Annotated in this window: 53 protein-coding genes and 1 pseudogene (2 of these 54 cut by a window edge); 23 read left to right on the forward strand and 31 right to left on the reverse strand. The window is 57.7% G+C overall.

Annotated features, from left to right (window positions below; genetic code table 11):
* From C4S59_RS09435 to C4S59_RS09450, 4 genes are all read right to left on the reverse strand, one after another.
* On the reverse strand, window positions 1–539 hold the 5' portion of the coding sequence (locus C4S59_RS09435; RefSeq protein ID WP_103910187.1) for a fructose bisphosphate aldolase. It extends 361 nt beyond the left edge of the window; 539 of the gene's 900 nt are visible here — the first part of the coding sequence; the start codon lies at window positions 537–539; the stop codon falls past the left edge of the window.
* 223 nt (window positions 540–762) lie between these two features.
* Complete coding sequence (locus C4S59_RS09440; protein ID WP_103910188.1) at window positions 763–2,124, reverse strand: cytochrome P450; 1,362 nt, start codon at window positions 2,122–2,124, stop codon at window positions 763–765.
* Window positions 2,121–3,350: a hypothetical protein gene (locus C4S59_RS09445; protein ID WP_103910189.1), complete on the reverse strand. Its 1,230-nt coding sequence runs from the start codon at window positions 3,348–3,350 to the stop codon at window positions 2,121–2,123. The genes C4S59_RS09440 and C4S59_RS09445 overlap by 4 nt, the downstream gene beginning before the upstream one ends.
* Window positions 3,351–3,475: 125 nt before the next feature.
* Entirely contained in the window at window positions 3,476–4,219 is a 744-nt protein-coding gene (locus C4S59_RS09450) for a cytochrome c biogenesis CcdA family protein (protein WP_103910190.1), read from the reverse strand.
* Window positions 4,220–4,312: 93 nt separating this feature from the next.
* Here C4S59_RS09450 and C4S59_RS09455 point away from each other — a divergent pair, with 93 nt between their 5' ends.
* The gene (locus C4S59_RS09455; RefSeq protein WP_103910352.1) at window positions 4,313–4,534 is read left to right on the forward strand and encodes a sulfurtransferase TusA family protein; all 222 of its coding nucleotides are present in this window, start codon (window positions 4,313–4,315) and stop codon (window positions 4,532–4,534) included.
* A gap of 14 nt (window positions 4,535–4,548) precedes the next feature.
* On the opposite strand, the gene C4S59_RS09460 is transcribed toward C4S59_RS09455, so the two are convergent.
* A complete protein-coding gene (locus tag C4S59_RS09460; RefSeq protein ID WP_103910191.1) occupies window positions 4,549–5,385 on the reverse strand; it encodes an alpha/beta fold hydrolase in 837 nt (278 codons plus the stop codon).
* Window positions 5,386–5,387: 2 nt separating this feature from the next.
* Window positions 5,388–5,762, reverse strand: a complete 375-nt coding sequence (locus C4S59_RS09465; RefSeq protein WP_103910192.1) for a hypothetical protein — start codon at window positions 5,760–5,762, stop codon at window positions 5,388–5,390.
* Window positions 5,763–6,019: 257 nt separating this feature from the next.
* Here C4S59_RS09465 and C4S59_RS09470 point away from each other — a divergent pair, with 257 nt between their 5' ends.
* Both C4S59_RS09470 and C4S59_RS09475 read left to right on the forward strand, forming a co-directional pair.
* The gene (locus C4S59_RS09470) at window positions 6,020–6,883 is read left to right on the forward strand and encodes a dioxygenase family protein (protein ID WP_103910193.1); all 864 of its coding nucleotides are present in this window, start codon (window positions 6,020–6,022) and stop codon (window positions 6,881–6,883) included.
* Window positions 6,884–6,979: 96 nt separating this feature from the next.
* The gene (locus C4S59_RS09475) at window positions 6,980–7,870 is read left to right on the forward strand and encodes a LysR family transcriptional regulator (protein WP_103910194.1); all 891 of its coding nucleotides are present in this window, start codon (window positions 6,980–6,982) and stop codon (window positions 7,868–7,870) included.
* Window positions 7,871–7,877: 7 nt separating this feature from the next.
* Here C4S59_RS09475 and C4S59_RS09480 read toward each other — a convergent pair whose 3' ends face one another.
* On the reverse strand, window positions 7,878–9,026 hold the full coding sequence (locus C4S59_RS09480) for a muconate/chloromuconate family cycloisomerase (RefSeq protein WP_268810624.1): 1,149 nt from the start codon (window positions 9,024–9,026) through the stop codon (window positions 7,878–7,880).
* Between the two features lie 273 nt (window positions 9,027–9,299).
* Between C4S59_RS09480 and C4S59_RS09485 the strand changes: the two genes are divergently transcribed.
* The 6 genes from C4S59_RS09485 to C4S59_RS09510 all read left to right on the forward strand — a co-directional run bounded on the left by C4S59_RS09485 (window position 9,300) and on the right by C4S59_RS09510 (window position 14,821).
* The gene (locus tag C4S59_RS09485; RefSeq protein WP_103910195.1) at window positions 9,300–10,568 is read left to right on the forward strand and encodes an ABC transporter substrate-binding protein; all 1,269 of its coding nucleotides are present in this window, start codon (window positions 9,300–9,302) and stop codon (window positions 10,566–10,568) included.
* 33 nt (window positions 10,569–10,601) lie between these two features.
* Complete coding sequence (locus C4S59_RS09490; protein ID WP_234994725.1) at window positions 10,602–11,360, forward strand: ABC transporter ATP-binding protein; 759 nt, start codon at window positions 10,602–10,604, stop codon at window positions 11,358–11,360.
* On the forward strand, window positions 11,357–12,073 hold the full coding sequence (locus C4S59_RS09495) for an ABC transporter ATP-binding protein (protein ID WP_103910197.1): 717 nt from the start codon (window positions 11,357–11,359) through the stop codon (window positions 12,071–12,073). The genes C4S59_RS09490 and C4S59_RS09495 overlap by 4 nt, the downstream gene beginning before the upstream one ends.
* Window positions 12,073–12,939 (forward strand): branched-chain amino acid ABC transporter permease, encoded by an 867-nt coding sequence (locus C4S59_RS09500; RefSeq protein WP_103910198.1) that lies wholly within the window; start codon window positions 12,073–12,075, stop codon window positions 12,937–12,939. The genes C4S59_RS09495 and C4S59_RS09500 overlap by 1 nt, the downstream gene beginning before the upstream one ends.
* A 4-nt stretch (window positions 12,940–12,943) precedes the next feature.
* Window positions 12,944–13,921 carry a branched-chain amino acid ABC transporter permease gene (locus tag C4S59_RS09505; protein ID WP_103910199.1) on the forward strand — a complete coding sequence of 326 codons (978 nt, stop codon included), beginning with the start codon at window positions 12,944–12,946 and terminating at the stop codon, window positions 13,919–13,921.
* A 135-nt stretch (window positions 13,922–14,056) separates the two neighbouring features.
* Window positions 14,057–14,821 carry an HpcH/HpaI aldolase family protein gene (locus C4S59_RS09510; protein WP_103910200.1) on the forward strand — a complete coding sequence of 255 codons (765 nt, stop codon included), beginning with the start codon at window positions 14,057–14,059 and terminating at the stop codon, window positions 14,819–14,821.
* On the opposite strand, the gene C4S59_RS09515 is transcribed toward C4S59_RS09510, so the two are convergent.
* From C4S59_RS09515 to C4S59_RS09535, 5 genes are all read right to left on the reverse strand, one after another.
* Window positions 14,822–15,661, reverse strand: coding sequence for a shikimate dehydrogenase (locus tag C4S59_RS09515; protein WP_103910201.1), 840 nt, complete (start codon window positions 15,659–15,661; stop codon window positions 14,822–14,824).
* Window positions 15,658–16,953, reverse strand: a complete 1,296-nt coding sequence (locus tag C4S59_RS09520) for a TRAP transporter large permease (RefSeq protein ID WP_103910202.1) — start codon at window positions 16,951–16,953, stop codon at window positions 15,658–15,660. The genes C4S59_RS09515 and C4S59_RS09520 overlap by 4 nt, the downstream gene beginning before the upstream one ends.
* Window positions 16,950–17,510: a TRAP transporter small permease gene (locus C4S59_RS09525; protein ID WP_103910354.1), complete on the reverse strand. Its 561-nt coding sequence runs from the start codon at window positions 17,508–17,510 to the stop codon at window positions 16,950–16,952. Before C4S59_RS09525 ends, C4S59_RS09520 begins: the two co-directional genes overlap by 4 nt.
* A gap of 59 nt (window positions 17,511–17,569) precedes the next feature.
* Window positions 17,570–18,580 carry a TRAP transporter substrate-binding protein DctP gene (gene dctP, locus C4S59_RS09530; protein WP_103910203.1) on the reverse strand — a complete coding sequence of 337 codons (1,011 nt, stop codon included), beginning with the start codon at window positions 18,578–18,580 and terminating at the stop codon, window positions 17,570–17,572.
* A 114-nt stretch (window positions 18,581–18,694) separates the two neighbouring features.
* Window positions 18,695–19,750 carry a Gfo/Idh/MocA family protein gene (locus C4S59_RS09535; protein WP_103910204.1) on the reverse strand — a complete coding sequence of 352 codons (1,056 nt, stop codon included), beginning with the start codon at window positions 19,748–19,750 and terminating at the stop codon, window positions 18,695–18,697.
* A gap of 197 nt (window positions 19,751–19,947) precedes the next feature.
* Here C4S59_RS09535 and C4S59_RS09540 point away from each other — a divergent pair, with 197 nt between their 5' ends.
* A complete protein-coding gene (locus tag C4S59_RS09540) occupies window positions 19,948–20,613 on the forward strand; it encodes a GntR family transcriptional regulator (RefSeq protein WP_103910205.1) in 666 nt (221 codons plus the stop codon).
* Between the two features lie 52 nt (window positions 20,614–20,665).
* Here C4S59_RS09540 and C4S59_RS09545 read toward each other — a convergent pair whose 3' ends face one another.
* Both C4S59_RS09545 and C4S59_RS09550 read right to left on the reverse strand, forming a co-directional pair.
* Complete coding sequence (locus C4S59_RS09545; protein WP_103910206.1) at window positions 20,666–23,548, reverse strand: Rne/Rng family ribonuclease; 2,883 nt, start codon at window positions 23,546–23,548, stop codon at window positions 20,666–20,668.
* Between the two features lie 471 nt (window positions 23,549–24,019).
* Entirely contained in the window at window positions 24,020–24,892 is an 873-nt protein-coding gene (locus tag C4S59_RS09550) for an NAD(P)-dependent oxidoreductase (protein ID WP_103910207.1), read from the reverse strand.
* Window positions 24,893–25,034: 142 nt separating this feature from the next.
* On the opposite strand from C4S59_RS09550, the gene C4S59_RS09555 reads away from it, so the two are divergent.
* Together C4S59_RS09555 and C4S59_RS09560 are read left to right on the forward strand one after the other, a co-directional pair.
* Window positions 25,035–27,497: a penicillin acylase family protein gene (locus tag C4S59_RS09555; RefSeq protein WP_103910208.1), complete on the forward strand. Its 2,463-nt coding sequence runs from the start codon at window positions 25,035–25,037 to the stop codon at window positions 27,495–27,497.
* Between the two features lie 109 nt (window positions 27,498–27,606).
* Window positions 27,607–27,828 (forward strand): hypothetical protein, encoded by a 222-nt coding sequence (locus C4S59_RS09560; RefSeq protein ID WP_103910209.1) that lies wholly within the window; start codon window positions 27,607–27,609, stop codon window positions 27,826–27,828.
* A gap of 9 nt (window positions 27,829–27,837) precedes the next feature.
* On the opposite strand, the gene hflX is transcribed toward C4S59_RS09560, so the two are convergent.
* From hflX to dusB, 9 genes are all read right to left on the reverse strand, one after another.
* On the reverse strand, window positions 27,838–29,118 hold the full coding sequence (gene hflX / locus C4S59_RS09565; protein ID WP_103910210.1) for a GTPase HflX: 1,281 nt from the start codon (window positions 29,116–29,118) through the stop codon (window positions 27,838–27,840).
* Entirely contained in the window at window positions 29,119–29,355 is a 237-nt protein-coding gene (gene hfq, locus C4S59_RS09570; protein WP_103910211.1) for an RNA chaperone Hfq, read from the reverse strand.
* A 122-nt stretch (window positions 29,356–29,477) separates the two neighbouring features.
* Window positions 29,478–30,965 (reverse strand): TrkH family potassium uptake protein, encoded by a 1,488-nt coding sequence (locus C4S59_RS09575; protein WP_327346235.1) that lies wholly within the window; start codon window positions 30,963–30,965, stop codon window positions 29,478–29,480.
* A gap of 29 nt (window positions 30,966–30,994) precedes the next feature.
* The gene (gene trkA / locus C4S59_RS09580; RefSeq protein ID WP_103910213.1) at window positions 30,995–32,371 is read right to left on the reverse strand and encodes a Trk system potassium transporter TrkA; all 1,377 of its coding nucleotides are present in this window, start codon (window positions 32,369–32,371) and stop codon (window positions 30,995–30,997) included.
* 106 nt (window positions 32,372–32,477) lie between these two features.
* Window positions 32,478–33,911: a nitrogen assimilation response regulator NtrX gene (gene ntrX / locus C4S59_RS09585; protein WP_103910214.1), complete on the reverse strand. Its 1,434-nt coding sequence runs from the start codon at window positions 33,909–33,911 to the stop codon at window positions 32,478–32,480.
* 15 nt (window positions 33,912–33,926) lie between these two features.
* Entirely contained in the window at window positions 33,927–36,158 is a 2,232-nt protein-coding gene (locus C4S59_RS09590; RefSeq protein WP_234994726.1) for a sensor histidine kinase NtrY-like, read from the reverse strand.
* Between the two features lie 135 nt (window positions 36,159–36,293).
* Entirely contained in the window at window positions 36,294–37,664 is a 1,371-nt protein-coding gene (locus tag C4S59_RS09595; protein ID WP_103910215.1) for a response regulator, read from the reverse strand.
* Window positions 37,664–38,749, reverse strand: a complete 1,086-nt coding sequence (locus C4S59_RS09600) for a two-component system sensor histidine kinase NtrB (protein WP_103910216.1) — start codon at window positions 38,747–38,749, stop codon at window positions 37,664–37,666. The genes C4S59_RS09595 and C4S59_RS09600 overlap by 1 nt, the downstream gene beginning before the upstream one ends.
* Window positions 38,746–39,732: a tRNA dihydrouridine synthase DusB gene (dusB, locus tag C4S59_RS09605; RefSeq protein ID WP_103910217.1), complete on the reverse strand. Its 987-nt coding sequence runs from the start codon at window positions 39,730–39,732 to the stop codon at window positions 38,746–38,748. Before dusB ends, C4S59_RS09600 begins: the two co-directional genes overlap by 4 nt.
* Window positions 39,733–39,915: 183 nt before the next feature.
* On the opposite strand from dusB, the pseudogene C4S59_RS19795 reads away from it, so the two are divergent.
* The 4 genes and pseudogenes from C4S59_RS19795 to C4S59_RS09625 all read left to right on the forward strand — a co-directional run bounded on the left by C4S59_RS19795 (window position 39,916) and on the right by C4S59_RS09625 (window position 43,354).
* A pseudogene (locus C4S59_RS19795) lies at window positions 39,916–41,047 on the forward strand (bifunctional 2-C-methyl-D-erythritol 4-phosphate cytidylyltransferase/2-C-methyl-D-erythritol 2,4-cyclodiphosphate synthase).
* A complete protein-coding gene (locus C4S59_RS09615) occupies window positions 41,044–41,544 on the forward strand; it encodes a phosphatidylglycerophosphatase A family protein (RefSeq protein ID WP_103910218.1) in 501 nt (166 codons plus the stop codon). The pseudogene C4S59_RS19795 and the gene C4S59_RS09615 overlap by 4 nt, the downstream one beginning before the upstream one ends.
* Entirely contained in the window at window positions 41,541–42,020 is a 480-nt protein-coding gene (locus C4S59_RS09620; protein WP_103910219.1) for a CinA family protein, read from the forward strand. The genes C4S59_RS09615 and C4S59_RS09620 overlap by 4 nt, the downstream gene beginning before the upstream one ends.
* Before the next feature lie 155 nt (window positions 42,021–42,175).
* Window positions 42,176–43,354, forward strand: coding sequence for an ammonium transporter (locus tag C4S59_RS09625; RefSeq protein ID WP_103910220.1), 1,179 nt, complete (start codon window positions 42,176–42,178; stop codon window positions 43,352–43,354).
* A 199-nt stretch (window positions 43,355–43,553) separates the two neighbouring features.
* On the opposite strand, the gene C4S59_RS09630 is transcribed toward C4S59_RS09625, so the two are convergent.
* Window positions 43,554–43,997, reverse strand: coding sequence for a type II toxin-antitoxin system RatA family toxin (locus C4S59_RS09630; RefSeq protein WP_103910221.1), 444 nt, complete (start codon window positions 43,995–43,997; stop codon window positions 43,554–43,556).
* A 69-nt stretch (window positions 43,998–44,066) separates the two neighbouring features.
* Here C4S59_RS09630 and hpt point away from each other — a divergent pair, with 69 nt between their 5' ends.
* The gene (gene hpt, locus C4S59_RS09635; RefSeq protein ID WP_103910356.1) at window positions 44,067–44,612 is read left to right on the forward strand and encodes a hypoxanthine phosphoribosyltransferase; all 546 of its coding nucleotides are present in this window, start codon (window positions 44,067–44,069) and stop codon (window positions 44,610–44,612) included.
* On the opposite strand, the gene C4S59_RS09640 is transcribed toward hpt, so the two are convergent.
* Both C4S59_RS09640 and C4S59_RS09645 read right to left on the reverse strand, forming a co-directional pair.
* Complete coding sequence (locus tag C4S59_RS09640; protein WP_103910222.1) at window positions 44,609–45,715, reverse strand: Hint domain-containing protein; 1,107 nt, start codon at window positions 45,713–45,715, stop codon at window positions 44,609–44,611. The genes hpt and C4S59_RS09640 overlap by 4 nt on opposite strands.
* 158 nt (window positions 45,716–45,873) lie before the next feature.
* Window positions 45,874–46,530 carry a GntR family transcriptional regulator gene (locus C4S59_RS09645; RefSeq protein WP_103910223.1) on the reverse strand — a complete coding sequence of 219 codons (657 nt, stop codon included), beginning with the start codon at window positions 46,528–46,530 and terminating at the stop codon, window positions 45,874–45,876.
* Window positions 46,531–46,666: 136 nt separating this feature from the next.
* On the opposite strand from C4S59_RS09645, the gene dctP (C4S59_RS09650) reads away from it, so the two are divergent.
* From dctP (C4S59_RS09650) to C4S59_RS09670, 5 genes are all read left to right on the forward strand, one after another.
* Entirely contained in the window at window positions 46,667–47,653 is a 987-nt protein-coding gene (dctP, locus tag C4S59_RS09650) for a TRAP transporter substrate-binding protein DctP (RefSeq protein WP_103910224.1), read from the forward strand.
* A gap of 81 nt (window positions 47,654–47,734) precedes the next feature.
* A complete protein-coding gene (locus C4S59_RS09655; RefSeq protein ID WP_103910225.1) occupies window positions 47,735–48,286 on the forward strand; it encodes a TRAP transporter small permease in 552 nt (183 codons plus the stop codon).
* Window positions 48,286–49,602 (forward strand): TRAP transporter large permease, encoded by a 1,317-nt coding sequence (locus tag C4S59_RS09660; protein ID WP_103910226.1) that lies wholly within the window; start codon window positions 48,286–48,288, stop codon window positions 49,600–49,602. Before C4S59_RS09655 ends, C4S59_RS09660 begins: the two co-directional genes overlap by 1 nt.
* The gene (locus C4S59_RS09665) at window positions 49,599–50,846 is read left to right on the forward strand and encodes a malonyl-CoA decarboxylase (RefSeq protein ID WP_103910227.1); all 1,248 of its coding nucleotides are present in this window, start codon (window positions 49,599–49,601) and stop codon (window positions 50,844–50,846) included. The genes C4S59_RS09660 and C4S59_RS09665 overlap by 4 nt, the downstream gene beginning before the upstream one ends.
* Window positions 50,847–50,858: 12 nt before the next feature.
* Window positions 50,859–52,376 (forward strand): malonate--CoA ligase, encoded by a 1,518-nt coding sequence (locus tag C4S59_RS09670; protein ID WP_103910228.1) that lies wholly within the window; start codon window positions 50,859–50,861, stop codon window positions 52,374–52,376.
* Between the two features lie 53 nt (window positions 52,377–52,429).
* Here C4S59_RS09670 and C4S59_RS09675 read toward each other — a convergent pair whose 3' ends face one another.
* The gene (locus C4S59_RS09675; RefSeq protein ID WP_103910229.1) at window positions 52,430–52,924 is read right to left on the reverse strand and encodes an anthrone oxygenase family protein; all 495 of its coding nucleotides are present in this window, start codon (window positions 52,922–52,924) and stop codon (window positions 52,430–52,432) included.
* A 95-nt stretch (window positions 52,925–53,019) separates the two neighbouring features.
* Between C4S59_RS09675 and C4S59_RS09680 the strand changes: the two genes are divergently transcribed.
* Window positions 53,020–53,610, forward strand: coding sequence for a TetR/AcrR family transcriptional regulator (locus C4S59_RS09680; protein WP_103910230.1), 591 nt, complete (start codon window positions 53,020–53,022; stop codon window positions 53,608–53,610).
* On the opposite strand, the gene nadC is transcribed toward C4S59_RS09680, so the two are convergent.
* From nadC to msrB, 4 genes are all read right to left on the reverse strand, one after another.
* Window positions 53,607–54,455, reverse strand: coding sequence for a carboxylating nicotinate-nucleotide diphosphorylase (gene nadC, locus C4S59_RS09685; RefSeq protein ID WP_103910231.1), 849 nt, complete (start codon window positions 54,453–54,455; stop codon window positions 53,607–53,609). The two genes, C4S59_RS09680 and nadC, sit on opposite strands and share 4 nt — an antisense overlap.
* A complete protein-coding gene (locus tag C4S59_RS09690) occupies window positions 54,452–56,020 on the reverse strand; it encodes an L-aspartate oxidase (protein ID WP_103910232.1) in 1,569 nt (522 codons plus the stop codon). Before C4S59_RS09690 ends, nadC begins: the two co-directional genes overlap by 4 nt.
* A gap of 8 nt (window positions 56,021–56,028) precedes the next feature.
* Window positions 56,029–57,078, reverse strand: coding sequence for a quinolinate synthase NadA (gene nadA / locus C4S59_RS09695; RefSeq protein WP_103910233.1), 1,050 nt, complete (start codon window positions 57,076–57,078; stop codon window positions 56,029–56,031).
* Between the two features lie 209 nt (window positions 57,079–57,287).
* A protein-coding gene (gene msrB, locus C4S59_RS09700; protein ID WP_103910234.1) for a peptide-methionine (R)-S-oxide reductase MsrB crosses the window boundary here: on the reverse strand, window positions 57,288–57,671 show its 3' portion. Its footprint extends 87 nt past the window's final position; 384 of the gene's 471 nt are visible here — the last part of the coding sequence; the start codon falls outside the window, past its right edge; its stop codon occupies window positions 57,288–57,290.

Here is a 57,671-nt window from a genome sequence, read left to right on the forward strand (position 1 = left end):
ATCGGAACCAGACCCGCGCCGATCACAGTGCGCGCCACTTCGAACTGCTGGGCAACAACGGCCTCGATCCCTTCGGCATTCGCAGCATGGATGACCGAGCGTTCTTTGGTGCCAAACACACCATGGCCCGCCGCCTCAGCCAGAAGGTCTTCCAGACCGGGCATCGGTTTCATCACCTGAACGTCGTTGGCTTTGTCTTCCAGACCTTTGTCGATCTTCAGGAAGGGAACAATACCACGGTCTTCCCACAGCGCAGCGGCTGTCGGCTTGCCATCCACGTCGCCACGCATGGTGCGTTCAAACAGGATCGCGCCAAGAACCTTTTCCGACGTGAAGTCAGGTGCGGTGATGATACGGGCACGCATCTTGTGGATTTCGCCGAACATCTCTTCGTCGCCGTTGTATTCGGACTCTTCCACGCCATAAAGACGCAGCGCCTTTGGCGTCGATCCACCCGACTGATCCAGAGCTGCGATAAAGCCTTTGCCCGATGTGATACGGGCTGCTTGTGCGTCAAAGCGTTCAGACGTGTGACTCATTGAACCGAAATTCCCTTGGCTGTCCCAATTTCCGGCTTCAATAATCCATCGCGCGAAGCGAAGATAGATAGACAATCATATGTTTAGCGCTAACGCATTGAATTTCTTCACAGCTATGTGGAACGGATCTTTACGCGCGCAAAACATTTTCTACTTTTCTAGAGCGGAGCTGCGCCATTTTACATAGTGAAAAGCGTAGCTATGTTTGGTCGCTTCGAATGGCTTAAAGGCCCTCGCTACCTCTCACCTCTATCCGCAGATGAATACCGTGCTTGGCCCGCACCGTCAGATGCGCGGCGGGTTCGGGGACTTGGCCCTCGATAGCCTCGATACGGAACGCCCCAATGATCGCGGACAGCAACAAAACGCCCTCAGCCATCGCAAACCCCGCACCGGTGCACACGCGCCGACCCGCTGAAAACGGAATATAGGCGTCGCGGGCGCAGGCTTTGCCGTTCTCGGTCGCCCAGCGGCTTGGGTCAAAGCTATCAGGGTTGTCCCAAAGCCGTTCATGGCGATGCAGGTGCCACGGACTTAGAACCACCTGCGCGCCTTTGGGCACCCGCCTATCACGGAAGGTTTCAGCGCGCGCAGCCTCGCGGACCATCATCGGCACCGGGGGGTAGAGCCGCAGGGTTTCGCGGAACACATCCCGCGTCACGCGCAATTTCGACAGATCAGAGAAGTCGCCAGAAAACGCGGCTGCCTCGTCTGCTACTTTCTTCTGCCACTCGGGATAGATCGCCAGCAGGCAAAGCCCCCACGCCAAAGCCGAGGCAGAGGTTTCATGGCCTGCCAGAAAGAAGATCGCGACGTGATCAACCATTTCGTCGATATCAAAGGTTTCGCCCGTGTCCGGATCGACCGAGGTCATGATCTTGGTCGCCAGATCATCCGGTGCAGTTCCCTTCTTGATTTCGTCCAGACGGCGTTCCGTCAGTTGCCGGATGAGCCCCCTGATACGATCCGCCGCCTGCCGTGTATCCTGTCGGAAGAAACGCGGCATCCAGCGGGGCAGAGGGATAAGGGCCGCGATGTTCACGATAGGCTGGCTGCGTTGATAGGCGCGGAATTCGTGGAACACCTGCTGCGCCATTCGGTCTTCGATCGGAATAGAAAACAGCGTGCGGAAGATGACATCGGCCGCGGCGTGACTGGCGTCTTCCTCGATCTCGACAATGCTCCCTGCCCGCGCCTGCAAGCGTTTGACAGCGGCCTCTGCCGCCTCGCGCATCGGGTGCCACGTATCGCGCAACCGCCCGCCTTCGAACGCGGGGTCAATGATACGCCTCTGGCGTTCCCATTGCGCCCCGTTGGTCAGAAACACGCTGTCCCCCAGTAGGGGCCGTAACCCTTCGCTGACACGACCGGATTTCGGGAAATCTTCTGGGCGGTCCTTCAGCACAGTCTTCACCAGATCAGGCTGGTTGATCAGGAAAGATTTGAAGAACGGCGTTTTAAACTCGGCCATCCACGCACGATAGAGCCGCGCTGGCTGCGCCGACAGGATGTCCTGCTTGAACAGCTTGGCGTAGCGCCAGAGCGGCACCTTATTAGGTCGGGATGGGGGTTTGGGCGGGATCATGCGGACATCGACGTGTATTTCGACACCGCATAATCGATCCGGCTGGCCGACGGCGGACGGTCTGCATAACGGGTGCCCAAAGTCACTGGACCTGCGGTGATCTGGAAGTAGTCGTAGTCCAGCGGCTGATCGAAAGCGCATAGATACTGGAAATGCAGGCGGAAGAACCGCCAGCGCAGCGCCTTCCATGTCTCGGGCTTCAGCGACTTGGTGAACTGTGCAGAAAACACCAAAGGCCAGCGTTTGTCAGTTGGCGCGACGCCGGACACCGAAACAGGGTCACACAGTGCAAAGGCACAGCCATCGCCGGGGGCGGTAACGTCGACCCAAGTCAGAACGTCCTGACTGGCCAGGAAATGCAGGTCTGCGCGTAGGCGGTCAGCTTTAGGCAGGAACGACACCATCGGCACCACCTGCCCCAGTGACAGAAACGCCAAGGCTGGCCCGTCATCAGGTACGTCGCCTGCACGGATCAAATCGGCAAGGATGGACACGGACAGATGCGCGCCCGAGGAATGGCCAACCACCAACACTTCATCCACATCGCTTTTCAACGCATCCGCGATCATAGCGCGGAATTCTGTCAAGCGGGCCTCAAGCTCGGGCGGGTTCGCACCCTTCCATTTGGCGGAATAGCTATAGTCATGCATGAGGTAGTAGGCGAAAAGTTTGCCGTCTTTGGCTTTGAACCACCTCAGTACAAAAACCATTAGGGCCAAAGCCGCGATACCGCCGATCAAACGCGCAAGAACCCCGAACTCCGCCGCGAAATAGATCACCAGACTGTACAGCAGCCAACCAATCAGCACGGCGACAACCAACTGCAATAGCAACATCCCGATAGGATAAAGCGCCGCAATCACCGGCCCCTTGCGCAGCCGCATCAGACGCCACAGCGCACCCGAGCCGATATAGGCCCATGCGGTGCGCACCAGTTGACCATAGGTTGCCGGAATACTGTTAGACATGCTGTCGCGGACGATGTCGGACCAGACCAGCACATCGATATCTGCCTGTGTGTCCTGCCCGTCAAAGCGCCCATCCACATGCCAGCCATAGGTGCCCTTGGCTTGTTTGGGGCGCAGTGTCAGATCGTAGCCAGAGATAGCGGCCTGCGAAGCGCCTTCCTTCCGGTAAAGTTCACGGTAGCGGCGGGGATGGATCGGATCATAGCCGGGGATGTAAAACACCCGCCGCGCTTTCACCTGTTGCCCCGTCTCAGCCATCACTCATCCATTTAAACACTGACATTTGCGCATAAGCTAACGCCGGTTTCAGGCAGGTTTAAGGCAAAACGGGACAATCACCGCGCAAGAGCGCGCATTGTTGCGCTTTCCGCATCAAGTCCGGATCAGCCCAGTGTTGCCAAAGCGGGGAAGGTTTCCAACAGCCAGAACGACAGTGCCGAGAAGCCGCCCGTTAGCATCAGCAAGCCAATGGTCCAAAGCAAAAGCCCCATGATGCGTTCGATCTGCTCCATATGGCGTTTCATCCAAGCCATCAGACCCGTCAGCCGCGGCAGGAAGGCCGCGACCAGAAGGAAGGGAATGCCTAAGCCTGCCGCATAAACGCCCAGCAGGATCAACCCCTTACTGATGCTCGCCTCGGACGCTGCCAACGACAGGATCGCGCCCAACTGTGGGCCGATGCAAGGTGTCCAGCCGAATGCAAACGCCAGCCCTAGAAGATACGCACCGAACGCCGTACCGCCCTGATCACCAGCATCAAAACGCGCTTCGCGATTCAAGAAAGGAATGTTGATCGCGCCCACGAAATGCGCGCCGAAGATCATGACAAGGATGCCTGCAAAGGTGTTGAACCATGACTGGTATTGCAAAAACACCGACCCGATGGCCGAAGCCGCAAAGCCAAGGATCAAAAAGACCGTCGACAACCCCATGACAAAAAACAGTGCAGGCAGAAGCGCGCGGTTTTTGCCGCTGTTCAAATCCGACATGGTCGTGCCCGACATATAGGCCAGGTAAGGCGGCACAACAGGCAGGACACAGGGGCTTAGAAAGCTGATAACGCCTGCGACCAGCGCCACCAACAAGGCAGGCAACAGACCTGCGTCTATGATCTCAATTCCGAACATGGCCCAGCGTTAGATCAAATCGCGGACAAGGTCACTGGAAATCCTGTCACATCTCTGTGGACAGGCTGAAATATCAGACCTATGTCACTGATTATGAACAACACACTTGATGCCCGCGGACTGCTCTGTCCCCTGCCCGTTCTGAAAGCGCGCAAGCGTCTGATGGCGCTTGATCATGGCGATGTTCTTCAGGTCACCACGGATGATCCAGCCGCGATCATCGACATCCCGCATTTCTGCGCCGAAGCGGGTCACGAACTGATCGCTCAGGCCGAAGATGGCGACGCGATGGTCTGGGATATCCGCAAAGGATGACCCAGACGGTTTGCTCAGGGCATTTTCGCCAAGGCATCCACAAAAAACGGGCGGAAGCCTTCTGGATGTTCGCTCATCGGGAAGTGGCCCAACTCATCCATCACAGCCAACGTTGCGCCGGGAATTGCGTCTGCTGTTCGCTTCGCGTCTTCGGGCGTGCAGGTCAGATCATAGGCACCCACAATGATGTGCACGGGCGTCTGGCTCGTGTCGATAGTCGGCAAGCGCGGGATCAGGCTGTCATCCTTGGTGTAAAAGCTCAGATCCCCACGGAACACCCCCGGCCCGCTTTGCATGAACATCCAAAGCGTATTCCAGCGTTCCGCATTCGGCGCATAGGGCGAGATATTGGCCGATACCAGCGCCGCCCCCATTTCACCGCCATGCGCATCGGGGCGATGGAACCAATCGATATCGTACCAAGCTGGTTGGAAATCGGACGCCTCGATTGCGATAAATCCGCTGAACTTGTCAGGGTGAAGCGCGGCCAGCTGCAACGCAATGCGCCCGCCCATGGAACAGCCCGCCAGTACGGGTTTGCCCAAATCCAGCCCGTCGATCACGGCCAGAACCGTTTCGATATAGGCTTCGGTCGTCAGCAGGTATTCTTCGGTTTCAAACCCTTCGGGCGGCAGGGATTTGCCGTGCCACGGCATATCAAACGCGATCAGCCGGTTTGACGATGTGATCTCGGCATCATTCATCAGATGCCGCCATTGGCGCGTGTCCGCGCCTGCGGTGTGCAGACAGATCACGGGGCGGCCTTGGCCTGCTTCTTCGAAATAGATCCGGCGCGGTGCACCGGCGATCTGAACGGTTAAATAGCGGCCTGTGATTGCTTCGATTGTCATCCTCAGGCCCCTTTCATTCCGCGCGGCAGCGCCATGACTTCTTTGAAAAACCGCAGGTTCTTAACCAGCTTCAGGATATCGCCATCCACGCGCCCGCGACCGATCTTCACAAAGCCGAAGATGTCGTGAAACCCCGGTTCGGGCAGCGGTTGCCAAAACTTGTCCAAAGCATCGCGATCAACGCGCAAAGCAAAGCTCCACGGTGTTTTCCGGCTCGGGCCTTCAACAACGGCAACAAGGTGGCCCTTTTCGAAGGTCAGATAGAATTCCTCTCCGTCCACTTCGATCAGAACAGTTTCCGAGAACAAACGCCCCAACCGCAACAGGTGCGGTGTTTGATCTAGTGTTTTCTGGATATGCGTGAAGATGTCGATCACCTTGCTGTCTCCCTTAGGTCGGCAGACCCATCGGGTGCCACAGGCGTACGGTGAACTCTATGCCACAGCGGGTATGAGCCCATACCCTTATCAGCCACCTTCTGTAACAGCCTCCACCAGCACACCAGATGCTGGATCGGTATCAACCAATACCAGAAAAGGTATTGGGATGAGGCAGGATTTCTAACAAGTCTGTGGTCAACGGGCCCGAGGAGAGCCCGACAATCTACCCGTGCTGTCAGGAGGAGACCAAACAGATGGGCATCGTTACAGAAGAGAATATCACCGACGTCGTGACCGCAAGCCTTGGGGAACACGGAGAAATTTCGGATCGCCAGCGCCAGATCATGACATCGCTGATCAAACACCTGCACAGCTTTGTCAAAGACGTGAAACTGCAGCACAGCGAATTTCTTGACGCGTGCTTCTACCTCGAGCGCGCAGGCAAGCTGTGTAACGAAAGCCGTCAGGAATTCATCCTGCTCGCCGACATTCTGGGTGTTGAAACGCTGGTCGACATGATGACCAACCCCGTCGAAGGCGACGCGAGCGAGTCCACGGTTCTTGGCCCGTTCTATCGTGAAAACCCGCCGGTCCTGCCCAAGGGCGCCTCCACAATCCTCAAGCACTTCGACAACGAAGAAACCGCCTATTACGAAGGCTACATCCGCGACAAGGATGGCAACGGCATTTCCGGCGTGACACTGGATGTGTGGGAAGACGCGCCGAACGGCATCTACGAAAACCTCGATCCCGATCAGCCGGAATATAACCTGCGCGGTCGTTTCGAAACCGATGAAAACGGCCACTACGCCTTTGTCGCCGTGCGCCCCGTGCCCTACCCGATCCCCGAGGACGAAACAGCGGGCGAACTGCTGCGCTACATGGGTCACCACCCCAACCGTCCGGGCCACATGCACTTTATCATCTCGAAGGATGGCTACCGCCCGCTGATCAGCCAAATCTACGATGCGGACAGCGAATGGCTGGAAGATGACAGCGTGTTTGCGGTGAAGGACAGCCTGATCGGCAAATTCAAACCGGCGAAAGAAGAACACGGCACGGATGTGCATCTCGAGTTCGACTTCGTTTTGACACCGCAGGCCATGGCCGCCGAATAAGGCCCATGTCCGGTTATGCCGCAGGCCCCCAATCCTTTGGGGGTCTGTTCACGTTTTCGGCTTTAGCCTATCCATAGAGCCAAAAGGAAGCGCGCCGTGAACTTTAAACAGTTGACCTATTTCATCGCCGTCGCAGAAGAACTACACTTTGGGCGCGCCGCCGAACGTCTGGACATGGCGCAGCCGCCCCTAAGCCGCCAGATCAAGCAGTTGGAAACCGATCTGGACGCCACCCTGTTCAACCGGGGCCGCAGCCAGATCAGCCTGACCCAAGCGGGCGAACGGCTGTTGGAGCGTGGCAAATCCATTCTGGCCCAGTTGGATGACACCTGTCTTGAGGTGCGTCGATTGGGCCAAGGTGCGGAGGGCCGTCTGCGTGTGGGCTTTGTCGGGTCTGCGACATTCGGCATCCTGCCCAACATCATCAAATCTTTCCGCGCGAACTATCCCGAGGTGAACCTGAGCCTTCTGCCGATGAACAACGCGCAACTGCATCGCGCCCTGATCTCGCGCGAAATCGACGTGGCCTTTTCCCGCCCCGAACTGCACGACAGCGAATTCATCACAAAACATCTGCTGGAAGAACCGCTGATCGCCGCTGTGCCTGACACGCTTGAAGTCAACGGCCCCGGCGGGCTGGACCTACGGACGCTCAAGGCCCCCAGCCTGATCCTCTATCCTGAGTTTCCCCGCCCCAGCTTTGCCGATGTGGTGCTGTCTTATTGCAAAACGATGGGTGTCGACACGTCGCGCCGCGTCTGGACGATGGACTTGCAAACTGCGCTTAGCCTTGTGTCGATTGGCGAAGGGATTTGTGTTGTTCCTGCCTCTGTCGGGACCGCCACGCGCAATGGCATGCGGTTTCACAAGATCAATCCGCCTTTGGGCGTGACATCGCTGTCGGTGAACTATCGGCTGGATGAACAGGGACGCCACATCAACAACTTTATCAGGATCGCCCAAAGCGTCGCGCGCAAGACGATCTGATCACCGGTTACGTTCCAGACACAGCCCTGACGGTTTTGCTCCGGTCGCGGCTGTAGAAGTTGACCTTATCCATATCCAGTTCGGCCCCGATGCCGGGACCTTGCGGGACTTCAACATTGAAATCCTTGTACACGATCGGGTTGGCCAGAATTTCATCGGTCAACAGCAGCGGCCCGAACAGTTCCGTCCCCCACTCCAACCGGTCAACGGTCGCGAACAGCTGCAGCGCCGCCGAGGTGCCTAACCCCGTCTCAAGCATCGTGCCGCCATAGAGCCCAAGCCCTGCCGCCTGACCAATGGCAATAACTTCGGCCCCGCGTTTCAGGCCACCCGATTGCGCGACCTTCACGGCAAAGACGTCGGCACAATGGTTGGCGGCAACCACAAGCGCATCTTCCGGCCCGTTCAGAATTTCATCCGCCATCAGTGCGATTTCGTATTTCGCAGTCAGCTCGGCCATGGCGTGACGATAGCGTGCCTTGATCGGTTGCTCGACCAGAACACAGCCCGCCTCTTGCAGGCCTTTCAGCCCCCAGCGCGCGTCCTGCAGGCTCCACGCCTGATTGACGTCCACGCGGATACTGGCCCGATCCCCAAGCGCCTTGGCAATCTTTGACACATGCGCAACGTCGTCAGCGACGGCCCGTTTGCCGATTTTCAGTTTGAATATGTTGTGACGACCACGCTCGATCATCTCTTCGGCTTCGGCAATATCCGTGTCCGAGTTGCCCGAGGCCAGCGTCCACGCCACAGGAAGCCGCTTGTGGACCGCACCGCCGAACAACTGCGACACAGGCACGCCAAGGCGTTTTCCCAGACCATCCCAAAGCGCAGTCTCGATCGCGGACTTGGCAATCCGGTTGCCTTGCACCATGCGATCAACCAGTTGCGTGACCGCATTGATGTCATCCCCATCCAGCCCGACAATGCCAGGTGCGATGTAGGTTTCGATCACCGACTGAATGCTTTCAGGGCTTTCCGGACAATAGCTTAGACCGCCGATGGTCGTCCCTTCCCCCAGCCCTTCGGAGCCGTCAGAAAACCGTATCCGGACCAGAACAGCCGTTTGCGTCCGCATCGTTGCCATAGACAGGACATGCCCTCTGATTGTCGGGACATCCACGATCATGGTTTCGATCACGTCAATTTTGGGCACAGCTCTGGTTCCTTGGTGTCGTTGACTGCCAAGGCCTAGATTGCGCTTTCGGGGTGTTTTCTGTCGATGATAACGCGGGTCTCAGGTGATACCCAAAAAGACAGGTTTCGATGCATTTTGCGTATGGCCGATTATAGCATTTCTTGCCTTATCAGAAGAAGTTAGCCGCCGGTATCACCCCATACCTGTCCAAGCATTGCTTGAATCCGGCCGTCCAACCACCGTTTCGCCAAAAGCCGCAAAGGCAGGATTATTGGAAGTGGAGGACAACCAATGACAACAAAGATCACACGTCGCGATTTCGGCCGAGGAGCCGCCGCAATCGCAGGGGCAGCAGCACTGGGGACACCCGCGCTGGCAGCCAACAAGAAAATCAAAATCGGTTTCGTTTCGCCGCAAACAGGCCCGCTGGCCGTTTTCGCGGAATCCGATGCGTTTGTGCTGAACCAGTTCCAAACTGCGCTTGCCGGTGGGCTGGAAATCGCGGGCGAAACCTATGACATCGAATTCATCGTCAAGGACAGCCAGTCCAGTTCGAACCGCGCATCGACGGTTGCTCAGGAGCTGATCCTTGATGAAGAGGTCAACCTGATCCTCGCCACCTCGACGCCCGATACCACAAACCCTGTCGCGGATCAGGCGGAACTGAACGAGGTGCCCTGCATCACCAACGATACCCCGTGGCAGCCGCATTTCTTCGGCCGTCAGGGCGACCCGTCCAAGGGTTTTGATTGGACCTTCCATTTCTTCTGGGGTCTGGAAGACATTGCATCGGCCAACATCGGCACGTGGGATCAGGTCGCAACCAATAAGGTCGTTGGCGCCCTGTGGCCGAACGATCCGGATGGCAACGCCTTTGGCGATCCCGAGCGTGGCTATCCCCCGCTGCTAGAGGCCCGCGGTTATACGTTGGTCGACCCCGGTCGCTATCAAATCCTCTCGGATGATTTCTCGGCCCAGATTTCCGCGTTCAAAGCGGCAGGTGTCGAGATCGTCACGGGCGTTGTGCCGCCGCCGGACTTCACAACCTTCTGGCTGCAAGCCGCCCAGCAGGATTTCCATCCCAAGGTCGTGACATTCGGCAAAGCGCTGGAATTCCCGCAGGTTATCTCGTCTTTGGGTGATCGTGGTGAAGCGCTGACAACCGAGCTGTGGTGGTCGCCGAACCACCCGTTCTCGTCCGGTTTCAACGGCCAGACATCCGCAGAACTGGCAGCCGCCTACGAGGAAGCTACAGGCAACGTCTGGACCATGCCGCTGGGCTTCAAGCATTCGCTGTTCGAAATCGCTATCGACGCCCTGCGCCGTACCGAAGACCCCAGCGATCCGGCCTCGATCCGCGATGCGATTGCCGCGACGGACTATGCGTCCATCGTTGGTCCGATCAACTTCCAGACAGGGCCCGTGCCGAATATCTCCAAGACACCTCTGGTGGGTGGCCAATGGCGGATCGTTGATGGCAAGCCCGTGATCGACATCGTTGAAAACGGTGATCACCCGAATATCGCCAAAACGGCAGACGTCCGTTTGATCGGCAACTAATCATCGGGGGACTGCATCGAGCCGGACGCAGAAATGCGTCCGGTTTGCTGCACGCATATGACAGACACATCGCAAAACATCCTCGAGGTGCGCAACCTCTCGAAATCCTATGGGGCTTTGCAGGTCACGAACAACGTATCGATGACCCTGAAACACGGCGAAGCGCTTGGGATCATTGGCCCGAACGGTGCTGGAAAATCCACGCTGTTCAACCTGATCGCAGGCACCCAGCCTGTGAACGAAGGCCAGATCATTCTGTCTGGTCAAGACGTTACCAAAAGCACACCCGCCCTTCGCTGTCGCATGGGCGTTGGGCGCACCTACCAGATTCCCAAACCCTTCAACGGCATGACAGTTTTGGAAAACCTGCTGGTCGCCGCCACCAATGGCGGGGCGCTTAGCCTGCCGGATGCCACAGACAAAAGCCTCGAAATCCTCGAGGATCTGGGATTGGGCGATCTTGCCGATGTCCCAGCCAGTCAGCTGCGCCTTCTGGATCGCAAACGCCTTGAAATGGCCCGCGCGCTGGCGACGGAACCATCGCTGTTACTGCTGGACGAAATCGCAGGCGGCCTGACAGAGGACGAATGCGAAACGCTGGTGCAGACCATCAACAACATCCGCGCATCCGGCACGTCGATCATCTGGATCGAACACGTCGTGCACGCATTGTTGGCCGTGGTCGATCGGCTGGTGGTCATCAACTTCGGCGCGGTTTTGGCCGAAGGCGACCCACAAGAAACGTTCAATTCGAAGGACGTGCAGGAAATCTATCTGGGGATCGAAGCATGACAGATTTGCTGACCGCCTCGTCGCTTGACGCCTTCTACGGTGATTTTCAGGCGCTATTCGGCGTGAATTTTCGCATCAGCGAAGGCGAAAGCGTCGCTCTGATCGGGGCCAATGGCGCTGGGAAATCGACATTCCTCAAGGTGCTGACTGGGCTTCTGCCCGTTCCGGGGCAATCCCTGACTTTCGACGGCACCGACCTGACACAACATCCCGCGCACGAAATCGCCAAGCTTGGCATTGCCATGTCTCCTGAAGGCCGCAGGCTGTTCCCGTCACTTAGCGTGCGTGAAAACCTGTTGCTGGGGGCCACAGTGGCCCGCGAAGGCCCATGGAACCTGCAAGCGGTCGAAGACCTGTTCCCCATTCTGACGGAAAAGGCCAACACGCCTTCGACACTTCTTTCGGGTGGCCAACAGCAGATGGTCGCGATTGGCCGTGCGCTGATGGCAAACCCGAAAATCCTGTTGCTGGACGAGGTCAGCCTTGGCCTGGCCCCCGTCATCATCCGCGACATCTATAGCGCGCTGCCCCGCATCCGCGAAAACGGCACGTCCGTCATTCTGGTTGAACAGGACATCGGACAGGCCGTCGCCGTTTCGGACAGGCTCTATTGCCTGCAAGAGGGCCGGATCAGCCTTGAGGGCCCATCGGCCACGCTGGACCGCGCAGACATTTCCGCAGCCTACTTTGGCCGCAAGAAGGAGCACGCGTGATGGAGTGGATCAACGCTATCCTACAAGGCATTTTGCTTGGGGGGCTTTACGCGCTGTTCGCGGCGGGTCTTTCCCTGATGTTCGGCATCATGCGCTTTGTGAATCTGGCCCACGGTGATTTCATCATCGCAGCCGCCTTCCTGACACTGGTGTTCGTGGATCTGACCGGACTAAGCCCGCTTTGGGCCATTGTGCCGATTGTCCCTGCCATGATGGTTGCCGGTTACATTGGTCAAAGAGTGGTCCTTAACCGGCTGTCCGGAAAAGACCTTTTGCCATCCATCCTTGTGACGTTCGGTCTGTCGGTGATCCTGCAGAACCTGATGCTGGAAACCTTCTCAGCCGACAGCCGCCGCGTCAGCGCGGGGGCGCTTGACACCGCTGCGATCCCGCTTGGCGGCGGTTTGGCCGTCGGGGTGATCCCACTGTTGCTGTTCGTCTCGGCCATCGCGGTCATCGCCCTGTTGAACTGGATTTTTGCACATACTGCTGTTGGCCGCCAACTGCGGGCGACATCGGATGATCCCGAAACTGTCAGCCTGATGGGCATCAACAAAAAGCACCTCTTCGCCATTGCCATGTCCCTGGCTTCCGGCGTCGTTGCCTTGGCCGGTGTTTTGCTGGCGGTCAAAACCAACTTTGATCCTGCCGCGGGCCCTGTCCGTCTGCTCTTTGCATTCGAGGCGGTGATTATCGGCGGCTTGGGATCGCTCTGGGGCACTTTGGCGGGTGGCGTCATCCTTGGGGTGGCTCAGGGTCTGGGTGCGAAAATCGATCCCGGAATGCAAATTCTTGCAGGGCACATCGTGTTCCTGATCATCCTTGTTCTGCGCCCTCAGGGCCTGTTCCCCAAGCAGCGGGGTTAAGCAAATGTCGACACAAAACATGTTCCGTCTCGGCCTTTTCGCACTTATCATCGGCGCGCTTCTGCTGGGTCCCTACTGGGCCAGCCGCGGCACCATGCGCCTGCTGATCGAGGTGTTCTATTTCCTCGCGCTTGCACAAATCTGGAACCTGCTTGCAGGCTACTCGGGTCTGATTTCGGTCGGCCAGCAGGCCTTCGTTGGCTTGGGTGGATACCTGATCTTCTCGCTGGCGATGTTTGCTGGCGTGCCTGTTCTTGTCGGACTTCCCTTGGCAGGCCTTCTGACCGCGCTGATCGCATGGCCCACAGCCTTTGTCGCCTTCCGCCTGTCGGGCCCCTATTTTGCCATCGGCACTTGGGTCATCGCCGAGGTCTACCGACTGGTCTTTGCCCAAATCCCTGCCCTTGGAGGCGGCAGCGGCATTTCCCTGCCCGCTAACATCGTCAAAGCGATGGCATCCAGCAGATCGGCGCGGGAAAGCATGACCTACTGGATCGCTTTGGGCATCATGCTGGCGGTTGTCTTGGGCATCTGGGCTTTGATGCGATCGCGCGTTGGCCTGTCGCTGTCTGCCATGCGCGACGACGATGAAGCAGCCATCAGCGTGGGCGTCGAAACCCGCAAGCTGAAGTTCCTGATCTACATAGTGACAGCAGGCATCACCGGCCTGATCGGAGCGCTGATCTTCCTGCAAAAACTGCGCGTGACACCTGATGCGGCTTTCTCGGTCAACGAATGGTCCGTGCTGGTGATCTTCATCGTGGTGATCGGTGGCATCGGCACGCTAGAGGGACCGATCCTTGGCATCATCCTGTTCTTTGTATTGCGCGAATTTCTGGCCGATCTGGGATCGTGGTACATGGTTATCCTCGGCACGGTTTCCGTGGTGATCATCCTTGTAGAACCGAAAGGACTCTGGGGTCTGATCCAGCGTTGGAAACCAGTGTCACTGTTCCCTGTGACGCGCCGAAGCGACGGCTGACGAGCCTCCGCACAACCCGATACCGAACCGCAGGCCAAATCACCCTTGGCCTGCGGTTTTTCGGCGTTGTTTTCTGGTCTTCCCAAGGCATCCGCAGTACACTGCCGATCCCTTCAAAGACAGAAGTCAACCATCATGAAAAATCCCAAAAACCACTTTAAAGCGTCCATTTTGTCGGGCGCTCATCAGCTTGGCATGTGGAATTCAATCGGGGGCAACACCGTTGCCGAACTGTTGGGCGGGGCCGGCTACGACTGGGTCCTGATCGATTGTGAACACTCAGCCATCGAAACCGTCGAAGTGCTGCCTGCGCTTCAAGCATTGGCCGCCGTGCCCGAGGTATCTGCGACTGCCCGTGTGGCCGGAAACGACCCTGTCCTGATCAAACGTATGCTGGACATGGGCGTGCAGACGCTGATGGTGCCGTTCGTACAATCCGCAGAAGAAGCACAGGCTGCCGTTGATGCGATGCGCTATGGCCCGCGCGGCATTCGCGGCATGGCCGGCATGACCCGCGCCACCCGCTACGGCAAGATCAAGGATTATTACACAACAGCCGAAGAGGATCTGTGCCTGATCGTTCAGGTCGAAACCGTGGCCGGTATGGACGCGCTGGAAGACATTGCAAATATCGACGGTGTCGATGCAGTATTCATCGGCCCCTCTGACCTAAGCGCAAGCATGGGCCACCCCGGTCAGGTGAACCACCCTGAAGTGGTCGCCGCGATCGAGAATGGGATCGAACGCCTTCAGGCGGTGAACGTCCCTGCCGGTGTGATGGCGCTGGATGTGGATATGGCCAAGCATTTCATGGCCAAAGGCGCGCTGTTTACCGCTGTGGGCGTTGATCTGGTGATACTCGCACAGGCCGTAGCAAATCTGCGCGAACAGTTCGACTGATTAGCTTTGGCCCGATAAACGGGCAAAACATTCGGCCATACGCCCCTCATCGGGCGTGTGGCCAGTGATCAAATCAAACGCAAAGACCGCTTGATAAAGCGCCATACCGCCACCGTTGAACGCCTGTAGGCCGCGCGCGCGGGCTGCTTGCAACAACGCGGTGTTCATCGGAAAATAGACTATATCCGCCACCCACGCGTCGTCCGGCAGGTTCGCTGGATCAAACGCCATTCCCGGATATGATTTCATGCCCAAGGGTGTTGCATTCACAGCGCCCGACATGGCCTTCAATTCGATATCGCTGCCGGACACAGCCTGCACTTGCGCGGTGGGCCGGACCTCTTTCAAGCGGGTGACCAATGCCTCGGCGCGGGACAGATCGACGTCCACGATGCTTAGGTCGGCGCCTTCGTCAAGCAGAGCCAACGACGTCGCGGTACCAGCGCCCCCTGCCCCGAACTGCGCGACAGGTTTCCCAGCCAAGGCTACACCTGTCCGCCGCATCGCTTCGCGGAAACCGGAATAGTCTGTGGTATGCCCCACCCGTTTCCCATCGCGGAATACGACAGTGTTGACGGTGTTCAGATCCTGCGCAGGTCCTTCCAGATGATCCAGATAGGTGCCCACCTCGGTCTTGTGCGGATGCGTGACGTTCACACCTGCCAGACCACTGGCCTCGGCATGATCCAGAATGTCCGGCAGGCTCATGCCCGACCAAGGCGCCTCGCCCGTGTCAAAGCGCTGATAGGTGTAGTCAAAGCCAAGGGCGCGGCCCTCGGCCTCGTGCATCGCGGGGGTCAGGGATTGCCCAATCCCATGCCCGATCAATCCGGCCTTCATCCCGCGTATCCAAACAGACGCGGCAGGAAAAGGACAAGATCGGGGAACAGGATTAGGACAATCAGTGCCAATAGCAATACGCCCAAGAACGCCCAGACTTCGCTAATGATGTCGCGCAGTTTAATGCCTGTGACCGCGTTGATGACAAACAGCAGAATGCCATAGGGCGGTGTGATCAGGCCGATCATCGAGTTCACGACAACAAGAACACCGAAGTGCACCAGATCAATCCCAAGCGCCTTACAGGCGGGGATGAACAGCGGCACGATGACCAGAATGATCGTCGTCGCATCCAGCACACAGCCCAACAGCAGGATCAAAACGTTGATCAGCAGCAGGAACATCAGCGGATGCATGTCGATGCCCGTCAGGTAGGCCGACACCATGCCCGGAATGTTTTCGGAGACCACGATAAAGTTCAGGATCAGCGCGCCACCGATGACCACCCCGACAGACGCAGAGGCCCGCGCGCTTTCCACGAAGATGCTGTACAGCCCCTTAAGCGACAAAGCGCGATAGAAAATACCAGACAACAACAGCGCGTAAAGCGCGGCCACGGCGGCGGCTTCGGTCGGCGTGGTAACACCGCCGTAGATGCCGTAAAGCAGGATCACCGGCATCAGCAGCGCCGGGAAAGCGTTAGCTGTGACCTTGGGCAACTGGCGCAGGGGCACGGGCTCTTCCAATGCGAAACCACGCTTGTGGGCCAGATAGGTGTTCATAGCCATCAGAACGGCACCCATCACAAGACCGGGCACGATGCCCGCCAGAAACAGCGCGCCGATGGATGCGTTAGATACCAGCGCATACAGCACCATCGGGATCGACGGCGGAATGATCGGGCCGATGGTGGCCGAGGCCGCCGTGATCGCCGCAGCATACCCGCCGCTATAGCGACCATCCTTAGTCATCATCTCGATAATGATTTTACCGATGCCTGCCGCATCCGCGACCGCAGAGCCAGACATGCCGGAAAAAATCAGCGATGCGACCACGTTTACATGGCCCAGCCCCCCACGGAACCGGCCAACGGCTGCAACGCAGAAGTTCAGAAGCCGTTCGGAAATTGTCCCCGCGTTCATGATGTTGGCGGCCACGATGAACAGCGGCACCGCCAGTAGTACAAAGCTTTTGTACAAACCCTGCAGAATCTTTTCGCCCGTCAGCGCAAGGTCCATACCGGCCATGCCCAGATAGACCAGTGACGCCAGCATGATCGAATAGCCGATAGGTGTCCCGATGCCTGCCAGCCCGAACAGGGTAATCAGGCAGAGCGCAAGTTCCATACTCATACCACTTCATCCCCTTCTTGGATGGCCGGCGGTTCGTGATCGTGTCCGGGAAGTTCGTGGTCCGTCTCGGGCGGTCCGTTGCGCAGCACACCGACAAAGCGCCAAATGTAGCGCGCAGCTACGACCAACATGAACATCGCGTAGATCGAAAAGATGGTGCGCATCGGAATTTTATTTCCGTCCAACGGGTTACGGACCGTTGTTGTTTTGCGCATCTTCATCCAGTCGATGTAATCCCACGTGGGCAGAAACGCATACAGCATGCCCGTAGCAATGGCCGCAGCCGAGATCAGGGCCAGCACTTTCTGCACGCGGCGCGGGGCTGATAGATAGAAGATATCAAAGGTCACATGATCGTTTTCGCGCACCAGAAAGGCGCAGCCGAAAAACACGATCCAGACCCAAAGGATCAAACACAGTTCAAGCGTCCAGCCGAAGGGTGTCTTCAGCACATAGCGCGAAAAAATTTGTAGAAGGAAGGTAATGAACATCGCCGCCAAGAAGCTGGCAGCGATGGCTTCGGTGCCGTGTCGGAACCAAGTTGAAATCGTTTTCATCATGTCCCCCGTCAGCACAGGTGTGGCCCCTGAAACGGGGCCACTAAGTCGTGATCAGATCAGTTGCCCAGAGCGTTGATGCGCTCGAGAACACCTTCCGGCCAGGATGCGGCGACTTCGCTGCCAGCATACTGTGCCTGCACGTGTGTGCGGAAGGCTTCCAGATCGGGGGTGTAGATTTCTACGCCCTGGCTGCGAATGAAGTCAGCCAGGTTGTTTTCCAGATCCAGCTGCTTCAGACGACCCCAAGCGGCAGCCGCGTCTGCGGCGCGCTGCACGGTGATCTGCTGATCAGGTGTCAGTTCGTCCCAAACCGCCTTCGAGAACGCGATGTAGTTCAGGTCGACAAGGTGCGACGTCAGCGCGATCTGCTTGGTCACTTCGTAGAATTTCTTGTCCACGACTGTTGGCAGCGGGTTGTCCTGACCGTCAACAGCGCCTGTCGCCAGACCTGTGTAAACCTCGTTGAAGGCCATCGGTGTCGGGGAGGCCCCCAGAGCGGAACCCAGGAACTGCCATGCATCTGTGCCCGGCATACGCAGGTTCACGCCAGCAAGGTCTGCCGGTGTCTGCACATCAACCTCTTCGCGCGTCTGGCGCAGGTTCACGTGACGACGACCCAGATACATAACCGACAGCAGCTTTACGCCCAGCTCATCCTCGGCCTTCTGCTTGAACGGGTCCATCAGCGGGTCGTTGAAGACACGAACCTGATGCGCGGCGTCCTGATGGACGTAACCTGTCGCAAAGATCGAGAACTCGGGGAAGAACTGAGCCATTTCCTGCGCGGACGCGATGGACATGGTCAGGTTGCCGCGGCTGATCGCCTCAAGCTCGGTGCCCTGTGCGAACAGAGTGCCGTTGTAGCCCGGCTGGTAGTCAGCGAAGTCTGCGACCATCGGCGCGAAAACGTTCGCCAGAGCAGCGGAACGCTGGTCAGTCTCGGAACCGGCTGTTGCCATGGTGAAAGTCATTTTGTCCGCCGCCAAAGCGGGACCAAGGGACCCTGCAAGCATCGTTGCGGAAAGTGCTGCGCCAAGCGCGGCACGACGTGTCAGTTTGAAGTCCATTTCATCCTCCCTGGACGTTTTAAATCCTCTTGTGGCGAACATGTTTGCTTGGTCACCGCAGCTTTGCAAGATATTTTTAAAAATATCAGATATTTTTGCTAAACGTTCGAATTCTCAGAATCCACCACGGTCGATCCTGACAGTTTCGCTGGTTTGCGCCGCACGCTGAATGGCCTCTACGAGCAATAAGCTCTTTGTTGCTTCCTCGCCGGAAACCAAGGGCTTAGCGGATTTTTGGATGACCTGAACAAAGTGGTCGACTTGTTTAACCAACGGGTTTTCGGGATCAACGCCACGCGTTTCAACGCCCAACGGGTGCCACCAATGCCGTGGATTTTCGCCGTAACTCCACAGATTCATATCCGGAATAGACAATGATCCGTGCGACCCTCCGACAAGATAGCAGCTTTCAGGCTGTGGAGGATAGGCCGGATTTTCGCGGGCTGTAAGCTCCCAACTCCACGGAGACACGATGCTATCGGACACGGTGATGGTTCCAATCGCCCCCGATTCGAACTCAAGCAGCGCGCTGGCGACGTCTTCATTTTGATAGCCACGCAAAGATGGGCTGGCCACCGCGCGGACCGTTTTGACATCTCCGCACAGGTAGCGGAGCAGATCGATGTCGTGGACCAAATTGACTGCGATGGGCCCTGCCCCGGGCTTCTTGCGCCAGTCGGCCTCATCGAAATAACTGTCGGGTTTGTAGAGCCAGCACATCGCCTGAACCGCGCGGATGTCACCGATCTGTCCTGCGTCGATTGCGGCCTTGGCGGATTGCATCAAGGGACTGTGGCGGCGGTGATGTCCCACGATCAATGGCACATCCTGTTGTTTCGCACGCTCCACCAAGGCCCATGCATCGCTTGACCGCGTGGCAATCGGCTTTTCTATCAACATCGGAATGCCCAGTTCGACGCACTGCAAACCCTGTTCAACATGCAGTGTGTTCGGCGTCGCCAGAAGAATGCCGTCCGCGCCGCCCGCCGCGAAGAACTGATCAAGATCGGCGAAAACCTTTGCGCCCAAATCCGCGCCAGCCTTCTGGCCAGCATCACTGGGGTCAATCACCGCACCCAGTTCCGCATGGTCGCTTTCTGCGATGGCTTTGGCGTGCTGACGGCCGATCAGCCCGAACCCCGCAATCGCAAGGCGCGTCTTCGTCTTCATATTCAGATGTCCTCCCGACGTGCATCAAAGTGCCCGCATTTCCCCGACACCGACAGAAATCTGTGTCGCCTCCGCTAAAATAATATATGATATTCTTAAGTGTACCATATTTTATTTATTCGCATGGCCGGTTGTCGTTACACAGAAATATCAGGTATTTAAGCTAATCTACGGAAACCACGGCTTGGGAGGGCTGTATGACTGTCGGATCAACGATCTATCAGACGATCAAGCATGACATCATTTTCGGCGCCCTGAAGCCGGGCGAAAAGCTCAAACTCGACATGCTGAAAAAGCGTTATGACGCCAGCCTGTCGACCCTGCGGGAAACCCTGAACCGTCTGGCAAGTGAAGGCTTTGTCGACGCGCCCGAACAGCGCGGCTTTTATGTGCACCCCATTTCGGTGGATGACCTGCGCGAGATCGCGAACCTACGCGTTCTGCTGGAATGCCATGCTTTGGATCTGTCGCTGCAAAAGGGCGACACGGAATGGGAAGGCAACCTAGTTGCCGCCCACCACAAGCTTTACCGGATGGAGCAGGAAAGACTGGCGGGCAACCAGACCAAGACTGAGGACTGGAAGCGATACGATTGGGAATTCCACTTTGCCATGATCGCAGCCTGCGATTCAAAGAACCTGTTGGATCTGCACGCCACAATCTTTGACAAATACCTGCGTTATCAGATGTTGGTCCTGACCTACCGTGGCGAAGTTGCCATGCGCGAACATAAGGCAATGCTTGATTCCGCGCTGAGCCGAGATGCCGAACTGACCAAAAAGCTACTTGCGCAGCACGTGGAAAACGGCCTGATCCACTGTCTTGAAGCGATGGACGAACAGGAACTGATCCCGCAACGCTAATCCCACCCTACAAACAAAAACCCCGCGCTTTCGGCGCGGGGTTTTGTGTTTTTTAGCGTCCGATGGACCACCAGCCTTTGCGTTTTGGCTTCGGCTTTTCTTCGGCCACCGGTTCAGCCGGGGCGGGTTCCGGCGCAGGGGCTTCGGCCTCGGCAGTCACCAGCTCGGCAGACTCTGCAACGGTTTCTGCTACCTCAACCGCTTCCGGTACCGGCGTCGGTTCAACCACCGCATCTTCCAGCGCTTCGGGTGTGGCCGAGGATGTGTCCTTCACCTCAGGAACAGCCGGATCAGGTTCTGCCGGTGCTTCCGCCAGCTTTTCATCAACCGGTGTCGGGGCAGCTGCCTCTTCCTCGGCTGCCGGCTCTGCGGCCGCCGGTTCTTCGACCTTTTTCTTGCGCGGGCTACGTCGACGCTTGGGCTTTTCAGCCGGAGCTTCTTCTGTTGCCGCCTCTTCTTTCGGAGCCTCATCCGCAGGTGCGTCAGCTTCTTTCACTTCGCCATCCGCTGCCTCTTCAGTCTTAGGCTCTGGCTTTTTGCGGGTGCGGCGACGGCGCTTGGGCTTTTCTTCGGCCTCGGCGTCGGGCGTGGTCTCTTCTGCGGCAGGCGCGTCTTCCGAAGCGTCCGTTTTCGCCTCGTCAGCCGCGCTGTCCTTGGACTTTTCCGAACCGTTATCTTCGGTATCAGTCGACTCGTTGTTGTCGGACTGGCCGTCTTCACCTTCGGTCTGGTTGGTCTTTTTCTTCCGCCGGCGACGACGACGACGCTTGGGCTTTTCTTCTGTCTCGGCTTCGTTTTCGACTTCGGCGTTCAGCTCTTCTGCTTCTTCCTCTTCGGCATCGATGTCTTCCATCAATGCCATCGAGGCCGACACAACAGGTGCTGTCGGTTCAGGAACGACGCGTGTCGCTGTCTTGAACTTCTCCATCGTGAAGTCAGGGCTGACCAGATGCGGGTCACCTTCGATGCGGACGGACAAGCCATAGCGCGCTTCGATCTGGATGATGTGTTCACGCTTCTGGTTCATGATGAAGTTGGCAATGGCCACAGGAGCCTTGACCAGAACCTCACGCGACCGGTTGCGCGTGCCCTCTTCTTCGATCTGACGCAGAACCTGCAACGCCATGTTGTCGTCCGAACGGATCAGACCGGTACCATGACACGACGGGCACGGCTGTGTCGTCGCTTCGATCATGCCGGGGCGCAGACGCTGTCGCGACATTTCCAACAGGCCGAAACCAGAGATGCGGCCCACCTGAATACGGGCGCGGTCTGTTTTCAGCTTGTCTTTCAGGCGCTTTTCAACGGCGGTGTTGTTCTTGCGCTCGTCCATATCGATGAAGTCGATGACGATCAGACCGGCAAGGTCGCGCAGACGCAACTGGCGCGCCACTTCTTCGGCGGCCTCAAGGTTGGTCTTAAGCGCGGTTTCCTCGATCGAGCCTTCTTTCGTGGCGCGACCCGAGTTCACGTCGATCGCCACAAGCGCTTCGGTCACGCCGATCACGATGTAGCCACCGGATTTCAGCTGGACCGTCGGGTTGAACATGCCACCAAGGTAGCTTTCCACCTGATAACGCGCAAAAAGCGGCAGCGAATCCGAGTAGTGCTTCACGTTCTTTGCGTGGGACGGCATGATCATTTTCATGAAGTCCTTGGCCGTGCGGTAGCCGCGTTCACCTTCGACAAACACTTCGTCGATGTCGCGGTTGTACAGGTCACGGATCGACCGTTTGATCAGGTCGCCTTCTTCATAGATCTTGGCCGGTGCAATCGATTGCAGCGTCAGTTCGCGGATCTGTTCCCACAGACGCTGAAGGTATTCGTAGTCGCGCTTGATCTCGGTCTTGGTGCGCTTGGCGCCCGCAGTCCGGATGATCAGGCCCGCACCCTTCGGCACGTCGATGGATGTGGCGATTTCTTTCAGTTTGGAACGGTCGGCCGCGTTGGTGATCTTGCGGCTGATACCACCACCACGAGCGGTGTTCGGCATCAAGACGCAGTAACGGCCAGCAAGGCTGAGGTAGGTTGTCAGGGCCGCGCCTTTGTTGCCACGCTCTTCCTTGACGACCTGCACCAGCATGATCTGGCGAACCTTGACCACTTCCTGGATTTTGTAACGACGCGCACGCGCCTTGCGAGGCGGGCGGATTTCTTCCTGCGTGTCGTCATCAGCGACAGACTCGATGCTGTCGTCGTCGGCAACTTTTACCTTCGGCTCATCATCTTCGTCTTCGTCGGACTCTGCCTCGTCAGAAGCACTGTCATCAGCGGACGTGTCCTCGTCGGATGCCTCGGTCTCATCTGCTGCGCCAGCCGCATCAGAAGTCTCCGCCCCGGCAGACGGCTCAGCCGCCTCTTCCGTCGGCGCATTCGCAGACACCTCGGCATCCGCCGCAGTGTCCTGTGCCGCGTCGTCGGCAACAACCTGATCCACAGGCTGCGCGTCAGCCACAGCGAGGCTGTCGTTGTCGCCGTCGCTGTCGTCATCAAGATCGATGGTTTCCATACCAGTGATCTGCGACGGTTCTGTCGACACGACCGCATCAGTGGTTGTGGTCTTTTCCGCTTTGGATTTCGACCGGCGCGACCGCGAACGGCGCGATTTGGGCTTGGGGTTGTCTTCTTCCTCGGCCTCGCGCTGTGCGGCGGCCTCTTCCTCGTCCATCAGGGCCTGACGGTCTGCGACAGGGATCTGATAGTAATCGGGGTGGATTTCAGAAAACGCCAAGAAACCATGACGGTTGCCGCCATAGTCTACGAAAGCTGCCTGAAGTGAAGGTTCAACCCGTGTTACTTTTGCGAGGTAGATGTTTCCTGCAAGCTGACGCTTGCTGTTAGATTCAAAGTCGAATTCCTCAACCTTGTTTCCGTCGACCACCACGACGCGGGTTTCTTCCGCGTGGGTGGCATCGATAAGCATTTTCTTTGCCATTGTATCCAGTTGCACGTCAAATTGCCGCCCTCCCTCGTAAGGAAAGCGTCGATTTGGTGTGTCTTGTCAGGGCGAAAGACAGCGCTCGGGCACGGGCGGATGTGTGATCCGCTCCTGTCTGCCTCATGTACTTAGCGCGCGTCATCGCGGTTCTTCTCCGACGCATCCGTAACCTGTCTGGTGACGTAGCGCCCATTAATGGCCCTTCGCTTGGTAGCGGTCAGGGCAATTTTCGTTGGCCTATCAGGCCGCTATCGGTCCTAAGGGCGTGTCCAGCTTTCATGTCTGGCGCTGCGCCCTTCGGCGAATTCTTTGGGCTGAAGCCACACAGATGCGACTAGCCTAGCGAAGAGTGTACGCTGACCGACACGCAAAACACAATGGGCAATTGTTTGCGCAACCGAAAACATCGACGCGAAAAAGCGCCAGACGAGGCCCGGCGCTTCCAAAGGTTAATAAAGGGTAAAGAAATTAGCCCATCGCACGCAGACGTTTGAACAAACTGGACGTATCCCAACGCCCGCCGCCCATCTTCTGCACGTCCTTATAGAACTGATCTACCAGAGCGGTCACAGGCAGCGACGCGCCGTTGTCATCGGCGGCATCCAGACAGATGCCCAGATCCTTGCGCATCCAGTCAACAGCAAACCCGTGTTCGAAATGGTCGTCCAGCATGGTTTCATACCGGTTGGACATTTGCCACGATCCTGCGGCGCCCTGACTGATCACCTCCACCACTGCACGGCCATCCAGCCCCGCCTTTTCGGCAAAGTGCAGTGCCTCGGACAGGCCCTGAACCAGACCCGCAATCGCGATCTGGTTGCACATCTTGGTGCGCTGGCCCGCGCCGCTTTCGCCAATGCGGCGGCACAGCTTGGCATAGGCATCAATCACGGGCTCGGCGCGATCATAGGCATCCTGATCACCGCCACACATCACAGACAACTGACCATTTTCGGCCCCGGCCTGCCCGCCCGAGATCGGCGCATCCACAAAGGAAATACCTGACTTCTTCGCTGCATCATAAAGCTCGACCGTAACCGCATCGGACACTGTGGTGTGGTCGACGAAAACCGTACCTTCGCCCATTCCCGCAAACGCACCGTCGTCACCAACGCAGACAGACCGAAGATCATCGTCGTTACCAACGCAGGACATGACAAACTCGGCGCCTTCGACTGCGGCACGCGGCGTTTCGGCGAACCCTCCGCCGAATTCCGCCGACCATTTCTGTGCTTTGGCGGTTGTCCGGTTATAAACGGTGACATCATGCCCCGCCTTTGCCAGATGTCCGGCCATCGGGTATCCCATAACCCCAAGTCCCAAAAACGCGAGCTTTGCCATGATTTCCTCCTTTGCGGACCTATTCTTTGACCGCAGTTGTGGCCGCCCCGCGCAACCTTGGCAAGGCCAGTCATTCCCGTTACTTCGCTAGAAAGGGAAGATGGGCCATGACACGCGCAGGTCCAGAAAAAGGATTTTCAGGATGTCCATGGTATTCCGCTGGCTTGTACGACTGACCGCTTTCGCCATTGCCTTGGCCGCGCTGGCTGCGTTTGGCGTCTATTATCTGGCGTCGCGATCCCTGCCTGAATACGACAAGACGCTGACCGTCAGTGGCATCACCGCCGATGTCGAAATCATCCGCGACAATTCCGGCGTCCCGCACATCCAAGCCGCGGCGGATCGCGACGTGTTCTTTGGCCTCGGCTATGCCCACGCCCAAGACCGCCTTTGGCAGATGACCCTGATGCGCCGGACCGCGCAGGGGCGTTTGTCTGAATTGTTTGGCACGCGCACTGTTGAAACCGACAAGCTTTTGCGCCGGTTCGATCTTTATACGCTGGCCCGCGCATCCGTGTCCCATCAAGATGCCCGCACGCTGGACGCGCTTGAAAGTTATGCCGCTGGCGTGAACGCCCGCATTGACGAAATCAATCGCGACAGCCTTGGACGCGGCGCGCCCGAATTTTTCCTGTTTGATCCAACCCTATCGCCATGGGTGCCCGCAGACTCGCTGGCGATCATCAAGCTGATGGCCCTGCAGCTGTCCGGCCATCTGTCAGAGGAAGTGCTGCGCGCCCGCACATCCCTTGCGCTGGATGACGAGCGCAGGCTTTCCGACATTCTGCCGGATGTTCCCGGCGCAGGCACTGCCGCCCTGCCCGACTACGCCAGCCTCGCCCCTGGTGCGATGCGCTACGCTGAACTGCCTGACCTTGGCGGCGACATGTTAATGCCCGTCGCCCCGCGCGGACTAGCAGGCGCATCCAACGCATGGGCCGCCGCGCCAAACCGGTCGGCCAATGGCGGCACTCTTCTGGCGAACGATCCGCACCTTGGGTTTTCGGCACCCGCAATCTGGTATCTGGCGCAGTTGAACCTGACATCCGGCAGCGTCATCGGCGGAACCATCCCCGGTGTTCCCGCCGTCATGATCGGCCGAAGCGAAACGCTAGGCTGGGGTCTAACGTCTTCCTATCTAGATGATCAGGACCTGTTCCTTGAACAGCTGAACCCGGACAACCCCGAGGAATACCGGACTCCGACCGGCTGGAAGCAGTTCGAAACTCGCAAATCGATCATCAACATCAAAGATGCAGCCCCGGTCACCGTGACACTGCGCTGGACCGACAACGGCCCCGTCCTGCCCGCCACACAATTCGATATCGGCACCATCACCCCCAGCGGGCATGTCATGTCGCTCGGCTGGACAGCCCTTTCCGCGCGCGACACGTCGATGTCTGCGGCCATCGCCCTGATGGATGCCAAATCCGTGGACGAAGCCGTGGCTGTTTCATCGGCCTACATGGCCCCATCCCAGAACCTGACCCTGATCGACAAAGACAAAATCGCGATGCAAACCGTCGGGCAGATGCCCCGTCGGGACGCAAACCATCAAAGCCAGGGCCGGATGCCTGCGCCGGGTTGGATCGCCGAGAACCGCTGGCAGGGCATGCTGCCTTATGCGTCGAACCCGTCCTTTATTGCGCCGCGCGGCGGTATCGTCGGCAACACCAACAATAAAACCGTCGATCGCCCCTTCCCGCTGCATGTCAGCTTTGAATGGGGCGACACGCAGCGCATTGAACGCTGGAAAACCTTGATGCAGGGCCGCGAGGTGCACACCCGCGAAAGCTTTATCGAGGCGCAACTTGATACGGTTTCCTTTGCGGCACGTTCGCTTCTGCCTTTGGTCGGCAAAGACCTGTGGTTCACCGGCGAGGCAGCACCCGAAGGCACGCCTGAACGCCGCCGGTCGCAGGCCCTGTCCATGCTGGCCAACTGGAACGGCGAAATGAGCGAACACTTGCCCGAACCGCTGATCTATTCGGCGTGGATGCGCGCCCTGCAAGATCGGCTGATCCGCGACGATATCGGACCGCTTGCTGACAAATACCGCCACGTCGAACCGCTGTTCATCGAACGTGTGTTCCGCAACATCAACGGCGCTTCCGCCTGGTGTGACATCAAGCAATCCAGCGCCGTCGAAGGCTGCACGGATATTGCCCGCCTTGCGCTGGATGACGCGCTGATCTGGATCGGCGAAACCTATGGCACCACGCTGGAATCCTTGCGCTGGGGGGACGCCCACCAAGCGACGCACGATCATCAGGTCTTGGGCGAGGTTCCCGTGTTGAAGTATTTCACCAACATCCGGCAATCCACATCCGGCGGGGATTTCACCCTGCTGCGCGGTAAAACCAGCGGCAAACCCGAAGCACCTTTCCTGAACGTGCATGGCGCAGGGTATCGTGGCGTCTATGATTTTGCCGATCCGGACAGTTCGGTTTTTGTAATTTCAACAGGCCAGTCCGGCCATTTCCTGTCGCGCCATTATGACGATCTGGGTCAGCTTTGGCGCCGCGGTGAGTACATTCCCATGTCGCTGGACAATGATCTGGCGCGGGCGGCGTCCGTCGGGATCACCCGCCTGACATTGGAATAAATCCCGAAACAGAAAGCCTTCCCATCAGGACTGGGATTTTAAGGCAACATTAATTGGATTGGATTTACATCACAGTTGAACAATATGTAGTCACCGAGGTACAGTCATAATGATTAAAGATATTATTATTCAATTTCCCGGATACTATAAATTGCAAAACACTGCGAATAGAACCACCTGCAGTCGCTGCCGCGAAGAACATTGGCAAAGCGAACAAGCGTGCCCGCGTTGCGGAAAGACCCGCACCTGGATCGATAAACACATTCCCACAGCGGTTTATCCGCTGGCGGCGCTGGCTGTTTTGATGCTGTACAGGCTGGTTTTTGTTTAGTCCAATCGACTACAAGCTGTCGAACTTGGCAGCATCCGTAGGCGACCAGCGTACCAAAAGATCATAGCCATCTTCAGTCTGCTTTTCTTCCGAAACCAAACCTTTTTCGAACAACCACGCTCTTTTCCGACCATCTTCATAGCTCAGCAGCAGGCGTTCTTCGCGAATGCCTTCTGCCAGCTTTGTGGCAACGTCTTCCAGGAACGCATCAAGCCCCTGCCCTGTGATCGCAGACGCAACAAAGGTATCGTCCTGACGGGACGCCCGAAGCTGAAGCGCCTCGGCCTCGTCCGGATCGACGTTGTCGATCTTGTTCCACAACTCGATTTGCGGTGTTTCGTCCGTAATACCCAAAGAGGCCAGAATATCACGGACGTCTTTCGCCTGTTCTTCGGACTCTGAATGGCTGATGTCACGCACATGCACGATGATATCCGCAGCCAGCACCTCTTCCAGCGTGGCGCGGAAGGCCGCGACCAGTTCAGTCGGCAGGTCGGAAATAAAACCAACGGTGTCTGACAAAATAACCTCTGGGCCAGAGGACAGCTTCACCGCCCGCATGGTTGGGTCCAGCGTTGCGAACAGCATATCCTTGGCCATCACCTCGGCACCGGTCAACCGGTTGAAAAGCGTGGATTTACCGGCGTTGGTATAGCCGACCAGCGCGACAATCGGGAACGGCACCTTCGCCCGTGCCTTGCGGTGCAATTCACGGGTTTTCACGACCTTCTCAAGCTGGCGACGTAAACGGACAAGCTGTTCGTCAATGGCGCGGCGGTCAGCCTCGATCTGGGTTTCACCCGGACCGCCGACAAAGCCCAATCCGCCCCGCTGACGTTCAAGGTGGGTCCAAGCGCGCACCAGTCGCGTCCGCTGATAGGAGAGTGCGGCCATCTCGACCTGAAGAACACCTTCCCGCGTCGCCGCCCGATCCGAGAAAATCTCGAGGATCAAACCGGTACGGTCGAGCAGCTTAACGCCCCACGCCTTTTCCAGATTACGCTGTTGAACAGGCGTCACAGGACCATCGATCAAAACCAGTTCGATCTCGTCCCTTTCCAGCTGCTGTTTCAGCTCTTCGATTTTACCAGACCCGAACAGCATGCCCGGATGGGGCTTGGGCAATGGCACAACGGTGCCGCCCAAAACCTCTAGCCCCGGCAAAGCCAGGGCCAAGGACAAAGCCTCTTCCAAAGCGCCATGCGCTTCACGGCGGTCACGATCTGATTTGATGTCGGGATGCAGAACCCAAGCGCGGGTGTCTGGCGTTTCCGTCTCGGTGAAGCCCAATTATTCCCCGTCGCCGTCGTACAGGTTGATCGGCTGCGCAGGCATTATTGTGCTAATCGCGTGTTTATAAACCAGCTGAGACTGGCCATCGCGGCGCAGAAGGACGCAGAAATTATCAAACCAAGTGATCACGCCCTGCAATTTCACGCCGTTGATCAGGAATACTGTGACCGGCACCTTGGTTTTGCGGACATGGTTCAGAAATGCATCTTGAAGGTTTTGACGGTCGGAAGCCATTGAAAAAGCCTTTATTCTTGTATGCGCCATCGTAAGCGCGCCCTCGTTCAAAAGAGTATGTATTGCTCGCTCAGGAACTTCCAGAGGAAATCAACACCCTTTTTCAAGCCTGTTGCATGAGATCAATCGCGCCACAACTCGGGCGTGACCATAACCACGATGGCCAGCACTTCAAGTCGGCCAAGGATCATTCCTGCACAAAAAAACAATTTTGCCGATAGGTCGAGCTGCGACAAGGACAGCGATACCTCGGCGGCAAGGTTCACGACAGGGCCTGTGTTGGTCAGCGCCGCGACCGCCATAACGAAGGACGGCTCGAACGTAACGCCCGAGGCAGCAAAGGCCATAACCAGCCCCGACAGGGTCAAAGCAAAGATCATAAAAAAGACCCAAGCGATAAACGCACCTTCCCTGCGGGTGCGCCGCGTCAACAGGCCGGACCGTCCAACGGAACTCGGGTGGATCAACCGTTCCAGTTCACGCCGACCGTTTAGATACAGGATGAACACGCGCAGAAGTTTTACCCCGCCTGCAGTCGTCGCAACCCCGCCGCCAGTGATCGCCAAGCCCATCAGAATCAAACCCGGCGTTCCCAAACCGGACCAACTGCGCGCCGCCGACCAGTCGGCGCTTTCGAAACCAGCCGTGGTCAGGAAAGACAGCGTTGTGAAAATGGCTCCCCAAAGCGCCTGAAGACCGACGATCGGCGTATCGCTGACAGCAACTTCGAACGACGCGATCCAATGGCGTGTAAACAGGATAATCGGCACGATGGTGACGATCATCGCCCCCATTCTGAATTCAGGATCGTACCAGATCCCCTGACGCCGCGCGGCGCTGGTGTCGTTCGAAAACGTCAGGCGAGTCAAAGCGAACAGCAGAAACAGGAAGATCAGCATTTCGCCCAAACGCCCCGATCCGCTTTCTGCCAACCCGTTGATCGGCGAAATCCCCGACGTCGCCATGGTAGACATGGCATGCATCAACGCGATGAACGGTGTGTCGCCTAGTGCCATCAGCATGACCCACAAAGACGCAGTCAGGCCCACGTAGACCGGGATCAGGCTGGCACAGGCGCGCGCCAGACGCTGGCGCGGATCGGCATAGTCGCGCCGCGCCGCGCCGGTGGCAAAGGTTTGGCCCGGCTCTGAGGCTGCCGTCACCTCGAACCCGCCCAAGGTCAGTGGCGCAAGGATCGCCGCCGCAGAAATCCACAACAGCAAACCGCCCTGCCATCCGACCAATCCACGCCAAAGGTGCTCTGCAGGATCAAGCCGATCGGGCGCAAACAAGGTGGCCCCTGTGGTCGTCATGGACGACACCATTTCGAAATAGGCGTTCACGAATGTCGTATTCCGCACCGCTTCCTGAAACGGCATCGCCAGAAAGGCGGGCAGCACCAGATAGGCCACCAACAGCCCCAGCAATTGGCGAAGCGGGTTTTTGTTATGCTCGCGCCCCATCTGCGCCAAAGACACGAACAGGACAAAGATCATGCCCATCAGGCCCGCATAAAAGAACGTCCGCGCATCGTGGAAGTGTTCAAGTGCCAAGGCGTAGATCGCCGGCACCCACATCGAAAGCGACGCAACGCCTCCGAGCAAAAGCAAAAGTGGAAGTTCGACGAGCCGCGACATCGTCAGAAGAAATCGATCGAAACCTGTAGCAGACGTTCAACCTCTGCCACGTCTTCGCTAAGTGCGAAGATCACGATGATATCGCCTTCCTCGATCCTTAGATCGCCACTGATCTTGACCACCTTGTCACCCTTGCGAACCGCACCGACCAAAACCCCTTCCGGAAACTGGATATCACGGACGCGCTGTCCTGCGATCGGAGAAGTAGAGAGCACTTCGGCCTCGATCACCTCGGCCTCGGCATCGCCGATGGAATACACCGCGCGCACGCGGCCGTGGCGGATGTGGCGCAAAATCGATGAAACGGTCGTCGCCCGCGGGTTGATGTAGGCGTCAACGCCGAGCGGGTCCATCAGCGGCACGAGCGTCGGGTCGTTGATCAGCGCGATGGCCATAGGACAGCCTTCGGCCTTGGCCCGAACCGCCGCCAGCATGTTGGTTTTATCGTCGTCGGTCACACACAAAACCGCATCGGCACGGTCGATGTTCGCCTCGGCCAACAGGGCCGCGTCCAGACCATCCCCGTGCAGAACAATTGTTTTCTCCAACGCTTCAGCCGCGTGTTCCGCACACTTCCGGTTCTTTTCGATCACCTTGGCCCGCACGCGTTCGGCGCGGCTTTCCAATTCGCGCGCCACCATCAGGCCGACGTTGCCGCCACCGATCAGAACCACGCGTTCCTGTTTGTGATTGGGCTTACCAAAGATTTCCAGCGTCCGGCCCACGTCATCAGCATGGGACATGATATACGCGCTGTCGCCTTCAAACAGCTGATCTTCCGGTTCGGGCGCGAACAGCGTGCCGTCGCGACGAACACCGACAACCACAGCACGCAGCGTCGAAAACAGATCCGTCAGCTGGCGCAGCGGCGTGTTTACGATGGGACAGTTTTCATCAATGACCAGACCCAGCAACTGCGCGCCTCCTTCAAGGAAGCGTTCCGTATCGAAGGCCGCAGGCGCGCTCAGGCGCTGCAAGGCAGCCGCCGCAACTTCGCGTTCGGGCGAAATCACAACGTCAATCGGCACGTGATCGCGACGATAAAGATCGGAATAGATTGCCCGCAGATAGGATTGCGACCGCAGGCGGGCAATCTTGCGTGGGATCGAGAAAACCGAATGGGCCACCTGACAGGTGACCATGTTGACCTCGTCGGAATAGGTGGCGGCGATGATCATATCCGCGTCACGCGCACCCGCACGTTCAAGCACGTCGGGATAGGATGCAAAGCCAGCAACCCCCTGAACGTCCAGAGAATCTGTCGCCCGGCGCACAAGGTCGGCATTGTTGTCGACCACGGTCACATCGTTTCGTTCACTCGCCAGATGACGGGCAATTTGCCAACCGACCTGACCTGCACCACAAATGATGACTTTCATGCACCTGCCCCGAGACTACGGATCATAGACGATTGGTCTGACATGCCGCGCAGCAACAATCAACGCGTCAAACGCAACGCCAAAAGGGCGTTGCAGTTAAAACGCATCAGGACGCTTCGCGCTCAAGCTCGGATTCATCTTCTGCATCTTCGATCCGCGCAATCCGTGCCCCGCCCTTGGCCGTGGTGACCACGCCCAAAGATTTCAGCTTACGGTGCAGTGCCGAGCGCTCCATGCCCACAAAGCTGGCTGTGCGAGAGATATTGCCACCAAAACGGTTGATCTGGGTCAGCAGATATTCACGCTCGAATGCCTCTCGTGCTTCGCGCAGCGGCAGTGTCGCCAGCGTGTTCGAAAGGACAACACGACCATCGTCCGAATCCTGACGGGGCGTTTCCTGCGGCAATTCGCGCGCCTCGATCTCGCCCGTACCATCGCCAAGGATCAGCACACGTTCGACAAGGTTCTTCAACTGACGCACGTTGCCCGGCCAGACCATCGTCTGCAAAAGCGCAATCGCATCGGCGCTCAGGTCGCGCTTCGGCAGACCTTGGGCCTTATGGCACTCTTCGATAAAATGCGCGGTCAGCGCAGGAATATCCTCGCGGCGTTCTTCCAGCGACGGCACATCGATCGGCACAACATTCAGGCGGTGATACAGTTCTTCGCGGAAGCGGCCTTCGTTGATTTCCTGATCCAGCGATTTGTTGGTCGACGAAATCACCCGCAGATCGACGCGCACCTTGTCCGCACCGCCCACGCGCTGGAACTGTTGGTCCACCAGAATGCGCAGGATTTTGGACTGCGTACCAAGCGGCATATCCGCCACTTCATCAAAATAGATCACGCCGCCATGCGCCTGCTCTAGCAGTCCGGGCTCGACCCCGCGTTCAGCCGTTTCGCGACCGAACAGAACCTCTTCCATCGTCTCAGGCGAAACGCCCGCGCAGTTCACTGTCACAAACGGTGCCGAGGCGCGGTTGGATTTGGCATGGATATAGCGTGCCGCCACCTCTTTGCCGCTGCCAGCCGGTCCCGTCAGCATGACGCGACCATTGGATCGCGTCACCTTATCCAACTGAGATACCAGCTGGCGGAAGGCGGCGCTGTCACCGATCATTTCGGACGATTGGGTATCACGACGCTTCAGGCTCTGGTTTTCGCGACGCAGACGGGATGTTTCCATCGCACGACGGATGACAACCAGAAGCTGGTCAATGTTAAACGGCTTTTCGATGAAGTCGTAGGCGCCCTGCTTAATTGCAGCGACCGCGATCTCGATGTTGCCGTGGCCGGAAATAATGACCACAGGCACGTCAGGATTGTCACGCTTTACCGTTTTCAGAATGTCGATCCCGTCCATCTTGCTGTCTTTCAGCCAGATATCGAGGATCATCAGAGCGGGCGGCTCTTTGTTGACCTCGGCCATCGCCTCGGTCGAGTTTCCGGCAAGACGGGTCTTAAATCCCTCGTCTTCAAGGATATCACCGATCAATTCGCGGATATCGCGTTCGTCATCAACAATAAGAATGTCACCCATCTTTCAAATCCTTCTTCAAACCGTTTCCACTGTTTTCTGGGATGTTATTTTCTCAGCGCCAAACGCCAGAGGCAGTGTAATCACCGCCATCGCGCCGACCTGTGGAGCCCCCTCAAACAGGGGCGCATCGTCAAGAGCCAGCGTGCCGCCATGCTCTTCGATGATCTTTTTGACAATCGGCAGACCCAATCCTGTGCCCTCGTCACGGGTGGTGACATAGGGTTCAAATAGGCGGGCGCGGTCCTCGGGAAGACCGATGCCGTTGTCCATAATGCGGACTTCGCATTTGTTGTCGTGTATCGTCAGGCTGACGCGAATTTCGCGCTCAAACCCTTCAGGCGCGCCATCTTTGACAAAGCTTTCAATGGCTTCGCCTGCGTTTTTCACAAGATTGGTCAGCGCCTGCGAAATCATTGTCGCGTCGATTTCCGCCATCACCGGCTGATCCGGCAGCATGGATTGGAACCGCACCTCGGGCTGACCGGCCTCTTGCAGGATCAGCACACCGCGTAGCAACTCGGCCAGATCTTCGGATTTGGTTTCCGGCTCTGGCATACGGGCGAACTTGGAGAACTCATCCACGATCCGGCGCAAGTCACCCGTTTGGCGGACGATCACATCGGTCATCTGTTCCAGCCGCTCGGCATCCTCGGCCTCAAGGCTGCGGGCAAACTTGCGACGGATACGTTCAGCCGACAGCTGGATCGGCGTCAAAGGGTTCTTGATCTCGTGCGCGATGCGGCGTGCCACATCACCCCACGCGGCCATACGCTGTGCACTGACCAAATCGGTCACGTCATCAAAGGCCACAACGTAGCCTTCCAACCCGCCATCTTCGCGACGACGCGTCGACATGCGGACCAGCAGGTTTTCCAAACGCCCGTCGCGGCTGACCTTGATTTCTTCCTGTTGAACCTCGGACCCGCTATCGACCAGCTTATCAAACAAGGGGCCAAATTCTGGAACCGCCACAGTGATCGGCAGGCTTTCTTCGGTTTCCTGCCAATCCAGCAAACGCTTGGCCGACCGGTTCACAAAGGCAACGCGCCCCTCGGAATCAAGACCGACAACACCGGATGTGACCGAGGTCAGCACCGAGTCGAACAGGCGCTGACGACGTTCAATCTGGCGCGTGTTGTCCAACAGCGTTTCGCGCTGCGCCTTCAGCTGGCGGGTCATCTGGTTGAAGTAGCGGCCGAGCATGGCGATTTCGTCGTCACCATCAGCGGCGCGAACCTGCACATCCAAATCCCCTGCCCCGACACGCTGCGCAGCACCAGCAAGGCTACCTACCGGACGCGACAGACGTTCAGCAAACCAAAGCCCCAGCCAGACCGCCGCTAGGATCAGAAGCAAGGCAAAGCCAAGATACAGCAAAGCAAAGTCGAACAGACGGCGGCCCCGTTCGCTTTCTTGTTGCTGGTAAAAGCGCGCGGTTTCTTGTGTTTCGTCCAGCAGGTTCAGGATCGTACCGTCAACGTCGCGACTGACATAAAGATACCGGTCCGCAAACTGTGTCAGTGGCACCAAAGCGCGGAATTCGTTGTTGTCCCAATCCTCGATCAGAACAATGCCGTTGTCTTGCGCCTGTTTGATTTGCTCCAAAGAAGGCCGTTCGAAATCAAACAGATACGACCGTTCCCCGCGCGATTGAATTTCGCCCACGCCATCAATCAGATAAGCTTCACGCAGGCCGCGCTGAATTTGGGACTGACCGTTGGACAGAACCTGCCGCAATTCGCCGTCATCCATAAACCGCGCATTGCGGGCCGTTGTGTCGATAAATCCGGCCAACGCCTGCGCGTCTTGGGTCAGTTCGGCGCGATGTTCGGCCTCATAGTTTTCTGCAGCAGAGAGGGATGCGCCAACCACGTTCTGAACCCGTGTCGAAAACCACGTTTCTAAACCGAAATTGATGGTCAGCACCGCAAAAACGGCCACAGTGATCGTCGGCAACAACGCCATAATTGCAAACACGCCGGTCAATCGCAGGTGAAGCCGCGATCCAGCCGATTGGGCACGTCGTGCAGCAACGATGCCCGCAACGCGGGACAGAACCAAAGCCGCCAAAAGCAGAACGTAAACAAGGTCAGCCAGCAGGACCAACCGCAAAGACAGGCTTTGCGATGATGCATTCCCGAGCGGGCCAAGAACCAGATAGGTTGCAACAGCCAGCACAGGCCCCAGAAACACGAGCCCAAGCGCCAGAGCCGTCTTGAAACGGCGCTGGTTTCTAAGTTGCGTCAACTGCGCAAACTTCAATTGTCGTGCCCGAGTGGCCACAGCCGCCCTCGCATTGATTGGCCGTCAAACGCGACCTACCGCCATATATTGTGGTCTCATCGACGCAAAGTGCATCGCGGCCACGGTTGTGTGGCGATTTTACATCAACTTACGGCGTCGTGTCACGCGAATATCGAGGTCGGTGATCTTCTTTCTTAGCGTATTTCGGTTGATGCCCAGCAAATCGGCGCATTTCGCCTGATTTCCACCTGTCGCTTCCAGCGCGATTTCAATCAGCGGGCCTTCGACTTCTTTCAGGATACGGCCATAGAGCCCCGGGGGCGGCAACATAGAGCCGTGCAGGTCAAAGTACCGACGCAAATGGCGAGAGACCGAGGTAGACAGCTTTTCGCTATCGCCGCCACGCAGGATCGGACCTGTTTCAGGCTGGTTGCCCAGAACGGCCTCAACCTCGGCCTTGGTGATTTCGTCAGCACGACTGGTCAGCGACAAACGGCGTACGGCGTTTTCCAACTGACGCACGTTGCCCGGCCATGAATAGGCGCGGAAAATCTCGCCCGCATCATCAGACAACCAACGCTTAGGCCCACCTTCCCGTTCGATGCGGGCAAGGAAGTGATCGGTCAACAGCTGAATATCTTCCACCCGTTCACGCAGGGACGGCACCGCAACGGTGGCGCCGGACAGACGATAGTACAGATCGCGGCGCACACGGCCGTTTTCCATTTCCTGCGACAGATCGGTCTGGCTGGTCGCCATGAAACGCGGCACATGTTCGCCCGGAACATCCATCATGCGAACGATCCGCGCCTGGATTTCATCGTCGATATCGCCGATTTCATCGATCAGCAGCGTCCCGCCTTTCACCCGCGCCAGAACGCGTGCAGGGCCTTCCAGATCGGACAGATCGGCGGCAGTCACCGTTACGAACGGCAACATACGACGATCCGAGAAGTCATGAATTGCCCGCGCGATCAGAGACTTACCCGTGCCACTTTCCCCACAAATCAGAACCGGAAGATCGGTGTTCATCACCCTTGCGACCAGTCGATACAGCGCCTGCATCGCAGGGGTTTTACCGATCAGCGGCAGCTCTTCGGGCCCGTCTGCGTTTTCAGAGGGCTCGTCCTTGCGCGGGGCGACATTGCGGTTTTCCAACGCGCGCGCCGTGCGCTTCATCAGGTCCGGCAGGTCAAACGGCTTGGGCAGATAGTCATACGCCTCGGCCTCGGCGGCCTGAATGGCGGTCATGATTGTGTTCTGCGCGGAGATCACGATCACCGGAAGGTCCGGTCGATCCTGATGGATTTTCGGCAGCATTTCCAAACCGTTGCCGTCCGGCATGACGACGTCGGAAATGACCACATCGCCCTTCCCTTCGCCAACCCAGCGCATCAACGTCGTCAAGGACGACGTCGCATGCACCTTACACCCCGCGCGCGTCAGCGCCTGCGTCAGAACTGTCCGGATCGTGCGATCATCATCAGCTACAAGAACTGTACCGTCCATCAGTCGGTCTCCTTTGCGTCACGGGGGGCCAGCGGCAGGGAAATGCGGAAGCGTGTTTTCCCGGGGACGCTGTCGACAGAAATCCATCCGTCGTGATCAGAAATAATTTTGGACACGAGCGCGAGGCCAAGCCCCGTGCCGTTTTCCTTGCCAGATACAAACGGGTCGAAAACATCGCCTTCAATGTCTGGCGGCAATCCCGGACCATCGTCGATAATTTCGATCTGAAGGGGCAGAGACTGCCCTGTTCCATCCGATCTGCGCAGGCGGAAACTGTGTTCGTAGAACGTATGCAGACGGATCGTGCCGCCTTGCTGCGGGTCGGCGGCCTCGGACGCGTTTTTAACCAGATTCAACACCACTTGGAGCAACTGGTCCGGATCACCGTAGGCCAGAGGCAAGGACGGATCGTAGTCCTCGATTATCTTCATATGCCCGCCGAACCCCAACAGGGCAGAACGCCGTGCGCGGTCCAAAACATCGTGGATGTTAACCGCCTTCCGTTCGGGCGCAGACAGGTTTCCGAATTGTTCGACCTGCTCCAGCAGTTTTACGATGCGGCGGGTTTCCGCAACGATCAGGTCGGTCAGTTCCAGATCTTCCTTGTTCAGGTTCATCGACAAAAGCTGAGCCGCGCCGGTGATCCCCGCCAAAGGGTTCTTGATTTCATGCGCCAGCATCTCGGCCATACCGATCGCGGATTTGGCTGCCGATTTCACAGAATGGTTCTGCGTCATACGCCCCGCCAACTCACGGGGGCTGATCAGCATGATCATCCAACCCGGCTGGTTCTGAATCGGCGCGATGTGCAGCGAGCAGACCAAGGGTGGGCGATTGCCTGTGCCGACATCGACATCATTCACAAACAAAGGCGTGCCCTGTTCGCGGGCCCGTTTGAAGCTGGCCTCAAGCGGAGCATCCACTGCCAGTTTATCCCAAACGGGCTGACCAAGCAGCGTCTTGGTCGAATTGTTCATGAACCCTTCAGCGGCGGGGTTCAGATCGGCAATCAGATCCGACCCGTCGATCAGGATTGCAGGAACCGGAAGCGAAGACCAAAGCGCGAATTCTAGGCCGGTGTTCATGCTGCGGCCTCGTCAAGTTCGGGATGATCTGCCAAAGCATCAGGCAAGAGCGCCAGAACCTCGGCTGCGGTTTTTGCTGTCAGTACACGTTTGCGCAACGCAACCGGTGTCCGCGCGTTGTCCATATACCAACCCAGATGCTTGCGCGCGACGCGCAGGCCCAGATCAGCGCCGTAGAAATCCAGCATCGCCTCGTAGTGACCTGACACCAGATCGACCAGTTCGCTGCCTTCCGGCACGCTGGGCGCGCGGCCGCCATAAAGCTCGGCCGCGATCTGCGCCAATATCCAGGGACGCCCTTGCGCGCCCCGACCGATCATCACGCCGTCCGCGCCTGACGCATCCAACGCGTTCTGCGCGTCTGTGGCCGAACAAATATCACCGTTTGCTATCACTGGTATATCTACTGCTTCTTTGATCTTGGAAATCGCCGCCCAATCGGCGCGACCTTTGTAAAACTGACAGCGCGTGCGCCCGTGGATGACAATCATCTGAATGCCAGCGGCCTCGGCCCGTTGAGCCAGTTGATCCGCATTGTGGCTGTCATCATCCCAACCCAGTCTGGTTTTCAGCGTCACAGGTACATCTACCGCCTCAACAACGGCCTCGATCAGGCGTAGGGCATGATCCAGATCGCGCAACAGCGCAGAACCCGAATACCCACCCACGACCTTTTTCGCGGGGCACCCCATATTAATGTCGATCACCTTGGCACCGTTGCCTTCGACCAATTTGGCGGCTTCTGCCATCCAAACGGGATCGCGACCGGCAAGCTGGACCGACGTATTTTCAACGCCAAAGCCAAGCTCGGCCTTTTCGCGTGTCGCCCACTTGCCCTGCACCAGTTCCTGCGATGCGATCATCTCGCTCACAACGAGACCTGCACCGAAACTGGAGACCAGTGTTCGGAACGGCAAATCGGTGATTCCCGCCAAAGGAGCGAGAAGAACCGGTTTCGGGATGTCAGCGGACCCAATACGCAAGATTTAGCGCCTATTCATTGTGCATCTACTTCGAGCTACCCCGCAGCATTGCCTTGATCAACGGCAATAGACCGTTTTCCGGCCAGCAAAAAGGCACATGCCCAAAAATTAAGCAAATACCTTCGGACGATTGCGCGCCACCCTGTCAAAGCCTAGGAAGTGCTAAATCCTGAGGAACCCTTTATGACCACAGCAACCATCATCGTCGCGGCAGGTCGCGGGACGCGTGCTGGCGGCCCCAAACCCAAGCAGTGGCAGCAGATCAACGGGCGTATGGTTGCCGACTGGACGATTGATCTGTTCCTACCCTATGGCCCTGTGGTTCTGGTCATAAATCCGGATGACACAGATATTGCCGACACGCTGAAGGCGCGGGACCAGATCATGCTGGCCACCGGTGCATCCGAGCGCGCAGGATCGGTGCGCGCCGGGCTTGAGCAATTAACCGGCATCCAACCGGACAAGGTGCTGATCCACGATGTCGCCCGCCCCTGTACGCCCAAGCCCGTCATCGACAGCGTTCTTGCCGCGCTGGAAACAGGTAAAGCTGCGGCCCCCGCCCTGCCCGTGACAGATGCGCTGTGGATGGGGGAAAACGGATTTGTCACAGGCACCCGCGATCGCACAGGCCTGTTTCGCGCGCAAACTCCGCAAGGTTTCGACTACCAAACGATCCTGTCCGCACATCAAAACCACCCGGGCACCGCCGCCGACGATGTAGAAGTCGCCCGTGCCGCAGGGATCGAGGTTGCGATCACCCAAGGATCGGACCTAAACCTGAAGATCACCGCGCCCGAAGATTTCGACCGCGCGTCCCGCATTCTGGAGGAACTTTATGGATCTGCGACTGGGTAACGGCTTTGACGTGCACCGCTTTTGCGAGGGCGACCACGTCGTTCTGTGTGGCGTCAACGTCCCGCATGACAAAGGGCTAAAAGGCCATTCGGATGCCGATGTCGGAATGCACGCGGCCACCGACGCGATCTATGGCGCATTGGCAGAGGGCGACATCGGTCAGCATTTCCCGCCCTCCGATCCCCAGTGGAAAGGGGCCGAAAGCCACATCTTCTTGCGCCACGCCGTCGATCTGGCCAGCCAGAAGGGCTATTCCATCTGCAACATCGACGTGACGCTGATCTGCGAAAAACCCAAGATCGGGCCACATGCCGCCCGCATGCGCAAGGTCATGGCACAAATCACCGGGCTGAATCCCGATCAGGTGTCGGTCAAAGCAACGACCTCTGAACAATTGGGCTTTACGGGCCGCGAAGAAGGCATCGCGGCCATCGCCACAGCCGCTTTGGTGCGCACATGAGCCGCCTGATCGCCACCGTCTTTGGCGTAGGCTATCTGCGCCCCGCCCCCGGGACATGGGGCTCATTGGCAGCCCTGCCCTTGTTTTACGGATTGCACCTTCTTGGCGGCATTGTCGCGACGTTGATCGGCGTCATCGCTGTGGGGGTCGTCGGTTACTGGGCCACTAAGCAGATGACCCAAGGAAGCGACAACCACGACCCCAGCGAAATCGTGATTGACGAGGTTCTGGGTCAGTGGATTGCCCTGCTCCCCGTATCCTACGGCGCGGTTTTCGCAGGCGCAGACATTCTCACCCTCTGGCCCGGTTGGGCTGTCGGTTTTGCCGCGTTCCGTCTTTTCGACATCTGGAAGCCCTGGCTTGTCGGGCGTGCAGACCGCCGCAATGATGCTGTTGGCGTAATGCTGGACGACGCATTTGCCGGTGTTTTCGCGGCCATCGTGGTGTTTATCGCCGCAGCCCTCTACCACATTCCTCTGATCATGGCCGCACAATGACCCAAGCCCTGTCCGAACAGCTTTTGGCGCTTGCTACGGACAAGCGACTGACCGTCACAACGGCGGAAAGCTGTACGGGCGGGATGGTCGCGGCGGCCATCACCGACATCGCGGGCAGTTCGACCATCTTCGAACGGGGCTTTGTCACCTATTCAAACCAAGCCAAGCACGACATGCTTGGCGTCAGAACTGAAACGCTTGATGCCTTTGGCGCGGTCTCCGAAGAGGTCGCCCGCGAAATGGCCGAAGGCGCACGGTCGGCTGCGAACGCCGACATCGCCGTCGCAATCAGCGGCATCGCTGGCCCGGGCGGATCCGAATTCAAACCTGAAGGTCGTGTGTGCTTTGGATGGTCGAGCATCCAAGGCACAGGCAGCGAAACCATCGAATTCGGAGCGATCGGACGCGACAAAGTGCGTCAGGCATCAACCAAACACGCACTGCAAAAGCTGCTCAACGCAGCGACTCTGCTCTGATCAATAAGTACGCACAGCGCGAAAATACCGCCCATTTTTTAATCTTTTTCAAAACGCACCCATTTTAACCACTCAGATTCACCCATCGCTGCTTTTTTTCGCGCTTCACATACGCTTTCTCCCGCCCAAACAAAAAACGCTGGAAGGGAAATCAAATGAACGGAGCGGATACCGCCTGGATCATCGTCGCAACCGCGCTGGTCCTGTTTATGACGCTACCTGGCCTCGCCTTGTTCTATGGCGGCTTGGTGCGGGCACGAAATGTGCTGTCAGTTTTCATGCATTGTTATGCAATTGCCTGTTTAATGAGCGTCCTTTGGTTCGCTTTCGGGTATTCCATCGCGTTCGGTGACGGAAATGCCTACTGGGGCGGTCTCGGGAAAATGTTCCTTGATGGGGTCACTGCAGACAGCCTGTCAGGCACCCTGCCCGAAATCCTGTTCTTTGCCTTTCAGATGACATTTGCGATCATCACACCGGCCCTGATCGTCGGTGCTTATGTTGAACGCGTGGGCTTTGGTTTTGTGCTGATCTTCTCGTCCCTGTGGATGCTGATCTGCTACGCACCGGTTGTTCACTGGATCTGGGGCGGTGGTATGCTGGCCGACGGCGGCATCTTTGGCGACACAGGCGCGCGTGACTTTGCAGGCGGCATCGTGGTTCACGAAACAGCCGGTCTGGCCGCCTTGATCATCGCGATGTTCCTTGGCCCGCGCAAAAACAAAACCACACCTCCGCACGCCCCCGGTTACACCATGATCGGTGCCGCGATGCTGTGGGTCGGCTGGTTCGGCTTTAACGGCGGTTCGCAACTGGCCGCTGACGGTGGCGCTGCGATGGCGCTGACAGTCACTCACATCTCGGCAGCGACCGCATCGCTGACATGGGCGCTGTGGGAGAAGATCAAGTTCGGCCGCGCATCCCTGGTCGGTATGGTCACCGGTACAATTGCAGGCCTCGCCTCTATCACTCCGGCATCCGGCTTTGTTGGCCCGGTCGAAGCCCTGATCATCGGCGCAGTCGCAGGTATCCTGTGTCAGGAAGCCGTGAACCTGATCCGCAACAAACTGCAGATCGACGACACGCTGGACGTCTTCGCGGTCCACGGCGTTGGCGGCATCTTCGGCACGATCATGATCGCTGCCTTCGGTGCTGGCAGCTGGGCTGCTCAGCTGGGATCACTGGCCATCGTCGGTGTCTTCACCATCGTTGTCACAGTCGCGCTGGTCTACATCACCAAACTGGTCGCACCGCTGCGCGTTGATGATGAAACAGAGCACAACGGTCTCGACATCTCTGTTCACGGCGAACGCGCCTACGACATCACAAGCTGATCAGAGCTGGATATGAAAAACATGAACCGTCGCGCCTGTCGCGGCGGTTTTTCTTTGGGGCTTTGCCCCCTTGGCCTTCGGCCAATTCCCCCAAGGTATTTATGGAAAGAAAATACATAAAAGCCTGCGCCCGATCCGAGGACGCAGGCCAACGACCTAAGGACGAGATAAACCAGAGCGGCGCAGCCGCACAATTGGATCAGGTGTAGAGTTCGGCAGCGCGGCGTTCGAACGCGCGCACGATGCGTTGCATCGCCTCGTAAAAGAACATGCCAGCCGCCCCTTGCAGGATCGGATTGCGGAATTCGAAATCCACAAAGAAATGCACGTCCACACCGCCTTCGACATCTTCGAAATGCCAGCGGCTGTGCATGTGACGAAAGGGACCATCCAGATACTCGGTATCAATGCGCTTTTCGCCGTCCGTCAGCGTCACTTTCGACCCGAAGCGTTCACGAAATACCTTAAAGCTGATCACCAGATCGGCCAGCATCACCCTCTGCTCACCTTGCCGTTCCTCAGAACGGATGCGCGCGGCGGCGCACCAGGGCAGAAATTTCGGATAGGATGCGACGTCGGCAACAAGATCGTACATCTGCTGCGCAGTGTAAGGCAGCGTTTTCGTTTCAGAGTGGGTCGGCATGACGCCCCGTTTCATCGTGACAGTGGTGCTGGATGTCGTATGCTCGGGGCGAAAAATCAAGGGCAAGACGTGACCATGCAACCATATGTCATAGATGAAATGATCTCGGCCAAAGCCATCGCCGCCCGAATCGAGGCGCTGGCGCAGGAAATCGCCGCTGAATATTCGGACACGGACAAGCTTGTGGTTGTCGGCCTTTTGCGCGGCAGCTTTGTGTTTATCGCCGATCTAGTCCGTGAATTGTCCCTGCCGGTCGAGGTCGATTTCCTTGAGGTTTCCTCCTATGGCGACGCCATGGAATCGAGCCGCGAGGTGCGCGTTCTGAAAGACCTGCGCAGCGGGATCGAGGGGCGTGATGTTCTGGTGGTCGAGGACATCGTGGACACGGGCTTTACCCTGAGCCACGTGATCAAGATGCTGCAAAACAGGACGCCCCACAAACTGCGCACCATCGCTTTGCTGGACAAACCATCGCGGCGCGAGGTTGATGTCCGTGCCGATTGGACCGGCTTTGAAATTCCCGACGAATTTGTCGTGGGCTATGGCATCGATTTTGCCCAGCGCAACCGCAACCTTCCGTTCATCGGGAAGGTCAGGTTCACTGAGACCGATTAAAGCAGGATCAAACCGTGCGGTGTGACGCCGCGCGGAACTTTGCCCGGGCTCTCATAGATCAATTCAAATGCCTGTCCCGCGCCGGCCTCTTTGGCCTTTCTTCCTGTCAAAAAGGGTCGCGCCGTTGGCGTCCGCGGCGCTTCATCAAAAGCCCTCGCAAATATCTCGGGACATTTTCGCAAAAAATCACTGCGGGCGCTGTCGCTGAGGACCGAAAGCGAACGTGGCCCAAGGTAAAGCGTTTCGCTCCATACTCCATTCGCTAGCACCAGTTCATGAGCCTCGCAAAGGATATGAACAAAATGAACTCTGGAACGTGGCTTAATCCTGATCGTGTCATTGTTGACCAGATGCTTGGCTGCGATCAGCGCCTGATGCTGGCCACACATTTCATGAACCTTGGGTCCGACAACCAACATGCGATGTTGCTGCGAGACTGAAAGGTATTCATCGCCTGTATCAGGGTCATGAAAGACGACAGGTGCATTTGCATCTGTGCCTCGCAGTCGCGAATGACCGACCCAGACAAGCTTTTGATAGCCGTGATCCAGTGTCATGACCTCGTCGCCACTGACCAGTCGGTCAACCCGAATGTCCCCTTGTCGTGTTCGTATCTGCGTACTGGCATCAAAACACACAAACGGGTCATCCACGGCAGACAACGCGACGCCACTATATTCGACACCGTCCCACGTCCCGAGTTGAAGGTACGTGACATCGCTATAGTGGCCAGCGGGAATGTCGCTATCCATGATACGGACCGAATAGCTACCGTCATCGAACAGCGTAACTTGCAGCGAGATATCGGTATACGTGACCCCGTAAATTGTGAGCGTGGAATTGGTATAAAGTGCGACCTCTTCCGGGATCAGCGTCATCGTAGGGCCAATAATGGCCTCACCGGAATCAGTTCGCGATCCATCAAAGGAATCGTCATCGTAAATGATACCGTCGCCATTCGCGTCCCGCAGAATGACGTCGACATATTGCGACGTATCGATGACCAATCCGTTGCCGATTGCATCAAGGTTATTGTAGTCGAAAATGCTGTATCCCGGCCAGGGCGTGGTAACGTACCATCCCCAGCTTGCTACATCAGGCATCCCTGCATCCTACCAATCATCTACTCCACGACGTCATCGACAAGATTGCTGCTTCCGAATGCCAATAGCTGCGGTCACAACAAATCCCACGCACGACGCAAAATTGGTGCCATCCTCGACAGCACAAACAGGCAGGAATTAGTGGGGATCGGGTCTGTTTATTCGGCGGCGTTCCGAAGTGCCGCCATCAGGTTCTGGAACTTTTCACCCTGAACAGCGACGTGCCCGCGCAAGGTGTTGGCGGCGGTTTCCGCGTCGCCGTTCACCAGCGCCGAGACGATCGCCTCGTGTTCGGCCATGGATTGCGACATGCGCCCGCGCAGTCGCAACTGCTGGCGGCGGAATGGTTTCAGACGGTTGTGCAGACGCTGCGCCTCTTGTTCAAGAAAGGCGTTGCCGGACTGTTTGTAGATGATCAGATGAAAGCGTTCGTTTTCATTGTAGTAGCCATCGGCATCCCCTGCATCGACAGCCATCTGGCATTTGGCATTGGCGTCGCGCAAGTTTTCAATAGCCTGATCTGTAATGCGTACCGCGGCGAAACGACCGCAGGCTGCTTCCAGTTCGGCCATCACCTCGAACATCTCAAGAAGCTCGACCGGACCGGGTTGCCGCACGAATGTCCCGCGACGGGGAATCAGTTCGACCAGTCCGGTCAGGGACAGGCGCTGGAATGCTTCACGGATCGGAGTACGGGAAACGCCGAATTGTTCGGCCAGCCGGACCTCGTCCAGCCGGTCTCCATCAGAATAACCACCTGCGAAGATCATCTCTTCAATCTGTGTGGCAATGCTATCTGCGCGACGTGTTTCCATGATCAAGGATTAGACGCAGTTTCCTCAAAGTTCAAGAAATCAATTCTTGTATACAAAATGTTTGACTCTGGAAACACAGGCTCCATAGTGTGGCGCAGGTTCTGGCATTGCCGGTCAACCAAAGGGAGGAGAAACCATGAAATCCATTTTGAAATCCGCTGTCGCGGCCACCGCCCTATTGGCGCTTGGTACAATGGCGCAGGCCACTGAACTGCGCCTGTCGCACCAGTGGTCGAACAAGGACGTCCGCCATCAGGTGGCGCAGATCGTAGCTGATGAGGTGGCTGCCGCTGGCGTTGACCTCGACATCAAGATCTTCGGCTCAAAGTCTTTGTTCAAACCGCGCGAACAGTACAAACCGCTGAGCCGTGGCCAGTTGGACATGACGGTTCTGCCGCTCAGCTATGCTGGCGGTCAGCAGCCTGCGTTCAACCTGACACTGATGCCTGGTCTGGTGAAAAACCACGATCACGCAGCGCGCCTGAGCAACTCGCCCTTCATGGAAGCGCTTGAAGCCAAGATGGCAGAAGACGACGTGATGGTTCTGGTCCACGGCTATCTGGCCGGTGGCTTTGTCGGAAAAGACAAGTGCATCACCAAGCCCGAAGACGTGGCGGGCCTTCAGACACGTGCGGCAGGCAAAGCGTTTGAACAGATGCTGGCCGGCGCAGGTGCCTCGATCGCATCTATGGCGTCGTCCGAAATCTACAACGCGATGCAGACAGGTGTTCTGACAGCTGCGAACACATCGTCTTCGTCGTTTGTGTCCTACCGCATCTATGAGCAGGTCAGCTGCTATACACCGGCAGGCGACGTTGCGCTTTGGTTCATGTATCAGCCGTTGCTGATGAACAAATCCACGTTCGAAGGTCTGACCGAAGCACAGCAGGAAGCACTTCTTGCCGCTGCCGCAAAAGCAGAAGCCTTCTATCTGGAAGAGGCCAAGAAGCAGGACGCCGCTTCGGCCAAAGTCTTTGCTGACGCGGGCGTCGAGATCGCGGAAATGAGCGCTGAAGACTTTGAAGCATGGCGCGCGCTTGCGCAGGAAACATCCTACAAAGCCTTCGTCGAAGAAGTGCCGGACGGTCAGGCACTGCTGGATATGGCATTGGCGGTCGAGTAACCGCCCCGTCAGGGCGGCGCACCAGCCGCCCTGATTTATGCTACAATCCCACCACACAGACACACCACAAGGACGTCAACTATGGCTGGCCACAGCACCCCTGTGCGCGTCGCACAGACTGGCGACAACAAATTTCTAAGGGCCGTTGCTGCCCTGTCTACTTTGGCGGGCTGGACCTCGGCTGCGATGATTGTCGCGGCTGTCGGGATCACCTGTCAGATGATCTTTATCCGCTTTGTTTTGAACGGCTCGACCGTGTGGCAAACCGAGGCCGTCATCTATCTGGTCATCGCGGCGACCCTGATCGGTCTTCCGTACGTCCAGCGCCTGCGCGGCCACGTGAATGTCGACCTGATCCCTATCTCTCTTGCACCCAAGGCCCGCTTTGGAATGTTTTTGTGCACGTCCATTCTGTCGATCGTGATCGTTGCGATCATGCTTTGGTACGGATTTGAGTACTGGCATTTCGCATGGGACCGCGGCTGGCGGTCTGACACCGTCTGGGGCGTACGCCTTTGGATTCCCTATCTGGCCCTGCCCGTCGGTTTCGGCCTTTACCTACTACAACTGATCGCTGATCTGATCGCTGTCCTGATCGGCGCGGATAAGCCCTTTGGCCTGGAGGCCGACTGATGGATCCCCTCGTCCTTGGCGCATTGGTTGCGCTTGTCACTATCTGTGTTCTTTTCTCGGGCGTGTCTGTTGCGCTTGGCCTGCTGATCGTTTCCGCCGGTTTCCTGATCGTATTTGATGGTATGCGGTCGCTGGAACTGATGCCGGAAATCCTGTTCGGCAAACTTGATAACTTCGCCCTACTGTCCATCCCGATGTTCATCATCATGGGGGCGTCTATCGCCTCGACCCGTGCGGGCGCAGACCTGTACGAGGCTCTTGAGCGTTGGCTGACCCGCGTTCCCGGTGGTCTGGTCGTGTCCAACCTTGGCGCCTGCGCGCTGTTTGCCGCGATGTCGGGATCGTCCCCCGCAACCTGCGCCGCGATTGGCAAAATGGGCATCCCTGAAATGCGCAAGCGTGGCTATCCCGATGGCGTGGCCGCAGGCTCTATCGCTGCGGGTGGCACGCTGGGCATTCTGATCCCGCCATCTGTGACGATGATCGTCTATGGTATCGCCACTGAAACCTCGATTGGCCGTCTGTTTCTGGCAGGCGTCATCCCCGGCCTGCTTCTGGTGGGTCTGTTCATGGCGTGGTCGCTGTATTCCACATGGAAGTCTGGCAATGCGGCGCAGCTGGGATCGGGTAGCTACACTTGGGCAGAACGGTTCGAAATCCTGCCGCGCGTTCTGCCGTTCCTGCTGATCATCATCGGCGTTCTCTATGCGATGTATGGCGGTGTCGCGACACCGTCTGAAACTGCAGCGGTTGGCGCGCTGATGTGTCTGGTCATCGCGATGGTCATCTACAAACTGTGGAACCCGCGTGATTTGTGGGTCGTCCTGCGGGACAGCACCAAGGAAAGCGTTATGATCCTGTTCATCATCGCCGCCGCAGGTGTGTTTTCCTACATGCTGTCATCGCTGTTCATCACGCAAAGCATCGCGGAATGGATTGGCACGCTGGATGTGAACCGTTGGGTCCTTATGGGCGCGATCAACCTGTTCCTGTTGGTTGCGGGCTTCTTCCTGCCGCCGGTCGCGGTCATCCTGATGGCAGCGCCGATCCTGTTGCCGATCATCACAACGGCAGGCTTTGATCCGATCTGGTTCGCGGTTGTTCTGACGATCAACATGGAAATCGGCCTGATTTCCCCGCCGGTTGGTCTGAACCTTTACGTGATTAACGGCATCGCGCCTGATATCTCGCTCAAGACCATTCTGGTTGGGTCTCTGCCCTTTGTGGCCTGCATGGTGATTGCCATCATCCTGCTGTGCCTGTTCCCGGGTCTGGCAACTTGGCTGCCTAACGTTGTCATGGGAACCGCGATATGACGCTGCTTGCCGATCTTCTGTCGACCGTTTTCGAACGGCGACACCAAAATCAGGCCGGATCGGGCAAAGATGGCCGCCCGATCTACGAACTGGCCGAAGCCCTCGTCGGGGCTTCGTCCGAACCCTCGGGTCTGGCATTGGCCTCCGATATCCTTAGTCGCTACGAAGTGATGTCGGACGCAGACAAACTGGCGTTTTTCAGCCAAGTGGCAACGGGCATGGATATCGATCCTCCAACGGTACGCGAAGCGCTTGACGCATATGAGGAAAGCCCATCCAAAGCGACTTATCGCGCTTACACCGAGGCCTGCGAACCCCGCCGTCAGGAACTGATCCGCCGGTTGAACAGCGTGCCCGGCGCCACAGAGCGTCTGGTGCGGATGCGGGCCGATCTCTTGCGCCTCGGGGCTAAAGCGCCCGAGCTGCAGGCGCTTGATCTGGATTTCCGTCACCTGTTTGCCAGTTGGTTCAACCGTGGCTTTCTGGTGCTGCGCCCCATCAACTGGGAAAGCCCTGCGCATATTCTGGAAAAGATCATCGCCTATGAGGCTGTTCACGCCATCGACAGCTGGGATGACCTGCGCCGCCGATTGCAACCCAGTGACCGGCGCTGCTTTGCCTTCTTCCACCCCTCCATGCCGCAGGAACCGCTGATCTTTGTTGAGGTGGCCCTGACCAAAGGCATCGCCAATTCGGTGCAAAAGCTGCTGTCCGAAGATCGCACGCCGATGACCGCGGCTGACGCGGACACAGCGGTGTTCTATTCGATTTCCAACTGTCAGGCCGGACTGGCCGGTATTTCCTTTGGCAATTTCTTGATCAAACAAGTGGCGGCTGATCTGTCGGCCGAACTTGGCGGACTGAAAACCTTTGTCACCCTGTCCCCCATCCCGAAAATGGCGGATTGGATTTTGCAGGAAAACATCAGCTGGGATCAATCAAACCCCGAAGGCACCCGCATTCTCGCAGCCCACTACCTGACACAGGCCAAATCCCGTGGCGGTTTGCCCTATGATCCGGTGGCGCGATTCCACCTTGGGAACGGCGCGATTTTGCACGCAGTTCATGCAGATGCCGATATTTCCCCCAAAGGACGCAAACAGTCTGGCGGGGCGATGGTGAATTACCTTTACGATCTGAAAAAGATCGAAGAAAACCACGACGCTTTCGTCACACGACAAGAGGTGGCCACGTCAGATGCGGTTGATGCTCTGGCCAAGGCCGCCGCGACCAAACAGAACTAGAAAGGCGCTGTCATGGCAAACCCCCTTTACGATCGCTTGTTCGGGGCCCATGCGGGCAAATCCACCCCCTTCCTGCACCTGCCGGATGGCAGCACGCTGACCCATGATGCGTTTCTGAAAATCGCAGCGCAGATCGCCAATGCGATGACGGAAGCAGGCCTGAAAGCCGGTGATCGCGTCGCAGCCCAGATCGAAAAATCGCCCGAGGCACTGGCCCTTTACGCCGCTTGCGCACAGGCGGGTCTGATCTTTTTGCCGCTGAACACCGCCTACACCGCAGACGAGCTTCAATATTTCATCGAAAACAGCGGTGCGTCCTTGGTTGTGTGCGATGCCGCTAAGTCCGACACCATTACGCCAATGGCCGCTGCGCTGAATGCTCAGGTCGAAACGCTGAATGCCGACGGCTCTGGCAGCTTGATGGACAAGGCCAGCGCACAGCCTGACAGCTTTGCCACCGTTGACCGCGATGGCGATGATCTGGCGGCCTTCCTGTATACGTCAGGCACCACGGGCCGGTCCAAAGGCGCGATGCTGACGCAGAACAACCTGCTGTCCAACGCCGAAACGTTGGTCGATCACTGGCATTTCACCGATCAGGACGTTCTGCTGCACGCCCTGCCGATTTTCCATACGCACGGGCTGTTCGTTGCATCGAACATCATGCTGCTGGCGGGGGGCGCGATGATCTTCCTACCCAAGTTCGATCTGGACGTGGTGATCGCGCGCCTCCCCGAGGCGACCTCGATGATGGGTGTGCCCACCTTCTATACCCGCCTGCTGAGCGATGATCGCTTTGACGCAGAGCTGACCAAAGACATGCGCCTGTTCATCTCGGGTTCTGCCCCGCTGCTGGCAGAAACGCATATCCAGTTTGAACAGCGCACCGGCCATCGCATCCTTGAACGTTACGGCATGACCGAAACCAACATGAACACCTCGAACCCCTACGACGGCGAACGCCGCGCGGGCACTGTTGGCTTCCCGCTGCCGGGTGTCGAGCTGAAGATCACAAATCCCGATGACGGCTCCACCCTGCCTGATGGCGAGATCGGCCAGATCGAAGTACGCGGCCCGAACGTATTCAAAGGCTACTGGCAGATGCCCGAAAAAACCGCCGCCGAGCTGCGCGACGACGGGTTCTTTATCACTGGCGACTTGGGCAAGGTGGATGAGGACGGCTATGTCCATATCGTCGGCCGCAACAAAGACCTGATCATTTCCGGCGGCTACAACATTTACCCAAAAGAAATCGAGCTGCTGTTGGATGACCAAGCGGGCGTTCTGGAAAGCGCAGTTATTGGCGTGCCCCACCCCGATTTCGGTGAAACCGTTCTGGGCATTATCATCCCCGAGGCCGGCGCCACCCCCGATCTGGATCAGATGATGGAGGCGGTGAAGACGTCGCTCGCACGGTTCAAGCATCCGCGCAAACTGATCCTGATGGACGAACTGCCGCGCAACACTATGGGCAAGGTTCAAAAGAACATCCTGCGGGACGATTTCAAAGACATGTTCGCGCCTGCCTAGGGCCACATCCTTAAAGCAAAAAGGGCCGCTTTCATCGCGGCCCTTTGTTATATTCAGGCTGTCGAGCGTCCTGACAAAACACCTATGGCTGTCAGCGCCAACGCCAGACCGCAGCCTGCGGTTCGGATATAGTTCCGAACTTTCCACGGGTCCGAATAAGCGCTCCAGATCGCTTCAGCCTCATCAAGGCTGTCCGGTACGACCACCAAACCCAGAGCTTCGTTCATCGGGACCAGAATTGTGAAGGTCATGACGTTATTGAACAGCAAGGTCGTGATCGTGGCCGCCAGAAACCAGCCTGCGGCAACCCGCTGCCCCTTGGCGAACTGAACCGCGGTCGTAATCCCCAGAACCACCACTGTGCCAAAGAAAACCGGCGCGAATACCGCGTTACGGATGGATCCGTTCATGGCCTGCATCGCCTGAATGGCGACCCGGGGATCCGTGGCATCTAGCCCCCACATTGTCGAACAGATCCACGCATAGAAAAACCCAAACAATGCACCGCTGAACATGAGCGACAAAAAGGAAAACGATTTTTCCATCATGGTTATACCTCTCCTTAAAAAACCGTACACATAGTTACGGATTGCCATATCCGTAACTATGTGTACGGATAAACGCAAGCATTTTCAGAGGCCCTATGCGCGACGACAAAAAACAGGACAAACACGAAGCCATCACAACCGCTGCCTACGCCTTGCTGGCCGACAAGGGCTATGCAGGCGCGTCGATGCTGAGCATCGCAAAAGCAGCAAAAGCATCGAACGAGACGCTATATCGATGGTACGGCGACAAGCGCGGATTGTTTGAGGCTATGGCGCGCGACAATGCTCAGGGCATCCGGCATCGTCTGGAACAGGCCTTGTCCGATGATCAGGACGCGATGCAAGCGCTTGAACAAATCGCGCCGCTTCTGCTGTCGATGCTGCTGGACGACCGCGCGATTTCGCTGAACCGCGCTGCAGCGGCTGACCCCAGCGGCGAATTGGGTGCCGCGATTTCCGCAGGCGGACGGGATGAAATCGTGCCGCTGATCCGCTCTTTGATCAGCAGACTTGCGATCAAAGACACAGACGGCCTGAACCCAACAGACCTGTTCGTGACGCTTCTGGTGGGTGATCTGCAAATCAAACGCGCGATCGGTGCCCTGCCCCAGCTTTCGCAAGAGCAAGTCACGCAACGCGCCCGTGAGGCATTGATCAGTTTTCGAAAACTGGTGGGCTTGGCTTAGAAATCCAGTCCCAAGTCCACAGTCCGCGCAGAATGCGTCAGCGCACCGGACGAGATATAGTCGACACCTGTCGCGGATATGGATGCAATCCGGTCCAGTTTGACGTTGCCGCTGGCTTCGGTCTTGATCCGGCCGTCGACCATTTCGACAGCCTTGCGAAGCGTGTCGTTGTCCATGTTGTCCAACAGCACAACGCTCGCGCCGCCGACCTCTAGCACCTCTTCCAGCTGGTCCAGACGGTCCACTTCGATCTCGACAGCCATCATATGGCTGGCGTGGGCTTTGCTGGCCTCAAGCACCTGACGCACGCCACCCGCCGCAGCGATGTGGTTGTCCTTGATCAGGATAGCATCCGACAATGAATAACGATGGTTGAAACCACCGCCATGCAGCACGGCCAGTTTCTCGACAATCCGCAGACCTGGCGTGGTTTTACGCGTGCAGGTCACACGCGCGTTTGTGCCTTTCGTTTCCGCAACAAACCCTGCCGTCTTGGTCGCAATGCCCGTCAGACGACCGGCAAAGTTCAAGGCAACTCGTTCGCCTGACAGGATCGACGCCGCCGATCCGTTGATCGACATCAGCGTTTCACCCTTTTTGCAGGGCTGACCATCGGCGACATGCGTCACGATCTCAAGCGTCGGGTCCACAAGACGGAAGGCCAAGGCCGCCACCTGCATTCCGGACACAACCGCATCTTCGCGGGCGTTCAGACGGGCCTGATAGGTCGTCCCATCGGGGATCACCGCGCGTGTGGTGACGTCACCATAGGTGCCCAGATCTTCTAGCAAGGCATTGCGAACGGTGGCTTCCAGAACCAGATCGGGAACGCTGGCATAGCTCATGTCGGTGTCTCCGTAATTCGGGTGCGCAGGGCGATGGCCTGATCGAGAGTGATCAACGAACGTTCGCCGGTTTCGCCGTTTGCTTCTGGGAAGTCCGAGCGGAAATGCGCGCCACGGCTTTCTTCACGCATCAACGCGCAGGCGGCAATCATGGTGGCTGTCGCCGTCATGTTCATAAACGACGGGCTGTCGCCATAGGCCTTTTCCAAAGCGTCAATCTTGCGCAAAGCGTTTTCCAGACCTTCACGATCGCGTACCACGCCAACAAGGTTTGTCATCGTCTGGCGCAGCTCCTGAACGCCCGCGGCATCAGGCGGTGTGCCACCTGTGTCAAAGGAGATCTCGACCTCGCTCGCGTCAGACATTTCGGGCAACTGCGCCTCGATCCCTTCGGCGCAAATGCGCGCGAAAACAAGTGCTTCCAGCAGGCCGTTCGACGCCAAACGGTTCGCCCCGTGCAGACCGGTCGAAGCTGCTTCACCACAAACCCAAAGACCATCGAGCGAAGCCCGACCGTGATCATCCACCGCAATACCGCCCATATGATAGTGGGCCGCTGCGGCGACGGGGATGGGTTCGAATTCGGGATCAATGCCATTGCGCGTGCAGGCATCGGTGGCTGTCAGGAACAGCTGTTTGACCTTTGCGCCCAGCGCCTCTCGCGTGTCCAGCATCGGGCGGTTGCCTGCTTGGGTCTGGGCAAAAATCGCGCGGGCCACGATATCGCGCGGGGCCAACTCGGCATTGGGATGGACCGAGGTCATAAACCGTTCGCCATCCTTGTTAATCAGGATCGCCCCTTCGCCGCGCAACGCCTCGGTCGCAAGTGGCGCGGGGTCTTCGCCCACGTCGATGGCTGTGGGGTGGAACTGAACAAATTCGGCATCGGCAATCTTGGCCCCTGCCCGTGCGGCCATGCCAATCACCTGACCGCGAATACGCGGGGGATTGGTTGTCAAAGCGTACAACCCGCCCGAGCCGCCACCAGCCAAAAGATAAGCCGCGCCACGCACCATCACGGGCGCGGATCGGTCTTCGGCCGCGTCCTGAATGGCGATGCCAGTGACTTTACCGTCTTCTGTATCCAGACCCACGGCCATGGTGCCTTCGAGCACTTGAATGGTCGGCGACTGGCGCACCTGTTCGATCAGAGCGGCCATGATCTCGGCCCCGGCCTGATCGCCTTCGACACGGACCACGCGTGCAAAGCTGTGCGCGGCTTCCAGCGATAGTACGTATTGCCCGTCGTCCGTACGGTCGAACGGCGTTCCAAGTTCGGTCAAATCAAGGATGAAGTCGCGCGCATGCCGTGTCACCAGATCAGCGATCTTGGGGTCAACCGTACCGGCCCCCGCCTTGACCGTGTCATTGGCATGGTTTTCAGGGCTGTCCGCCTGATCCATCGCCGCAGCGACACCGCCCTGCGCCCAAGCCGAACTGGCCCCTTCGCCCAGTACTTCGGGCGAGATCATAAGGACGGGCCGCGGCGCGAGCTTCAGCGCTGCATACAGCGCCCCAAGCCCCGCGCCGACAATGACGATACGGTCAGTGGTGACAGTTTTCATAAGCGGGTTTACAGCCCCAGTTTGCGCGACAGATCAATCATACGCTGAACAGAAAGACGCGCCTTTTCAGCGATTTCCGGATCGACCTCAACCTGGCCTTCCATCGTGTGCAGCGCATAGAGGATTTTCTCAAGCGTGATCTTTTTCATGTAGGGACACATGTTGCACGGCTTGGCGAATTCCACTTCGGGCAACTCATCGGCGATATTCGATGCCATCGAACATTCAGTGACCAGCATCGCCTTGGCGGGCTTGTTGTCATGCACCCACTTGATGATGCCGCTGGTGGACCCGGTGAAATCGGATTCCGCCACAACGTCCGGCGTACATTCCGGATGGGCGATGATCTTAACTTCCGGATCCATCTCGCGGTAGGCGCGCAGATCGTCGGCTGTATAGAGTTCATGCACGATGCAGGACCCCGGCCAGTAGACGACCTTCTTCTTGGATTGGTTCGCCACGTTCTGCGCCAGAAACTGGTCCGGCGTCATGATGACGGTATCGCTGTCCATCGCATCAACGATCTGCACCGCATTGGCAGAGGTACAGCAAATATCGGACGCGGCTTTCACCTCGGCCGTGGTGTTCACGTAAGACACAACGGGCGCGCCGGGGTATTTGGCGCGCATTTCTTCAACGCCTTCAGCGGTAATGCTTTCGGCCAGCGAACAGCCCGCTTCCATATCCGGCATCAGCACGATTTTCTCGGGACTGAGGATTTTGGAAGTCTCGGCCATGAAATGCACACCGGCCTGCACGATCACATCGGCATCGACCTCGGTTGCCTTCATTGCCAGTTGCAGGCTGTCGCCCACGAAATCGGACACCGCGTGGAAAATCTCGGGCGTCATATAGTTATGGCCCAGAATAACCGCGTTACGCTTTTTCTTCAGTTCGTTGATGGCTTTGACGTATGGCGCGTAAATCGCCCAGTCAGCCGGCGATACGACGCGATCCATCTTGTCGTAGATATCTTTCATCTCTTCTGCCAACTCGGGCGAAGGTGTCAGATCATAGTGTTCCGCCAAAACAGAACGAACGTGGGGTATATCAAGCACTAGGGCGGCCTCCGTCTCTGTGGGCTCGTACTAGGGTAATGATGGGAATGCAGCAAGCATTCAAAAAGTGGGAATATTGCTGAAACGGTATCATTTTGCCGCAGTTATCGCGTTTTGCGGAGTGTTTGGGAAACTTCACGCATAAAAAAGCACGGTGGAGACCACCGTGCCTTTTATTGTAGCAAACGCTGTATCGCGCCTTTCAGGGGTCAAGCCGCGACAAATTTCAGCGATACCCCGTTGATGCAGTGCCGCTTACCGGTCGGTTTGGGACCGTCATCAAAGATATGCCCCAAGTGCGACCCGCAGCGGCTGCAATGGCATTCAGTCCGCGTTATAAACAGCGATCTGTCCGCCTTGGTTCCGATCGCGCCCCCGCGTACCGGTTGGTAAAAGCTCGGCCACCCTGTGCCACTGTCGAATTTATGTTCGGATGAATACAGCGGCAGGTCGCAGCCGCGGCAGATGTAGGTGCCTGCCGCTTTGTTATCGTTGAGTGGCGAAGTAAACGCGCGTTCGGTCCCCTCCTGTCGCATGACTTTGTATTCCAAGGGCGACAGCATCGCTTTCCACTGAGCCTTGGTCCGCGTGAT

The organism is Thalassococcus halodurans (genome assembly GCF_900108225.1).
Taxonomy (GTDB): Bacteria; Pseudomonadota; Alphaproteobacteria; order Rhodobacterales; family Rhodobacteraceae; genus Thalassococcus; species Thalassococcus halodurans.

Excerpts from the sequence above, each read along its gene's own strand:
- C4S59_RS09455 (WP_103910352.1), top strand. The coding sequence starts at position 4,313 with ATGAACAACACACTTGATGCCCGCGGACTGCTCTGTCCCCTGCCCGTT.
- C4S59_RS09550 (WP_103910207.1), bottom strand. The coding sequence starts at position 24,892 with ATGGCAAAGCTCGCGTTTTTGGGACTTGGGGTTATGGGATACCCGATG.
- C4S59_RS09665 (WP_103910227.1), top strand. The coding sequence starts at position 49,599 with ATGACGCTGCTTGCCGATCTTCTGTCGACCGTTTTCGAACGGCGACAC.
- C4S59_RS09630 (WP_103910221.1), bottom strand. The coding sequence starts at position 43,997 with ATGCCGACCCACTCTGAAACGAAAACGCTGCCTTACACTGCGCAGCAG.
- ntrX (WP_103910214.1), bottom strand. The coding sequence starts at position 33,911 with ATGGGTGACATTCTTATTGTTGATGACGAACGCGATATCCGCGAATTG.
- C4S59_RS09515 (WP_103910201.1), bottom strand. The coding sequence starts at position 15,661 with ATGAAGGCCGGATTGATCGGGCATGGGATTGGGCAATCCCTGACCCCC.
- dctP (WP_103910203.1), bottom strand. The coding sequence starts at position 18,580 with ATGGACTTCAAACTGACACGTCGTGCCGCGCTTGGCGCAGCACTTTCC.
- C4S59_RS09505 (WP_103910199.1), top strand. The coding sequence starts at position 12,944 with ATGTCGACACAAAACATGTTCCGTCTCGGCCTTTTCGCACTTATCATC.
- C4S59_RS09615 (WP_103910218.1), top strand. The coding sequence starts at position 41,044 with ATGAGCCGCCTGATCGCCACCGTCTTTGGCGTAGGCTATCTGCGCCCC.
- C4S59_RS09555 (WP_103910208.1), top strand. The coding sequence starts at position 25,035 with ATGTCCATGGTATTCCGCTGGCTTGTACGACTGACCGCTTTCGCCATT.
- C4S59_RS09625 (WP_103910220.1), top strand. The coding sequence starts at position 42,176 with ATGAACGGAGCGGATACCGCCTGGATCATCGTCGCAACCGCGCTGGTC.
- C4S59_RS09440 (WP_103910188.1), bottom strand. The coding sequence starts at position 2,124 with ATGATCCCGCCCAAACCCCCATCCCGACCTAATAAGGTGCCGCTCTGG.
- C4S59_RS09540 (WP_103910205.1), top strand. The coding sequence starts at position 19,948 with ATGACTGTCGGATCAACGATCTATCAGACGATCAAGCATGACATCATT.
- C4S59_RS09595 (WP_103910215.1), bottom strand. The coding sequence starts at position 37,664 with ATGGACGGTACAGTTCTTGTAGCTGATGATGATCGCACGATCCGGACA.
- C4S59_RS09510 (WP_103910200.1), top strand. The coding sequence starts at position 14,057 with ATGAAAAATCCCAAAAACCACTTTAAAGCGTCCATTTTGTCGGGCGCT.
- C4S59_RS09470 (WP_103910193.1), top strand. The coding sequence starts at position 6,020 with ATGGGCATCGTTACAGAAGAGAATATCACCGACGTCGTGACCGCAAGC.
- C4S59_RS09680 (WP_103910230.1), top strand. The coding sequence starts at position 53,020 with ATGCGCGACGACAAAAAACAGGACAAACACGAAGCCATCACAACCGCT.
- C4S59_RS09690 (WP_103910232.1), bottom strand. The coding sequence starts at position 56,020 with ATGAAAACTGTCACCACTGACCGTATCGTCATTGTCGGCGCGGGGCTT.
- C4S59_RS09460 (WP_103910191.1), bottom strand. The coding sequence starts at position 5,385 with ATGACAATCGAAGCAATCACAGGCCGCTATTTAACCGTTCAGATCGCC.
- C4S59_RS09545 (WP_103910206.1), bottom strand. The coding sequence starts at position 23,548 with ATGGCAAAGAAAATGCTTATCGATGCCACCCACGCGGAAGAAACCCGC.
- C4S59_RS09485 (WP_103910195.1), top strand. The coding sequence starts at position 9,300 with ATGACAACAAAGATCACACGTCGCGATTTCGGCCGAGGAGCCGCCGCA.
- hfq (WP_103910211.1), bottom strand. The coding sequence starts at position 29,355 with ATGGCTTCCGACCGTCAAAACCTTCAAGATGCATTTCTGAACCATGTC.
- trkA (WP_103910213.1), bottom strand. The coding sequence starts at position 32,371 with ATGAAAGTCATCATTTGTGGTGCAGGTCAGGTCGGTTGGCAAATTGCC.
- C4S59_RS09500 (WP_103910198.1), top strand. The coding sequence starts at position 12,073 with ATGGAGTGGATCAACGCTATCCTACAAGGCATTTTGCTTGGGGGGCTT.
- C4S59_RS09655 (WP_103910225.1), top strand. The coding sequence starts at position 47,735 with ATGGCTGGCCACAGCACCCCTGTGCGCGTCGCACAGACTGGCGACAAC.
- C4S59_RS09620 (WP_103910219.1), top strand. The coding sequence starts at position 41,541 with ATGACCCAAGCCCTGTCCGAACAGCTTTTGGCGCTTGCTACGGACAAG.
- C4S59_RS09520 (WP_103910202.1), bottom strand. The coding sequence starts at position 16,953 with ATGAGTATGGAACTTGCGCTCTGCCTGATTACCCTGTTCGGGCTGGCA.
- C4S59_RS09450 (WP_103910190.1), bottom strand. The coding sequence starts at position 4,219 with ATGTTCGGAATTGAGATCATAGACGCAGGTCTGTTGCCTGCCTTGTTG.
- C4S59_RS09535 (WP_103910204.1), bottom strand. The coding sequence starts at position 19,750 with ATGAAGACGAAGACGCGCCTTGCGATTGCGGGGTTCGGGCTGATCGGC.
- C4S59_RS09600 (WP_103910216.1), bottom strand. The coding sequence starts at position 38,749 with ATGAACACCGGCCTAGAATTCGCGCTTTGGTCTTCGCTTCCGGTTCCT.
- C4S59_RS09525 (WP_103910354.1), bottom strand. The coding sequence starts at position 17,510 with ATGAAAACGATTTCAACTTGGTTCCGACACGGCACCGAAGCCATCGCT.
- C4S59_RS09445 (WP_103910189.1), bottom strand. The coding sequence starts at position 3,350 with ATGGCTGAGACGGGGCAACAGGTGAAAGCGCGGCGGGTGTTTTACATC.
- C4S59_RS09660 (WP_103910226.1), top strand. The coding sequence starts at position 48,286 with ATGGATCCCCTCGTCCTTGGCGCATTGGTTGCGCTTGTCACTATCTGT.
- C4S59_RS09490 (WP_234994725.1), top strand. The coding sequence starts at position 10,602 with ATGCGTCCGGTTTGCTGCACGCATATGACAGACACATCGCAAAACATC.
- dctP (WP_103910224.1), top strand. The coding sequence starts at position 46,667 with ATGAAATCCATTTTGAAATCCGCTGTCGCGGCCACCGCCCTATTGGCG.
- C4S59_RS09670 (WP_103910228.1), top strand. The coding sequence starts at position 50,859 with ATGGCAAACCCCCTTTACGATCGCTTGTTCGGGGCCCATGCGGGCAAA.
- C4S59_RS09495 (WP_103910197.1), top strand. The coding sequence starts at position 11,357 with ATGACAGATTTGCTGACCGCCTCGTCGCTTGACGCCTTCTACGGTGAT.
- C4S59_RS09675 (WP_103910229.1), bottom strand. The coding sequence starts at position 52,924 with ATGATGGAAAAATCGTTTTCCTTTTTGTCGCTCATGTTCAGCGGTGCA.
- C4S59_RS09640 (WP_103910222.1), bottom strand. The coding sequence starts at position 45,715 with ATGCCTGATGTAGCAAGCTGGGGATGGTACGTTACCACGCCCTGGCCG.
- C4S59_RS09560 (WP_103910209.1), top strand. The coding sequence starts at position 27,607 with ATGATTAAAGATATTATTATTCAATTTCCCGGATACTATAAATTGCAA.
- C4S59_RS09645 (WP_103910223.1), bottom strand. The coding sequence starts at position 46,530 with ATGGAAACACGTCGCGCAGATAGCATTGCCACACAGATTGAAGAGATG.
- nadC (WP_103910231.1), bottom strand. The coding sequence starts at position 54,455 with ATGAGCTATGCCAGCGTTCCCGATCTGGTTCTGGAAGCCACCGTTCGC.